The organism is Pseudomonas sp. 478 (assembly GCF_003254125.1).
Taxonomy (GTDB): domain Bacteria; phylum Pseudomonadota; class Gammaproteobacteria; order Pseudomonadales; family Pseudomonadaceae; genus Aquipseudomonas.
Genome location: NZ_QKZG01000002.1, coordinates 1 through 57,671 on the forward strand (window position 1 = coordinate 1; position 57,671 = coordinate 57,671).

Annotated in this window: 48 protein-coding genes and 3 pseudogenes (1 of these 51 running past the window's edge); 23 read left to right on the top strand and 28 right to left on the bottom strand. The window is 56.8% G+C overall.

Annotated elements, in window-relative coordinates; translation table 11 throughout:
• Together DFS28_RS03565 and DFS28_RS03570 are read right to left on the bottom strand one after the other, a co-directional pair.
• Window positions 1-194 (bottom strand): annotated as a pseudogene (locus tag DFS28_RS03565) (GTP pyrophosphokinase); the annotation flags it as partial.
• Window positions 195-215: 21 nt separating this feature from the next.
• Window positions 216-587: a PH domain-containing protein gene (locus DFS28_RS03570; protein WP_046049313.1), complete on the bottom strand. Its 372-nt coding sequence runs from the start codon at window positions 585-587 to the stop codon at window positions 216-218.
• A gap of 199 nt (window positions 588-786) precedes the next feature.
• Between DFS28_RS03570 and DFS28_RS03575 the strand changes: the two genes are divergently transcribed.
• Window positions 787-1,212: a hypothetical protein gene (locus DFS28_RS03575; RefSeq protein WP_111448592.1), complete on the top strand. Its 426-nt coding sequence runs from the start codon at window positions 787-789 to the stop codon at window positions 1,210-1,212.
• A gap of 16 nt (window positions 1,213-1,228) precedes the next feature.
• Here DFS28_RS03575 and DFS28_RS03580 read toward each other — a convergent pair whose 3' ends face one another.
• From DFS28_RS03580 to DFS28_RS03595, 4 genes are all read right to left on the bottom strand, one after another.
• Complete coding sequence (locus DFS28_RS03580; protein WP_111448593.1) at window positions 1,229-1,708, bottom strand: VOC family protein; 480 nt, start codon at window positions 1,706-1,708, stop codon at window positions 1,229-1,231.
• 105 nt (window positions 1,709-1,813) lie between these two features.
• Entirely contained in the window at window positions 1,814-3,583 is a 1,770-nt protein-coding gene (locus DFS28_RS03585) for a SulP family inorganic anion transporter (RefSeq protein WP_111448594.1), read from the bottom strand.
• A 49-nt stretch (window positions 3,584-3,632) separates the two neighbouring features.
• The gene (gene ppk2, locus DFS28_RS03590) at window positions 3,633-4,454 is read right to left on the bottom strand and encodes a polyphosphate kinase 2 (RefSeq protein ID WP_111448595.1); all 822 of its coding nucleotides are present in this window, start codon (window positions 4,452-4,454) and stop codon (window positions 3,633-3,635) included.
• A gap of 58 nt (window positions 4,455-4,512) precedes the next feature.
• A complete protein-coding gene (locus tag DFS28_RS03595) occupies window positions 4,513-5,175 on the bottom strand; it encodes a hypothetical protein (RefSeq protein WP_111448596.1) in 663 nt (220 codons plus the stop codon).
• A gap of 392 nt (window positions 5,176-5,567) precedes the next feature.
• On the opposite strand from DFS28_RS03595, the gene DFS28_RS03600 reads away from it, so the two are divergent.
• The 8 genes from DFS28_RS03600 (at window position 5,568) to DFS28_RS03645 (ending at window position 14,237) form a co-directional block, all read left to right on the top strand.
• Entirely contained in the window at window positions 5,568-6,878 is a 1,311-nt protein-coding gene (locus tag DFS28_RS03600) for an NAD(P)/FAD-dependent oxidoreductase (RefSeq protein WP_111448597.1), read from the top strand.
• Window positions 6,879-6,902: 24 nt separating this feature from the next.
• Window positions 6,903-7,319 (top strand): RidA family protein, encoded by a 417-nt coding sequence (locus DFS28_RS03605; RefSeq protein WP_008027166.1) that lies wholly within the window; start codon window positions 6,903-6,905, stop codon window positions 7,317-7,319.
• A gap of 165 nt (window positions 7,320-7,484) precedes the next feature.
• Window positions 7,485-8,162, top strand: a complete 678-nt coding sequence (locus DFS28_RS03610; protein ID WP_111448598.1) for a DUF1028 domain-containing protein — start codon at window positions 7,485-7,487, stop codon at window positions 8,160-8,162.
• The gene (gene argE, locus DFS28_RS03615; RefSeq protein WP_111448599.1) at window positions 8,159-9,310 is read left to right on the top strand and encodes an acetylornithine deacetylase; all 1,152 of its coding nucleotides are present in this window, start codon (window positions 8,159-8,161) and stop codon (window positions 9,308-9,310) included. Before DFS28_RS03610 ends, argE begins: the two co-directional genes overlap by 4 nt.
• A gap of 287 nt (window positions 9,311-9,597) precedes the next feature.
• Window positions 9,598-11,013 carry a cytosine permease gene (locus DFS28_RS03620; RefSeq protein WP_111448600.1) on the top strand — a complete coding sequence of 472 codons (1,416 nt, stop codon included), beginning with the start codon at window positions 9,598-9,600 and terminating at the stop codon, window positions 11,011-11,013.
• Between the two features lie 543 nt (window positions 11,014-11,556).
• The gene (locus DFS28_RS03630) at window positions 11,557-12,339 is read left to right on the top strand and encodes a hypothetical protein (protein ID WP_132834029.1); all 783 of its coding nucleotides are present in this window, start codon (window positions 11,557-11,559) and stop codon (window positions 12,337-12,339) included.
• Between the two features lie 94 nt (window positions 12,340-12,433).
• The gene (locus DFS28_RS03635; protein ID WP_111448603.1) at window positions 12,434-13,267 is read left to right on the top strand and encodes a suppressor of fused domain protein; all 834 of its coding nucleotides are present in this window, start codon (window positions 12,434-12,436) and stop codon (window positions 13,265-13,267) included.
• A 676-nt stretch (window positions 13,268-13,943) separates the two neighbouring features.
• On the top strand, window positions 13,944-14,237 hold the full coding sequence (locus DFS28_RS03645) for a fructose-bisphosphate aldolase (RefSeq protein ID WP_111448605.1): 294 nt from the start codon (window positions 13,944-13,946) through the stop codon (window positions 14,235-14,237).
• Window positions 14,238-14,283: 46 nt separating this feature from the next.
• On the opposite strand, the pseudogene DFS28_RS03650 reads toward DFS28_RS03645, so the two are convergent.
• A pseudogene (locus DFS28_RS03650) lies at window positions 14,284-14,634 on the bottom strand (transposase domain-containing protein); the annotation flags it as partial.
• A gap of 1,324 nt (window positions 14,635-15,958) precedes the next feature.
• Between DFS28_RS03650 and DFS28_RS03660 the strand changes: the two are divergent.
• On the top strand, window positions 15,959-21,304 hold the full coding sequence (locus DFS28_RS03660) for an ATP-binding protein (protein WP_158539661.1): 5,346 nt from the start codon (window positions 15,959-15,961) through the stop codon (window positions 21,302-21,304).
• 65 nt (window positions 21,305-21,369) lie between these two features.
• Entirely contained in the window at window positions 21,370-23,166 is a 1,797-nt protein-coding gene (locus DFS28_RS03665) for a hypothetical protein (protein WP_132834030.1), read from the top strand.
• A 222-nt stretch (window positions 23,167-23,388) separates the two neighbouring features.
• Here DFS28_RS03665 and DFS28_RS03670 read toward each other — a convergent pair.
• The 5 genes and pseudogenes from DFS28_RS03670 to DFS28_RS03690 all read right to left on the bottom strand — a co-directional run.
• Window positions 23,389-23,636 (bottom strand): annotated as a pseudogene (locus tag DFS28_RS03670) (transposase domain-containing protein); the annotation flags it as partial.
• A 331-nt stretch (window positions 23,637-23,967) separates the two neighbouring features.
• On the bottom strand, window positions 23,968-24,516 hold the full coding sequence (locus tag DFS28_RS03675) for a cupin domain-containing protein (protein ID WP_007895886.1): 549 nt from the start codon (window positions 24,514-24,516) through the stop codon (window positions 23,968-23,970).
• Window positions 24,517-25,102: 586 nt separating this feature from the next.
• The gene (locus tag DFS28_RS03680; RefSeq protein WP_111448610.1) at window positions 25,103-26,389 is read right to left on the bottom strand and encodes an FAD-binding oxidoreductase; all 1,287 of its coding nucleotides are present in this window, start codon (window positions 26,387-26,389) and stop codon (window positions 25,103-25,105) included.
• A 56-nt stretch (window positions 26,390-26,445) separates the two neighbouring features.
• Entirely contained in the window at window positions 26,446-27,936 is a 1,491-nt protein-coding gene (locus tag DFS28_RS03685) for an aldehyde dehydrogenase (RefSeq protein ID WP_111448611.1), read from the bottom strand.
• A 209-nt stretch (window positions 27,937-28,145) separates the two neighbouring features.
• Entirely contained in the window at window positions 28,146-29,522 is a 1,377-nt protein-coding gene (locus DFS28_RS03690) for a glutamine synthetase family protein (protein ID WP_111448612.1), read from the bottom strand.
• A gap of 280 nt (window positions 29,523-29,802) precedes the next feature.
• Here DFS28_RS03690 and DFS28_RS03695 point away from each other — a divergent pair, with 280 nt between their 5' ends.
• The 5 genes from DFS28_RS03695 to DFS28_RS03715 all read left to right on the top strand — a co-directional run bounded on the left by DFS28_RS03695 (window position 29,803) and on the right by DFS28_RS03715 (window position 35,415).
• Complete coding sequence (locus DFS28_RS03695) at window positions 29,803-30,564, top strand: gamma-glutamyl-gamma-aminobutyrate hydrolase family protein (RefSeq protein WP_111448613.1); 762 nt, start codon at window positions 29,803-29,805, stop codon at window positions 30,562-30,564.
• 369 nt (window positions 30,565-30,933) lie between these two features.
• Window positions 30,934-32,076 carry a polyamine ABC transporter ATP-binding protein gene (gene potA / locus DFS28_RS03700; protein ID WP_111448614.1) on the top strand — a complete coding sequence of 381 codons (1,143 nt, stop codon included), beginning with the start codon at window positions 30,934-30,936 and terminating at the stop codon, window positions 32,074-32,076.
• Window positions 32,077-32,105: 29 nt separating this feature from the next.
• Window positions 32,106-32,987 (top strand): ABC transporter permease subunit, encoded by an 882-nt coding sequence (locus DFS28_RS03705; protein WP_165933968.1) that lies wholly within the window; start codon window positions 32,106-32,108, stop codon window positions 32,985-32,987.
• On the top strand, window positions 32,984-33,868 hold the full coding sequence (locus DFS28_RS03710; RefSeq protein WP_111448616.1) for an ABC transporter permease subunit: 885 nt from the start codon (window positions 32,984-32,986) through the stop codon (window positions 33,866-33,868). The genes DFS28_RS03705 and DFS28_RS03710 overlap by 4 nt, the downstream gene beginning before the upstream one ends.
• A 449-nt stretch (window positions 33,869-34,317) precedes the next feature.
• Window positions 34,318-35,415 (top strand): polyamine ABC transporter substrate-binding protein, encoded by a 1,098-nt coding sequence (locus DFS28_RS03715; RefSeq protein ID WP_111448617.1) that lies wholly within the window; start codon window positions 34,318-34,320, stop codon window positions 35,413-35,415.
• Between the two features lie 272 nt (window positions 35,416-35,687).
• Here the strand turns inward: DFS28_RS03715 and thpR are convergent, their stop codons facing one another.
• On the bottom strand, window positions 35,688-36,227 hold the full coding sequence (gene thpR / locus DFS28_RS03720) for an RNA 2',3'-cyclic phosphodiesterase (protein WP_111448618.1): 540 nt from the start codon (window positions 36,225-36,227) through the stop codon (window positions 35,688-35,690).
• Window positions 36,228-36,286: 59 nt separating this feature from the next.
• On the opposite strand from thpR, the gene DFS28_RS03725 reads away from it, so the two are divergent.
• Window positions 36,287-36,481, top strand: a complete 195-nt coding sequence (locus DFS28_RS03725) for a hypothetical protein (RefSeq protein WP_008151815.1) — start codon at window positions 36,287-36,289, stop codon at window positions 36,479-36,481.
• 14 nt (window positions 36,482-36,495) lie between these two features.
• Here DFS28_RS03725 and DFS28_RS03730 read toward each other — a convergent pair whose 3' ends face one another.
• Both DFS28_RS03730 and DFS28_RS03735 read right to left on the bottom strand, forming a co-directional pair.
• On the bottom strand, window positions 36,496-36,849 hold the full coding sequence (locus tag DFS28_RS03730; RefSeq protein WP_111448619.1) for a DUF1428 domain-containing protein: 354 nt from the start codon (window positions 36,847-36,849) through the stop codon (window positions 36,496-36,498).
• 16 nt (window positions 36,850-36,865) lie between these two features.
• Window positions 36,866-37,933 (bottom strand): hypothetical protein, encoded by a 1,068-nt coding sequence (locus DFS28_RS03735; RefSeq protein ID WP_111448620.1) that lies wholly within the window; start codon window positions 37,931-37,933, stop codon window positions 36,866-36,868.
• Window positions 37,934-38,093: 160 nt separating this feature from the next.
• On the opposite strand from DFS28_RS03735, the gene DFS28_RS03740 reads away from it, so the two are divergent.
• The gene (locus tag DFS28_RS03740) at window positions 38,094-38,363 is read left to right on the top strand and encodes a hypothetical protein (RefSeq protein ID WP_165933964.1); all 270 of its coding nucleotides are present in this window, start codon (window positions 38,094-38,096) and stop codon (window positions 38,361-38,363) included.
• Entirely contained in the window at window positions 38,360-38,620 is a 261-nt protein-coding gene (locus tag DFS28_RS03745; protein ID WP_111448622.1) for a hypothetical protein, read from the top strand. The genes DFS28_RS03740 and DFS28_RS03745 overlap by 4 nt, the downstream gene beginning before the upstream one ends.
• Here the strand turns inward: DFS28_RS03745 and DFS28_RS03750 are convergent.
• The 6 genes from DFS28_RS03750 to DFS28_RS03775 all read right to left on the bottom strand — a co-directional run bounded on the left by DFS28_RS03750 (window position 38,592) and on the right by DFS28_RS03775 (window position 45,610).
• On the bottom strand, window positions 38,592-39,539 hold the full coding sequence (locus DFS28_RS03750) for an NAD-dependent epimerase/dehydratase family protein (RefSeq protein ID WP_111448623.1): 948 nt from the start codon (window positions 39,537-39,539) through the stop codon (window positions 38,592-38,594). The genes DFS28_RS03745 and DFS28_RS03750 overlap by 29 nt on opposite strands.
• A gap of 3 nt (window positions 39,540-39,542) precedes the next feature.
• Window positions 39,543-40,658, bottom strand: a complete 1,116-nt coding sequence (locus tag DFS28_RS03755) for an HlyD family secretion protein (RefSeq protein ID WP_111448624.1) — start codon at window positions 40,656-40,658, stop codon at window positions 39,543-39,545.
• 6 nt (window positions 40,659-40,664) lie between these two features.
• Entirely contained in the window at window positions 40,665-41,516 is an 852-nt protein-coding gene (locus DFS28_RS03760) for a hypothetical protein (protein ID WP_178082195.1), read from the bottom strand.
• Entirely contained in the window at window positions 41,516-42,844 is a 1,329-nt protein-coding gene (locus tag DFS28_RS03765; RefSeq protein ID WP_111449106.1) for a glycosyltransferase, read from the bottom strand. Before DFS28_RS03765 ends, DFS28_RS03760 begins: the two co-directional genes overlap by 1 nt.
• Window positions 42,845-42,849: 5 nt before the next feature.
• Window positions 42,850-44,238 (bottom strand): diguanylate cyclase domain-containing protein, encoded by a 1,389-nt coding sequence (locus DFS28_RS03770; RefSeq protein ID WP_111448625.1) that lies wholly within the window; start codon window positions 44,236-44,238, stop codon window positions 42,850-42,852.
• A 481-nt stretch (window positions 44,239-44,719) separates the two neighbouring features.
• Window positions 44,720-45,610: a LysR family transcriptional regulator gene (locus DFS28_RS03775; protein ID WP_111448626.1), complete on the bottom strand. Its 891-nt coding sequence runs from the start codon at window positions 45,608-45,610 to the stop codon at window positions 44,720-44,722.
• A 134-nt stretch (window positions 45,611-45,744) separates the two neighbouring features.
• Here DFS28_RS03775 and DFS28_RS03780 point away from each other — a divergent pair, with 134 nt between their 5' ends.
• Entirely contained in the window at window positions 45,745-47,175 is a 1,431-nt protein-coding gene (locus tag DFS28_RS03780; RefSeq protein WP_111448627.1) for an MFS transporter, read from the top strand.
• Between the two features lie 9 nt (window positions 47,176-47,184).
• On the opposite strand, the gene DFS28_RS03785 is transcribed toward DFS28_RS03780, so the two are convergent.
• The 6 genes from DFS28_RS03785 to DFS28_RS03810 all read right to left on the bottom strand — a co-directional run bounded on the left by DFS28_RS03785 (window position 47,185) and on the right by DFS28_RS03810 (window position 52,849).
• Complete coding sequence (locus DFS28_RS03785; RefSeq protein ID WP_111448628.1) at window positions 47,185-47,625, bottom strand: cupin domain-containing protein; 441 nt, start codon at window positions 47,623-47,625, stop codon at window positions 47,185-47,187.
• Window positions 47,626-48,209: 584 nt separating this feature from the next.
• A complete protein-coding gene (locus DFS28_RS03790) occupies window positions 48,210-49,145 on the bottom strand; it encodes a Ppx/GppA family phosphatase (RefSeq protein WP_111448629.1) in 936 nt (311 codons plus the stop codon).
• A 123-nt stretch (window positions 49,146-49,268) separates the two neighbouring features.
• On the bottom strand, window positions 49,269-50,117 hold the full coding sequence (locus tag DFS28_RS03795; RefSeq protein ID WP_111448630.1) for a sugar phosphate isomerase/epimerase: 849 nt from the start codon (window positions 50,115-50,117) through the stop codon (window positions 49,269-49,271).
• A gap of 1 nt (window position 50,118) precedes the next feature.
• Complete coding sequence (locus tag DFS28_RS03800) at window positions 50,119-51,360, bottom strand: NAD(P)/FAD-dependent oxidoreductase (RefSeq protein WP_111448631.1); 1,242 nt, start codon at window positions 51,358-51,360, stop codon at window positions 50,119-50,121.
• Window positions 51,361-51,378: 18 nt separating this feature from the next.
• Window positions 51,379-51,699 (bottom strand): MocE family 2Fe-2S type ferredoxin, encoded by a 321-nt coding sequence (locus DFS28_RS03805; RefSeq protein WP_008151778.1) that lies wholly within the window; start codon window positions 51,697-51,699, stop codon window positions 51,379-51,381.
• A 37-nt stretch (window positions 51,700-51,736) separates the two neighbouring features.
• A complete protein-coding gene (locus DFS28_RS03810; protein WP_111449107.1) occupies window positions 51,737-52,849 on the bottom strand; it encodes a fatty acid desaturase family protein in 1,113 nt (370 codons plus the stop codon).
• Window positions 52,850-53,031: 182 nt separating this feature from the next.
• Between DFS28_RS03810 and DFS28_RS03815 the strand changes: the two genes are divergently transcribed.
• The gene (locus tag DFS28_RS03815) at window positions 53,032-54,081 is read left to right on the top strand and encodes a substrate-binding domain-containing protein (RefSeq protein ID WP_111448632.1); all 1,050 of its coding nucleotides are present in this window, start codon (window positions 53,032-53,034) and stop codon (window positions 54,079-54,081) included.
• A gap of 187 nt (window positions 54,082-54,268) precedes the next feature.
• Here DFS28_RS03815 and DFS28_RS03820 read toward each other — a convergent pair whose 3' ends face one another.
• Entirely contained in the window at window positions 54,269-56,272 is a 2,004-nt protein-coding gene (locus tag DFS28_RS03820) for a sigma-54-dependent Fis family transcriptional regulator (protein ID WP_165933969.1), read from the bottom strand.
• A gap of 211 nt (window positions 56,273-56,483) precedes the next feature.
• Between DFS28_RS03820 and DFS28_RS03825 the strand changes: the two genes are divergently transcribed.
• Together DFS28_RS03825 and DFS28_RS03830 are read left to right on the top strand one after the other, a co-directional pair.
• Window positions 56,484-57,506 (top strand): Gfo/Idh/MocA family oxidoreductase, encoded by a 1,023-nt coding sequence (locus DFS28_RS03825; RefSeq protein ID WP_111448634.1) that lies wholly within the window; start codon window positions 56,484-56,486, stop codon window positions 57,504-57,506.
• Window positions 57,503-57,671: the beginning of a TIM barrel protein gene (locus DFS28_RS03830; protein ID WP_111448635.1), read on the top strand. It continues 620 nt past the right edge of the window; only the first 169 of its 789 coding nucleotides appear in the window; its start codon is at window positions 57,503-57,505; its stop codon lies off the right edge, out of view. The genes DFS28_RS03825 and DFS28_RS03830 overlap by 4 nt, the downstream gene beginning before the upstream one ends.

Genomic DNA, 57,671 nt, shown 5'->3' on the forward strand with positions numbered 1-57,671 from the left:
TTGCGCAGGTCATCAAGGCTGATGCCGCAGTCCTCGACCACGTCATGCAGCACCGCGACGATGCGTTCTTCCAGCGTGTTGACCCGCAACATGACTTTCAGCGGATGCAGGATGTAAGGGCTACCGCCCTTGTCGACTTGGCCTTCGTGCGCGGTGGCGGCGATGGCAATGGCGCGTTCCAGTGTCTGGCTCATGGCGTTCTCGAAAATCCGGGTTCAGCCCAACAGATGCTGTGAAATAAGTTTGGAAATCTCGACCATCGACGTCCTTCCGGTGAATTCAAACTTCACTCTGCCCAGCGCCGAGAAGTAGATTTCCAGCTCAGAATCCAGGTCGAAGGTGCCCGAGGTTTCCACGGAGTAAGCGACGATGTTTTTGTAGGGCAACGAAGTGAAGTCTTTTTTGCTGCCGGTGATGCCTTGCACGTTCACCGCGATGATGCGTTTGTTGGTAAACACCACGCCGTCGCGCATGGATTTATAGGCATCAATGACCTGCTCGCCGTCCAGTAGCAGCGCGGTGACTCGCTCTGCGTACTCGTTGTTTTGCTTGAGTTTGAAAAAGCCTTTGTTGTTGAAATCGATCATCCGCCATTCCCTTCCTTAAAGAGTGTTCCCTGGATTGCCAGCGCGTGGCGCGGCGAGCATACCATCGGCCCTGCGCTTTTTTCGCCCTCGCCCATGGCGGATCTAAAAAACCAATGGAACCCCACGCGCCATCGCGTTTTCGAAACCCTATCAGCGCTGATCTTTGATCAAGCAAGGCGCCATTGGAGAGGAAATCCCGATGAACAGTAGACTGCTGTTTTTGCTGGCCAGCCTGAGTCCCAGCCTGGTCATGGCTGAAGGTTGTGACGTGCTGACCCGCTCTCAAAGCCCTTCCGTGCCGGTGGTCGAAACGCATAGCTGCTATGAGTACGAAGGCATGCCGGTGAACGCCATCGATTGGTCATGCAGCAACGAGAGCAAAGACATGCTGATCAGCACCAAGAAAAAAGTCGAACAGTGCGCCGATCATGCTCAGGCCACTTGCATCGCCACGTTGACCCAAGAATCGCTGGCCAATCCTCACTCCACCAGCAAGGACAAGAGCAGCACATCACTGAGTATTCCGAACAATGCTCAGGTCACTACGTATTACTACGACGCTGAGCATTTGAGTCAGGCGAAAATTGATTGCGAGTCGGGTGGAGGTCACTGGAAATCGCAGTAACCCCCAGCAGCGTGGGTTAACCCTTAACCGCCGCTTCAATCCCAGCGATGTCGATTTTTCCCATCTCCATCATGGCGTCGAACGCGCGCTTGGCTGCTGCTTGATCAGGATTGGCTATCGCGGCGCTCAGAACACGGGGTGTGATCTGCCATGACAATCCCCACTTGTCCTGGCACCAGCCGCATACATTTTCCTGACCGCCATTTCCGACAATCGCGTTCCACAAGCGGTCCGTTTCGGCTTGGTCGTCGGTTGCCACCTGGAACGAAAAAGCCTGGTTGTGCTTGATCCCCGAGCCCCCGTTCAGTCCGAGACAAGGGATGCCCATCACCGTGAACTCGACCGTCAGGACATCGCCCTGTTTGCCTGCCGGATAGTCGCCAGGCGCGCGAAGGACTGCGCCCACAGCGCTGTCGGGAAACGTCTTGGCGTAGAACGTCGCAGCGTCCAGCGCGGTGCCGTCGTACCACAGACAAATCGTGTTTTTGCTGATCATCTTGGTTCTCCAGAATCAAAACGGGTTCGTGCATTCTGGTACGGGTTCTCTCTTCGTGCACCTTGAAGGTAGAAAACCCCAAGCGCTGAGTGACGCCCATGCCAATCAGCGCGCCGCGTCCACCGGATGGATCACCAGGTAGCTGTCGACGGCATCGTCGATGGTTGGAAAGAACGCCGTTTCGCCAAGCCGCGCGAACAGCCCGAATCGCTTCAGCTTGTCCTTGACCGGGTCCTTCATCTCGGCCACGCACAACTTGATACCCGCCGCGTGCAAGGTGTCGTCCAGTTCAGCCAGCATGTCGGCAGAGGTCACGTCCACACTGGTGACGGGTTCTGCCGCAACGACCAACCAGCGCACGGGCGTAGGCGACGCTGCTACGGCGGCAAGCACTCGGTTATTGAACAGTTCGGCATTGGCGAAAAACAACGGCGCATCCCAGCGAAACAACACCATACCGGGGATAAGGCTCGCGTCGGGATAACGCTGGATGTCGTGGTAGCCCCTGACCCCCTTGGCTTGCCCCAGCACCGCGGAATACGGCCGCCAGCCATCCCACAGAAATTCGATGACGGCGATCACGATGGCCAGCCCGATGCCCTCGATCGCACCGAACACGGCCACACCGACGGTGCAGACGATCGACAACCAGAACTCCCAGCGCTGGATACGATAAATGCGTCGCAGGTCGGCGACTTCAATCAGGCCGATGGCCGAGGCGATCACGACCGCTGCCAGTGCGCTGCTGGGCAAACTCTGCAACAGGTTCGGCGCCACCATCAGCAGCAGGGCAACGGCCAGCGCGCCGACAACCCCGGTCAACTGGGTTTTGGCGCCTGCGGCTTCGGCCACGGGGGTGCGTGACGAACTGCTGCTGATTGGAAAGCCCTGGAAAAACCCCGCCGCCAGATTGGCAAAACCGAGCCCTGCCATCTCCTGGTTCGGATCGACATAGGAATGGGTCCGTGCCGCATACACGCGCGAGAGCACGCTGGTATCGGCGAACGACACCAAGGCGACGGCGAAACCGCCGATGAGCACGGGGACAATATCGGCGCGGGTGATCCAGGGGATGGCGAACGCCGGTAAACCTTGCGGCAGAGCGCCCAGGACCGACACACCCGCACGCGCGGCAAGGTCCAGCACACCGACGGCAATGGTCGCGCCTGCCACAGCGATCAAGATGCCCGGCACGCGTTTGAAGCCCTTGAGCAGCAGGATCACGACCAAGGTGGCTGCGCCAATCATGAACGCGGTCCAGTTGGTCTTTCCTTCCATCACCGCGGTGATGATCGCCCATATGTTTCTTAGCGGGCCGTCGGACTCAATCGAAAAACCGAAAAACTTGGGCAATTGACTGATCAAAACCGTCAGCGCGATGCCGTTCATGTAGCCGTAGCGGATCGGTTTGGAAAGCAACTCCGTGATGAAGCCCAAACGCATGATGCCCGCCAGGATGCACACAACCCCTGAAACGATCGCCATCATGCCCGCCAGGGCGACGGCGCGATGCGGGTCGCCGCCCGACAGCGGCAGCACGACTGCAAGGATAACGGCGGCCAGTGAGGAATCCGGGCCCAGCACCAGAATCCGGCTAGGCCCGAACAATGCGTAAGCGAGTAGTGGAACGATGGTCGCGTAGAGGCCATAGATGCCGGGTACGCCCGATGCCACGGCGTAGGCGATGCCGACGGGTACCAACATCGTGGTGAGCACCAGCCCGGCCATGATGTCGTGACGCAACCAGGCAACCTGATACCCACGCAGCGTGCGAAGCCCGGGAAGCCAACGGCTCCAGCCCGATTGCACGCCGGTATTGCGGTGTGCAATCCGGCCCGGTTCCGGGACGGGAGGTGAAGAATCCGAATCGCTCATAGAGCTGTGGCCTATAGGTGTACAGCGCAGATTCGTTTAAACGTGTCCGTCAGAATTTTTCGGGCACTCGCCGGTGCGGATAATCCGGGTCGCGATAGCCGCCTGCCTTCTGCCGTTTGGGCAATATCACCTCCTTGCGTTCGACTTCCTTGTACGGGATCCGGCTGAGCAAATCGTTGATGATGTTAAGGCGCGCCCGCCGCTTGTCGTTCGAGTTGGCCACCAGCCATGGGGCATGATCGGTGTCGGTTGCCTTGAACATGTCGTCGCGCGCGCGTGAATAGTCATACCAGCGGCTGTATGACTTGAGGTCCATGGGGGTCAGTTTCCAGATTTTGCGCCCATCCTTGATGCGCTCCTGAAGCCGACGGGTCTGCTCCTCTTCGCTGACTTCCAGCCAGTATTTGAGCAGGATCACGCCCGAGTCGACGATTGCCCGCTCCACCAGAGGCGTTGTCCGCAGGAAATTGGCCACCTGCTCTTTGGTGCAGAACCCCATCACCCGCTCGACGCCCGCCCGGTTGTACCAACTGCGATCGAAGATCACCACTTCGCCGGCCGCGGGCAGGTGCGGCAGGTAACGCTGGACATACATCTGGCTTTTCTCTCGATCACTCGGCGCCGTTAGCGCCACCACCCGAAAGACACGCGGGCTGACACGTTCGGTAATCGCCTTGATCGTTCCGCCCTTGCCAGCGCCATCGCGCCCTTCAAAGACGATGCAGATCTTGATGCCTTTGGCTTTTACCCACTCCTGCAACTTGACCAACTCGACATGCAGGTCGCGCAGTTGCTCCAGGTAATCCTTGTTTTTCAGCTTCAGGGTTTCAGCAGCATTACGCTTAGGGGCTTTCTTCTTGTCCTTTGCCATGACCAAGACCTCATAGATGCCAGTCGCCAATAGGTATTGAGCGTAGGTTGCTTTCTGCTCATCCGCCGAGCGCGATGATCGCGGTGATCAATACAGCGCCGATGACGGCCGTGGCAAGACCGCCTTGCCACGGTTTTGCGCCGGCGTACTTCGAGAGCATCCAACCGGCGATGAACAGCACCCCGAGTCCTATCAGGTTAGACAGGCGCACAGCGAGTGCCGTCTGGTCGAGCAACAGAAACGGCACCACCAGCGGGAAAGTCGAGAACACCACCAACAGAAATACGCCGAAAGCGCCCCTGAAATCGTCCCAACCGAGGCGCGGCTGTACCGGCATGGATGAATATTCGACCAGGCGGCGACGCAACGATTCCAGCTCTTCAGGGCCGGCAGCAGCGGCGAGACGCGGGGGTAACGCCTCGGCAATGAGCGCTTGCCCGGCGGCGGCGTCCGTCGCACCGACCAGGTTGGTGCAAAGCGTACGGTTGCGCGTGCGCTCGATCAGGGTTCGCAGCAAATACATCACCGCGTCGGCGAGTCCCCAGGCGAGGTTGCAACCCAGCGCGGCGATCATCATCGTGCGCTCCGCCTCCTGGCCTGACGTGGCCACGCTGATCGTCCCAGTGAAGGTCATTGCCATCAGCAGGCCGAAGATGACCTCCGTGACACGGTCGACCGGATCAAGAACACGGGCCCGCTTTTGCTCTCCAGTGCTTCGCATGCGCTCATCCTCGCCACGGCGGCTGTGTCAGCGTGGTTCTGGTTTTCAGCCGTGCCAAGCCCTGCATCCGCCAGCACACCGGACAGCTTAGTTCAGACTTGACCTGTCACAACGCGCCATATCGACAACGACTAGACTTTTGCGATTGAACCTTGTTTCCAAGGAGATTTCTTTGAGCGCCACTTCCCTGTCCGGACTCAATGCCGCCCTGCAGGCCGATGCCAGCGCCTAGCGTTTAAAGGGCGAGCCGCCAAACCAAACGCTCTGCATCAGTTATTTATACTCAAATGCCAGCTTAATAATATTTTACCGATACCAGGGTGATCCCTAGTCTTGACCCCAAGAAATGGCAGGCCGTTACCGACCTAAATCCAACTTCGAAGGGTATAGAGATGACCACTGAAAAAATAAAAACAGATACGCTGATTGTTGGCGCCGGTCAGGCTGGCGTGGCCATGAGTGAACACTTGAGCAAACTCGGCGTGCCGCACCTGGTACTGGAGCGCAACCGTATCGCCGAACGCTGGCGCACCGGGCGCTGGGATTCGCTGGTGGCGAATGGTCCGGCCTGGCACGACCGTTTTCCCGGTCTCGATTTCGACGACCTCAGCCCCGACGACTTCGCCCCGAAAGAGCGGGTCGCCGACTATTTCGAAGCCTACGCCAAAAAATTCAACGCCCCGATCCGCACCGGCGTGGACGTACTGAAAGTTGAGCGCAATGTCGGTCGCCCAGGCTTCACCATTGAAACCTCTGAAGGCGTGATCGAAGCCAACCGCGTGGTGGCTGCCACCGGGCCTTTCCAGCGTCCGGTTATCCCGCCAATCGCGCCGAAAGATCAGCCATTCACCCAGATCCACTCGGCCGAATACCGCAACCCGGCGCAACTGCCCGAAGGCGCTGTTCTGGTGGTCGGTGCCGGGTCGTCGGGCGTGCAAATCGCTGATGAACTGCAGCGGGCCGGCAAGAAGGTTTACCTCTCGGTCGGCGCCCACGACCGCCCTCCTCGCGCCTATCGCAACCGTGATTTCTGCTGGTGGTTGGGTGTGCTGGGCGAGTGGGATCAGGCGGCCATGAAACCCGGCCGGGAACACGTGACCATCGCGGTCAGCGGCGCACATGGCGGCCGCACGGTGGACTTCCGTGGGCTGGCCCATCGCGGCATGACGCTGGTGGGTTTGACCCAATCGTTCAACGGCGGCGTAGCGACGTTTCAACCGAACCTTGCCGAGAACCTGGCCCGCGGCGATGAGAACTATCTGGCGCTGCTCAATGCCGCCGATGCCTACATCGAGCGCAACGGCCTGGACCTGCCAGAAGAACCTGAAGCGCGCATGACCTTTTCCGATCCGGAATGCGTGACTCACCCGATTCTTGAGCTCGATCTGGCTAAGGCCGGCGTGACCTCGATCATCTGGGCCACCGGTTTTGCCACGGATTACAGCTGGCTCAAGGTTGACGCCTTCGACGACAACGGCAAACCGGCGCATCAACGCGGAGTGTCGAGTGAGCCGGGCGTGTATTTCCTCGGCCTGCCGTGGCAGTCCCGCCGCGGATCTTCGTTCATCTGGGGCGTTTGGCACGACGCCAAGTACGTGGCTGATCACATCGCCATCCAGCGTTCCTACCTCGACTACCACGACGCCGCGCAACGCGAGGCTGAAACCGTCCCGGCCGTCCATAAAGCAACTGTCAGCGCTTGAGCCATTTTTCTTTAGGAGCTTCAAATGTCCACGCCAACCCATACCCGTATTCGCATGTTCAACACCAAGGAAACCTACCCGAACCAGAGCCTGGACAATGACCTGTGCCAAGCCGTCCGGGCTGGCAACACCGTTTATGTTCGCGGCCAGGTCGGGACTGATTTCGAAGGCAACCTGGTGGGCCTCGGCGACCCGCGAGCGCAAACCGAGCAAGCCATGCGCAACGTCAAACAATTGCTGGAAGAGGCTGGTAGCGACCTTAGCCACATCGTGAAAACCACCACCTACCTGATCGATCCGCGTTACCGCGAGCCGGTGTATCAGGAAGTGGGCAAGTGGCTTAAGGGCGTGTTTCCGATTTCGACCGGGTTGGTGGTGTCCGCGTTGGGGCAGCCGCAGTGGTTGATGGAGATTGATGTGATTGCGGTGATTCCTGAGTAAGGAAGTAGACCGAGGCGCGGCCTTCGCGAGCAAGCCCGCTCCCACAGGGGATCTTCAGCGAACACATAGTGTGTGTGCGACGCAGATCAAATGTGGGAGCGGGCTTGCTCGCGAAGGGGCCCGCCCAGACACCCACTTTGCCAAGGCTAAACCAGGAGCAAAACCATGACATTCTCCATCGCAGCACGTTGCCCCGAAACCGGTCAGTTCGGCATTGCGATCAGTTCCTCAAGCATCGCCGTCGGCGCCCGCTGCCCCTGGCTGCTGCCGGGCGTCGGCGCCGTCTCCACACAAAACATCACCTTGCCGTCTCTCGGCCCGGAAGTCCTCGCCCTCATGGAACAGGGCCTTGCACCGGCTGAGGCACTAGACAAAGTCCTGACCCGCAACGGCTTCAGCCAATATCGCCAGATCACCGCGATTGACCACCTCGGCCGCACCGCACACTTCAGCGGCGCACAAACCCTGGGCAACCACAACGCCGTGTCCGGCGACCAATGCGTCGCTGCCGGCAACATGCTGGCGGACCGTTCGGTGATCGAAGCCATGGTCGAGGCGTTCGAGCATGGCGAGGGCCAACTGACCGACCGCCTGCTCGCGGCCATGAAAGCGGCCATCGCGGCAGGCGGCGAAGCCGGGCCGGTGCATTCGGCGGCGGTGGTGGTGGTCGGCGAATTGACCTGGCCGATCATCAACCTGCGGGTGGATTGGGCAGATCACGATCCAATCGGCCAGCTTGAGAAACTCTGGGACGCCTATCGCCCACAGGTTCAGGACTACATCGACCGCGCCCTGGCCCCTGACAAATCTCCTGGCTACGGTGTTGCCGGAGACGACCGATGAGCAACAGCCGCGATTTGCTGAAAACGTTGGTGGCGTTTGACACCACCAGCCGCGAATCAAACCTGCACCTCATCGAGTTTGTCCGCGACTACCTTGAACGCTTCGACGTGCCTTGCGAGCTGGTCTACAACGAGCAGCGCAACAAGGCCAACCTGTTCGCGACCATTGGTCCGGCGGACCGGCCGGGCATCGTGCTGTCGGGGCACACCGACGTGGTGCCCGTCGACGGCCAGCCGTGGACCGTTGCGCCGTTCGAACTCACCGAGCGCGACGGCAAGTTATACGGTCGCGGCACCGCAGACATGAAAGGCTACATCGCCTGCGTACTCGCGCTGGTCCCGTCGCTGGTGAACGCCACGCTGCGGCTGCCGGTGCACATCGCGCTTTCGTACGATGAGGAAGTCGGCTGCCTGGGTGTGCGTTCGTTGCTGTCGGAATTGGAAAAGCGTCCGGTCAAACCGATGCTCTGCATCATTGGTGAACCGACCGAGCTCAAACCGGTGCTCGGCCATAAAGGCAAACTGGCGATGCGCTGCGACATTCACGGTGAAGCGTGCCATTCGGCGTACGCACCGCTCGGGGTCAATGCGATTGAATACGCCGCCGAACTGATCGGTGAACTGGGGCGGATCGGCAACCGGCTCAAAGCGCCGGAGCATCACGACGCCCGTTTCGATCCGCCGTTCAGCACCGTGCAAACCGGCGTGATTTCTGGCGGCAAGGCCTTGAACATCGTCCCCGCCGATTGCCGCTTCGACTTCGAAATCCGCACCCTGCCCTCGCATGATCCGAGTGACGTTGCGCAGGAGCTTAAGACTTATGCCGAGCAACAGGTTTTGCCGCGCATGCGGGCGGTGAGTGAACAGAGCGAGATTCGCTTCAGCGAGTTGTCGGCGTATCCCGGTTTGGCGACCGATGCGCACAGCGAAGCGGCTGAATTGATTGCTGCGTTCTCCGGCTCCCGAGAGTTCGGCACCGTAGCCTTCGGCACCGAAGGCGGCCTATTCGACGCCGCAGGCATTGCCACCGTCGTCTGCGGCCCCGGCAGCATGGACCAAGGCCACAAACCCGACGAATTCGTCAGCCTCGAACAACTCACCGCCTGCGACACCATGCTCCATCGAATGCTGCAATCAATCAGCAAATAGCAAGGATTTTGAACCCCAAAAAATCCCCTGTGGGAGCGGGCTTGCTCGCGAAGGCGGAGTGTCAGCCAACATCATTGTCGACTGACACTCCGCCTTCGCGAGCAAGCCCGCTCCCACAGGGTTTTGCGGCGACCACACGACATACATTTTTTAGCGTCTATACCCACAAACTTACTAATTTATCTCTCACTCCCCACCGCACATCATCAACTCCAACAAGAAAAGCGTCGCCCCGTGCAGCGCTCACCGAAGTACGTCCACGTACTCAAATTGCCTTGGAGTCCGTCATGGTTACCGCAGCAACAACCTCCGCCCCGCTCATCGAAAAACACACCATCGGCTACGTGCCGCCCGAAGATCGCCACGGAAAAACCCGCGACCTGTTCACCCTCTGGTTCGGCGGCAACATCGCCCCACTGCCCATCGTCACCGGCGCCCTCGGCGTGCAAATGTTCCACCTGAACCTGGTGTGGGGCATCGTCGCCATCCTCGTCGGCCACCTGGTCGGCGGCGTGCTGATGGCGCTGCACTCGGCGCAAGGCCCGCAGATGGGCATTCCGCAAATGATCCAGAGCCGCGCCCAGTTCGGCTCCCTCGGCGCACTGCTGGTGGTGCTGATCGCCGGCATCATGTACATCGGCTTCTTCGCCTCCAACATCGTCCTCGCCGGCAAATCCCTGCACGGCGTAGTCGACAGCGTGCCGGTGCCGGTAGGCATCGTCATCGGCGCCCTCGGCTCTGGCATCATCGGCATCATCGGCTACCGCTTCATCCACGTACTCAACCGCATCGGCACCTGGGTGCTCGGCGCCGGCATCGTGCTGGGCTTCGGCTACATCTTCACCCACGTGCATACCGCCGACTTCCTCACCCGCGGCAGCTTCAACATCTCCGGCTGGCTCGCCACCGTCTCCCTCGCCGCACTCTGGCAAATCGCCTTCGCGCCCTACGTCTCCGATTACTCGCGCTACCTGCCCGCCAACGTACCCGTCGCCGCAACGTTCTGGACCACCTACCTGGGCACTGTGCTCGGCTCCAGCCTCTCGTTCATATTCGGCGCCGTCGCCGTCCTCGCCACCCCCGTCGGCATGGACACCATGGACGCAGTCAAACTCGCCACCGGCTCCATCGGCCCCCTGATGCTCGTGCTGTTCCTGCTCAGCGTCATCAGCCACAACGCCCTCAACCTCTACGGCGCCGTACTGTCGCTGATCACCCTGGTCCAAACCTTCGCCTACCGCTGGATCCCCACCGCAAAAAGCCGCGCCGTCCTCTCCATCATCGTCCTCGCCGCCTGCTGCTTCGCCGCCGTCGGCGCCTCCGCCAACTTCATCGGCCACTTCGTCGACATGGTGCTGGTGCTGCTCGTCGTGCTGGTGCCGTGGACCGCGATCAACCTGATCGACTTCTATGCGATTCACAAAGGTCAGTACGACATCGGCTCAATCTTCAAGGTTGATGGCGGGATTTATGGGCGGTACAACCCGCAGGCGTTGTTGGCGTATGCGATTGGGATTGTGGTGCAGATTCCGTTTATGAATACGCCGCTGTATGTCGGGCCGATTTCCGAGCACATCAATGGGGCGGATTTGTCGTGGTTGGTGGGGTTGTTGGTGACTTCGCCGTTGTACTGGTGGTTGGCCAGTCGGGACAGTGCTTATAAACGTCGATTGTCTGGGGGGAAACTGGCGAGCGCCGCATAAGGGATAACGCGCAATTTTCAAACGAAAAAACCCGCACGGTGATGCGGGTTTTTTTATTTTGTTCTGTCCGGGGGCACTGCACGAACACAATATCGTCGCTATAAGCGCCGTCCTATTTGGCAGCCAGCACTCATGTTAATATGCCATCACTCTTTCAATGAAGTACGCCCGCATGGATGCCACGTCCCACCCATTCAGCCTTTTTTCACTGCTCGCCGCTGCCTTGATCCTCTCCGGGTGCCAAGCGACAAATCCCCCGCCCACTCAAATCACAACACCTGAGGTCCTGCCAGGCCTTGAGGTTTTCAACAGTGTGATGTTCGAGACACCCGAGCCAAACTCGATCGTGCATGCGCAAATGGCTTACAGCAGCAAAGCGGGGATGTCTCTATTCGCCGTTAAACCGCGGGGGCGTTCAGAGGAGTCCTGGCAATTGCCTGCGGAACAAAAGAGCCAGTACCTGCAAAGTGCGCAGTTGAAGCAGGTTTGTGCCCAGACAACACCGCCTCAATGGCGTGTGTTCTTGGCACCCGAGCATCAGGATTGGCAAATGATCGACCGCAGCAGCTCGATGAGCGTCAGCTGGTTCAAGTGGCCTGTGGCAAACCGCAGTCGCTGGAGCAACACAAACAATTTGAAGGGCGTGAGCAGTCGCCCTTCGAAGCACCGCCCCCCGTCGTTGCCACCCCGGTGTTGAAAGCCATCGAGGCATTGAATATGCCCAAACCGGAGAAAAGCATTCAGCACCTGCGCCGGGTGTTCAAGGATAACTCCGAGCCAAGACAGTATTCAGATGAAGCCGTGCGGCTCAACGGGCGTGACTCGAAATACCTTTCTGACGAGACGAGCAAACAACTGACGGAGCGCTTTAAAGACAGAGGAAGTCAGTGGGCCAAAGTCACTTTCCGGGGTCTGATTGACCTGGCTGAAAGTGAATTCAACAATCATGCAGGTGAGATAACGATCGAGAATAAGGCGCTGACGAAACTCAGCTTCGAGGGCGATTGGGCGAACATGCCGGTCGGCGCCCTCCTGCGATACACGGCGCAGGATATGCAGCTTCTTTATACCAACGACGGGAAAGGTCCCAGAGCTTTGGTGCCGGTCGACGACAGATACAGCTGTGAGGTGCAGTCGCAGAAACCCGCCAGCACGTATCACCCGAGTTTGACCGGGACTGCCAAGGTACTCAGTTGCACAAGAGATGCCTACCAATACAGCACCGACATTTACGTCTACCTCGAAATGTATGGAATGTTTGTGCCGATCCAATACGTCACGCGGAACGTGCAGGGCGAATGGACGATTGAGGTGGTGGAATCTTGAGTTGCCTGGCCACTAGCAAAAACAACCGTTGAAGTGGAAGCACAATCTGCTTCCGCGTTTTCACATCAATGCCAACACCCGACAAGGAACGCACATGAATTTCTTTAAGAAGCTTCTCGACTCACTGAGAAGCCCTGCCACCCCAGCCCTCCGGGTCGAACCGCAAATCCAGGCATTCCACAAGCTGGTTGATATCGGTGAGTTGAACGAGGCTGAAGCGTCCAATCTGGCGGCGCGACTCGCCGGCGAAGCGTGCCTGGATCGTCATTGGCACTCTGTCGGCACCGTCGAGCGGGATGTCATTGCCTATATGATCAGTCCGAGTTTCAGGGGTGGCCCTGACTGGCCCTCGACTCGTCAGGCCTACCGGGTGGTCCGCCGTGGTGACTCGATACTCCTTGCCACCGACGGCTTGTCGGATCCATTCGATGGAGTTGAAGGGATGGGCAATGGTTTCGAGATGGAGTTGTTCATGGAAACAGCTGACATACCCAAGCACGCCCGTGGCGCCCTCGGTGAGGTCGACCCATTGAAAAACAGCTGGGCATTCGAACTGTTGGAGCACGTTGCCAAAACGGTGGCCGACGCTGGAGGAGTCACCGAACGGCTCGATCAGTACGGTACGCTCTCTCTCGAAATTCCCGGGTTCAGCTTGTCCCACCACATGAGCGATCAACTTCCCAGAAACTTTGTGACCGAAGACGACTGTACCGGCGTTCTGCTGGGCGCGCCTGAGCCGGATTTCCCGACCCGAGTGGATGACATGCCGTTATCTCCGGTCAGGTTGGTTCCGATGGTATTGATCACCGCATCGGAGCTTCAATACGTCCGAACGGGTGGGCGAGCAGCACGCGAAGATCTGGTCAGCCGTTTGAACGCCGCCGGCATCGGACATATGAGCAATCTGAATCGTGCTAGCGTTGTGTGAAAACCGAGCGGCCGCTTTCATGCGAGCAATCAGGAAAGGCACCGTACAGTGCGTTGCCCTACCAGGAGCGTTCACAAATGAAAACCTACTGCCCGATGTTCTGGTCTCTGGATCAGGGCATCGACTACAGCGCGCCGATACTCCACCTCAAAGACATCGTGCCGAGCGTTGGCAAAAGAACCTTCGCGTTCTTTGATAGCCATAACCGTTTGATTTGGACTTCCGAAAATCGTGTAGGAATTCACCCTTTGTGGCGAGAGGGCTTGCCCCCGTTGGGCAGCGAAGCGGCCCCAAAACCTGCCCCCGATTTCCTAAGGCACTCCGCACCTCCCGGAATGCCGCGAAACGCCCGCAAACAGTGGCAATCAGCCTTGCCACAACGACCGCGAAAGCGTCCTACAGCCCGGTTGTGAGCATCAAAATGGCCGCCTATATTCGACCCGTCGCTGACCGCAGTTAGCGATTGGGGTTTCGCAGCCCCGGAGAAGTGGTCACACCGCTAAATAACAACTGTGGCAAACTTTGCCGCCGTTACGTTTTATGGCGGCTGTGTGTGGGAGACCTTCGGGTCTGCCGGCTTTGATCTCTTCTCCGGTCTGCGAACCCGCACATAGCTGCCACCCATTTGTTTCGCAGCAGAAAGGTGGCTTCATAATCCTTTGAAGAGCTCATCCTTATGACAACGAACAACCCGCCTCGCCGCTTCACCCCCATGTCCCAATTCGCCACCGACTACCCCGTCCTCCTCATCGACAGCGACGCACCAATCCGCGAACTCCACAACTGCGTCAGCGAACGTCTCAGCGCCGTCCTCAAATACCTAAACCTCATGGCCTGCACCAGCCTCCCCGACTACGCCGAAAACGACATCAACACCGTCACCAACATCGCCCGGATCATGGTCCAGGATGTGAGCGATGTGTTTCGGGTGATTGAGCAGCGTGGGTTCGATGCACCAAAGAGTTCGTGATGCACATCTAGTCGAAATAAACGTAAGCGCTCTCTATGACCCTCACCTACTTCAAAATTGGAGGCTTGCTTTGCCAGCCTGATGCCATCGAGCAGCGCCACGGCAACAGCGCCTCGCAATCTTCAACCGAGGTCGCCTGCGGTAGGCGCTCCTATGCGTGGCGCAGCCACGCGTAGGACTCTTTGCCGTTGGGTTTGGCAGTCAAGATCAATCTGTAATGTTGAGCTGGCCGTCACACCTTTAAGCATGTCGCAGAACAACCGGTTCTTTCTGCTAATGACAAAGAGTCGGATCGTACGTTCGGCGGCTTTGCTACTGGCAATTAGTTCTCCAAATTTGGCCAGTTGCTCGACAGGTAGCCAACGGCTCTGCCCAAGGCATTCTCCGCGGCGACTTTTTGAAGTGCGCAGATTCAAAGCGCTTGAGCCAAAGGCAGAAGTCTTGTGCTCTCAATACAGAATCTTCACGGGTGTAGACTTTTTGAGGATGACAAAGACACTGAGGTCGAACACTGCGACTTTGCCGTCCAGTTCGTCCAGTTCGTCCAGTTCGTCCAGTTCGTCCAGTTCGTCCAGCGCGGACAGGCCATCAATGTATTTTCGAAAGTCGACAAGCTTGGGGACAGATAGTTTTTTTGACTTTTCATCGAATCACATCATGACGAGCTAGCTTCGGAAGGGAATCGGGAAGCACAGCATCTAGGATCCCTCAGTTGCTTTGAATGTGGCCTTCATGGAACGTTTCCAAAAATCTCGCTACAGCGCCCGAACGCATCGCCGGCAACAGCTAATAGTCGTAGCGCTAGAGCAGGAACTCGTCACAGTAAATAAGGACATAAACGAAGCACAAGATGAGAATAAAAAATAAATTAACAGCACTGCTGACTTGACCATACCGCCCTAGGAAAACTAGGGAATAAAATACAAATGCCCATTAGACGCTGGAAGCAAATTCAATGCGGCAGCCCGCTCCCGCTCGACCGGAATACAGATGCTCTGCTCAAACTCGATATCTCCAAGCAAGGCGAAACTAGCTGACGTTTCATGACTTTACGGGAGATCGAGACAGCCAATACGCGGGAAACGCTTGCCACCTAGCACAGATCACACCTTCAGAAAAAGCCCATTCACGTCAGTTTTTTATTAGCAATCTATGCAAAAAAACTAGTCGCTACCTTACCCACGGAACCTTCTGACGTTATAGTCGTCGCAAATGGCCACTATCGTAATTAAACGGAAATTTTCAGGTCGACAATCAGCGATAGGCCTACGGAAGGGTTCAGAATGAGTACGTCCAACTCGTCAATTTTTTCATTGACAAAAATAAAATCGTACAGCCATTCACATTGGCCCACGTCTCTCGATGGCCCAATTCCCAAAGACATTTTCAGCGATGAACATCTCCGCTGCGTTTTATTCGATCTTCTTCCCATTCGCTTTAACTTGCCGACTACAGTCATAAGGCAAGGCTTCAAAAACTACGTAAAGCGTACATCAACTATCGTCCCAAAGACTAACTCTAAAGACCAGTCGGAACGCGACCGGTCGATGGCAGTAGCACTAACTAATTGTCCGCTAGCAAGATCTAGAATAACAGAAATAGTTTTTATACCGGATTCAGCCCTCAAGGGTTTTTCAAGAAGGGGAATAAAAAACTCTACTTTCGAACCGAAAATGTCATTCTCTCTACTAATTTGGACTGCATACACACGCGACAATGAAATGGAAGATTTTACAGCGTGGTGTCTGGAAGTTGGCATACCTCGATTAGATATTAGTAGCGAAGGAACATACCTTACACGCTCAATACTAGAAAAAGCCTACGCAACTGGCGGATGTCCCGTACAAAGCGACAGCTTAGAATTCGCTAGAGCAGTACTACTGTTCGCCTCATTGCTTCCAGACTATGAACGACGCGAACTAATTAGTGGCGCGGTAGATCTTGGATGCCAAGTATTACGACAATTTACAGATCAGGACAGCCCTGTCGAAAGCTATGAAACTGAGGAAGCTGAAGATATAGCCTTAACAATAATACCAAGCATCGAACGACCTCAACTTAAAACACACAACAAAGATCATAATCAAAAAAAATGGAGCCCCTCTAGAGAGATTGAAAAGCTGCTCGCACACCAAAAAGACGCCTTGGAAAATTTAAACATATCCAAATATACAGCTATAGAGCTATTTAAGGAAGGAGCCGCCCCCTTTATAATATCAACACAAGAACGCTGGGAACTTGCAATAGAAGCAATTGAAGAAGCTCGGGCGACTCAAGAAAAAATAACGACCATCAATTCAGAAATAGAAACTGCTAGACATAATAGCTGGGAAACTATTTTAACCACAATTGGCATGGACCGCCCAATCGATCCAATTGAGATAAAATATTCAGAAAACTCTGTTTGTGACATACTAGAACTGAGTCAGATCAAAGAAGCCATTATAGACCTAAAACCGTCAGGCTCATCGTTAGATAAATGGCGAGCAGAGGCCCAACAACCGCCAACCATTAGTCAACTTAAAAAATTAATTGAATTATCCCTTCTCGAAGAGGCCGATGACAACGAAAGAAAAACGTTCAGAGACCAAGTCTTCATATACGCAAAATGCGTTTCGCCAGCTGAATTTACAGACTTCATTAGTTCCCTAAATACAGAAAGCATTGGCGCTCTAGTTCAAATCCTCAGCACAACGCCCTGGGTTATTGGCGGTGCAATTTTGCTATGCGGTTCTATTGACGCCTCGAAGGGTACCATACCAAATAGCGTACTTGACTGTTTGTTGTCTATCCACGACCGTGAAACCCGAAGATCATTACTACGCTTCGTACCCCCAACATCTAACGCTTTTGATAAGAACATATCTGCTCGAAGGGTTATTGCAGCAGAAAGATTAAGAGATATTCTCTACTTCGGACCGATAGCGCAATTATTTGATCCCGGATCAGGCCTTACCGATGTAAAAATAATTGGCCGCACTGTTTTCGATATCACCGAACTTATTTCAAGTAATCTCGGCATAATTTCAACCGGCTCAGAAATTGTTCGTATTTTACACCCCGGACAGGGCGAAAATAGAGCATCACTGGAACTAGTTAAATTCATATTAACTCCAGCCACCATGCGCGGAAACTTTAGAAGACTTAGAGAAAAAGCACGCGAAAGATATTTTCTACCGCTAATAAAAGACGGTGTTATTTCGATCAAAGCGTCAACGGATCTTGTTTGCTCTCTAGGAACCGAAAAGCCGGGAGATTTGATTTTTTACACCCTTAAAGAAGAGAGACCTGAAGATCACCTAGAACAACGTCACAGAGAACAATTAGATCGATACTTAGGTCAGGCGTTACGCCTCCTCACTGAATTCCTGGCTGAATCACAACATCGACCTGATACAAGACTAAGAGCATTTACCTCCAGTATTCGCAAGTTACAGCGGCAACTTAGGCAAGATGGTCCCATCGGATCAATTGCTTGGCTTGAGGGAGAAGTATCAGGAATACTAAGTAATGAATCCGCGCCACCACACACTAAAACTTTACTAGGTACAACTCACAATATATTCGATCACCACTGGACAAATGATGATACTAGCTGGGCGTCCGAACTAATCGAACTTCCAGAGTTCTACTTCGAGACACCACCGAAAGCCATCGATATAGCTGCAAATTGTTTGATATGCAAAATCATAGACAAGATACCAACCGAAGAAAGCATCGTTGAAACGTTACTTTTACGAAGTGAATACTCGGCGGCATGGAAAATCGCTGAAGACCACGCAAACCCTGAGTTAATTACGAGGGTCACAAGGGCAGTTGAGCCCGCCCTCACAGAGTTAAGGGCGCGCATAGAGTCACTATCTTCAAAGTACGGATCAGAAATAGTTCAATCCTTTGAGGAGTTCAACTTATTTGAGAGAGCGGTGCGGCAGTTCGAGATAGCCGAAGCCTCGGACAATATCGATTTACTGGAAATGGTTGTCGCCGATGCGAATGATGTCAGTGAAACAGGCAACAAACCTCGACAGAAGAAATTATTACAACTATTACAATCAGCAGACGCCGTACCCTCAGACAACAAGCTGTCTCTTGCTGAGTTAGAAACACTATGGGCTACGATTATAGACTCTCGTTCTGCCGAGCGCGCGCATTTAATAGTCATTGAAAAAGCATTCAATGGCATTGAAAATAGTTTGCCCGAGTTAGCACCCAAAATAGCTGCTTTTTTTCAAGGCAACCTTAACGCCGACAGATGGCTCTCCTGTGAATCAGCAAAAGATTTTGCCGATCTGGTGCAAGAAGCATCTTCTAAACTAGCTTCCTGGGGAGCAAATGCTCATTTATTTATTCGAGACGAGAACAAAGCACTTACCATACTTTGCAGTTGGTTTCTCGATTTTGTGGAGGAGCGCGCAAAATCAATACATCAACTTGACGAAATTGAAGCTGTAGCCACAGCGCTAGATAGACTATTGGAAGTAGCTTCTTGCATACTTGATGCGGAATCTCCTGCAATCTGTCTTGTGAAGTTACACGAAACTGGAGAGTGCCCAGAGGAACAACTAAATTCCGGAACTAGAACTACGCTACCCCTAGACCAACAATCACAATTAGAAAGCCGCTCTCAATTGGACGCAGAATTGCATTCGGCCGTGAAGGAAGAGCGTTGGGCTTTCATATTAAAATTTTACAAAAAAAACGCTAAAAACAACGACGATTGGGCGCAAAACACTCAGCTACTTGCAGACGTAGCGCTCGCCTTAGCTGATGATTCTCCAAAACCAGCTCCCGCTGCCGCAGATGTGATTATATCGGCAGCAGCATGGTTATCAACTGGGCTCGAAGCGATTTCACTTTTAACCGAATCCAGAAGAGTCGAATTAGCATTTAGGATTCTTTCTGGAGCTATCTCTATAGATGGCGATCAAAATATGCCTCGTAGTACAGCCTCTGGAGGATCATGGACTGAACTATTCAATAAATTGTCACCGTTTCGACGAATGCTCACTAGCGGATTACCTACACGAACGGGAAAAGTTCTCGAACTTTTAGTAACTGGACCGTTAGGTGTGTTTGTAGCAGAACGCATTTGGGATGCAGCCACCAATACGGGTGAACCTCAAACTACTAGGGCCCCCTTGTTGGCTTTGCTGTATGAGCACGAGGCATTCGAAGCTTTAGGGCGGCTAGCTGCAAAACACGAACCAAATATAGCATCAAAACTTTCCCAGCTGTTCGAACTAAGATCAGTAGCATCTAACAGACCGGACCTCGTTCCTGTAGCACAGTCTGCCGCGGACCAAATAGCGATCTCCGCCAAAAGTGCACCGTTTAGATTGTTCATTAAGTCCCTTCCCACAGCAGCCCAAATTACTAAACCGGCGTTGATTGTCGATATAGAAGGAGGCCTACAGCTTCGAACCACGACTAAAACCGATAGCATCGTAGAATTACCTATCGTAATTAGTCCAAAAGGATTGGTACCAATAAAATTAGACGTCATGCTTTTTCCAGAGGACGACGTTACATTCAACAATAACACTAGAAAATTCGAACTTTCTAACAAGGCTACATATTTTGCTAGCGACTTTACCTTACAGTTAAAATTTGGTGCATCTTGGTTCCAAAATCGTACAGCGGGATCACGTGACGCTGTACGTCTACGTGTAAGGGCCAGAACAGTTACCGATGATTTATTCCAAGAAGATGTCATCTGCACGATCAGAAATATGGATCTATCATCTGGCAATGGCCCGAGGTTAGACACTGATACTCTGTTAGATCTGTACCCTGGCGTTAGTAACACACCCGCCCTCGGAGACGCATTCATTGGACGCGTGGATGAGCTGGAACGTTTGAACCAAGTCCTTGTCTCCGCTCGTCGTCCAAGTCCTGTGCTTTTGACTGGTATGCGTCGCATCGGAAAGACATCACTACTTTTCGCATTTCACCGACGCTTCCGCCAACCAGGTAATTTGACAGCAATCACCTTCTACATTTCTCTAGCCGAGCGGAGAGTAGAGCTCGTAAACCCCGACAGTTCCGTTGCTGAGACAATTTTCAGAGCAATTTCCCATGGGCTTGTTAGACCGAATCTCACATCCACGGACCACAACTACCCACTATGTTCAAAAATTCGATCACGTTTCGACAACGACTGGCGTTCAGCACGCAAAGCAATTCAAGAGTGCTTTGACGAAGAAAGTCTAGCTGATTCACTCATCGCTCTCAGCAACAAAATTTTAGAGTGGGTTGGAGATACAGCTGAAAGGTTTTTATTGTTAATTGATGAAGCAGAAGCTCTGGTCGCGCCATATCAAGCGGGTGGTCGGAAGAAGCTCGAGTTAGAGCAGCTACTACAAAGTTTACGGGAGATCTCACAAACGACAGGTACCGTCGGAATCCTATTGTGTGGAAGCAATCATATTAATATATTCGCCAGGGAATATAAAAATGCATTCTTCGGTAGCAGTCAGCTCATAGAATTAGAAGGCCTAAAAAACGCTAAAGAAGCTTCAGCGTTAATCGCCCCCAAAAGAGTGGCAACGTTCATACAGTTTGACGCAGCAGCTATAGAGTATGCATTTACTCTTTGTGCAGGCATGCCACAATTTCTTTGGCAAGTTGGAGCAACCACCTCCCACATTGTTAGAAGTGGAATAGCTACACGAACTGACGTACGCATAGCGATAGCTACATTGATTGGAGAGGGCAAAGTAAATCTACCATTCAAATCATATGAAATATTGGAACCCATCGACAGTATGCTTTCTTTGGAAGATGCCAGAGAACGGGATCTTCTTTGGATGCTATTGTATAGGGTGGCTGATGCTAGTTCTCTCGTTGCCGAGGATGCGACAGTTTTATTTGTAATTGATCAGGTATTAACCGGAATCGACGATCGCCCCTCATGGAATCGTCGATTGCGATCTTTGGTAGATTTAAAAATCCTGAGAATGGATTCTTCCTCATCCATTCGATTTGAAGTTCCCCTTTTCGCGGAAGGCTTCAGAGCACCTAAAAACTGGCAGGAATTTAATATTCGATTACAAGAGGTGGCAGGATGAGACGCGGGTGCGAATGGTTCACGAATAGGGCGGAAAGCATATGGAAATCTCAACCTGGCAGATCCATGTTGCTTTTAGTCCCACAAGGGTGTGACGAGACGTCAGCAGCTGAGGAGGTTATCTCTTGGACTTCTCGAAACTTTAAACCTCCAAAAAAATACAATGCATATTTACCCATCTGTTTACGGGTCACATCGGACAGCATTGAGTCAAGTGAGCACTTTGCAATTACGATTGCAAGAAAAATATCTCGCAAGCTCAATATCCCACTTGAACTTGAAGATGGTGACTTCCCAAGTGATATTTTGCAAAATGCTGTAGAGGCTGCACTTAATAAGAGTTACTTCCCCATATTAATAATTGAGCGTTTTCACGCATTCGCGATGATACCGGATTGGGGCATGGGTTCGGTACTTTCGAGAATGCGATCCCTTGAGCACGCAGGGCAACTCACTACACTGACATTCTCTCCCTTTGGTTATGAGATGATCCGACGCTCAATGGACGCTGCTCAGCCATTTCTAAACTCAGTATATGGCGACAATCATGACCAGGCAGTAATGACTCCTCTTTCAAAATCAGATTTTCTACATACTGCTACAATATTAGGCGTAGCGGCGCCTCGGGCACATTGGCTATATGCTAAGGGCGGAGGCCCTGACATGGTGTATCGAGAACTTATCAATGCGGCATCAATGGATGACGATAAAATCATAGACCATTGTATTGCTCGAACGGGAGCAACAATCGATAAATTCTTAGAGCGCTCTTTTGCAGAGGCTGGCGTGGATCGACAACTTCTCCTTGCCGCATTAGCACTAGGTCGCTTAGCTAAGCCTCAGGAAGCCTTTCTTTTAAACAATCCACTTTCAGATTTCGTCGCAAAGAAGAAAGAATCCGGAGAACTCACCTGTAGCAGCCAAATTATTGCACGAAGGATATTGCAAGGTAATCAGCCAAAATGGGCGTTATACGGTCAATGTCTAGAGGCGTTCTCAGAAGGTGATCTAGCACGAGCTGGCGAACTTGCAAAAATGCTCGACGACGAAGCTATTAGGCTTGTTGCTTTTAGGGGACTTATAACGCTACTATCGGCCGTTACATTTCAATCAGGCAGAGGCCTGCTAGGAATCGAATGGGATACTGCATCAAAGATATCCAAACAATTAATCGAAATCTCTGACGTCTGCTTAGAACCATTTACTGATTGGATCCAGAGGATGTTTGAGTGGTCCAAGGTCATTCTAAATACCAAGGGTGCAAATAGCTCTCGCCTCCAAGCAGACGCTTTCACTAAAATGGCTGCAGATCGTGAAACACGTTTAATCTTGCTGTTCATGATGTCATCTCTCGTCAAAGCAGCCGAGCGTTTAAATACACCTTTAGAAAGAGTCATGACACTGGTAAATATACCAGAAGCAATACTTCAATCATTGGCAGCTGGTTTTTGCGGCATTGATTATTCAAACGCTCCCAATGAAACGCCAGCAGCGGACTATAGCGAATACTTCGGAAGTTCAGGACAATTTAATTTTCCGACACCTGGAAAGAAAATCGCACTATCATCTTTGCTCGTAATAGTACCCGCAATTTTAAAACAAAAGAAAACAAGATTTACGGGGCGCTTAATCGATACTTCTTACATAAAACCGCTTCATCAGAAACTTATCGATTATGTACGAAACCCTGCATCTCATACGTTTGTGGCTTTTTCCGAAAAAGATGCCAACTTCCTATTACCACTATGTAATGAATGGATAGAGACATGGTTGAAAATGGAGGGTTTCAATCGAATCGAGGATTTGCCTGGTGTATATGACGCCCCCAATTTACAAAAAATGTCAGAAATATTATTTGGGTAAGAACTAATCAATATCCTCGATATATGTGAGCATCTCTCAAAACATCTTTCACGTATTGCTGCTGCAGTAGTGTGATTTAGGATGAAATTTGGTGTAGCGCTGGGAGTTTTCTATTTCCATGGATAAGCTCTCAGCACTACACCAGTAACACTTTTTCCTTCCTTGGCTAGAATGACCGTAAGTGCTCCATAAACCCCACTGACTTCAAGATGGTTAGCGCGCCTAGCTAGGCGATGTAGGCGAGTAGCTCCACGGCAACAGCGCTTCGCAATCTTCAACCGAGGTCGCCAGTGGTAGCCGTTCTAATGCGTGGCGCAGACACGCATAGGGCTCTTGGTCGTTGGCTTTGGCAGATTCGACCAGGCTGTAAATTCGAGCACTTGCCGTAGCGCCTTTGGGAGTATCGCTGAACAACCAGTTCTTTCTTCCGAGGACGAAGGCCTAATCGAGCGTTCGGCAGCGTTGTTGTCGTTGCCATAAAGCTTTTGATCAGGTTAAGTGCGCTCTTAGCGCGTCCCGTCTTGCTTTTCGGCTTCACTTTTTGCGCCTCAACAAGCTAGCGCCTTACGTGCGCCTGAGTTTGTTTCAGTTACTCGCCAAGTAGCTGATGGCTTTGCCCGGGGCGCAACCGTTCTCATCAAGTGTTGACGCCGCTGGTTTCGTCCAACGAATCTCGACACCGACCGGACGGAAGAAGGTCTGTTTTTGATGGGGTCGTAAGCTTCGTTAATCAGTATCACTCCGTCATGAGGGAAGATGCAGAGTGCGAGAGGCCGCTACAGGTAGCGTCCGTTTTAGCTATCAAAAATTCGCCGGCGTATTAGCACTAATAATCTCCGCCTCATCCGCCCCAATATTCCGAAACCGATGCGGCAACGTCGTCGGAAAGTAGTACCCATCCCCAGCATTCAGCACACTAATCTGCCCATCAACCGTCAACTCAACCGTCCCCCGCGTAACCAGCCCGCACTCCTCCCCTTCCGAATGCACAATCGGCTCTTCCCCCGAGCTCGCCCCAGGCGCGTATTGCTCGCGCAAAAGGCGCATCTGCCGACTCGGCACCGAAGCGCCAATCAGCAACAACCGCAGCCCATGACGTCCAAGATCCGGCTGTTCATTGGCGCGGAACACGTATTGGTGCTCACGCGGCGGCTGATCAAAGGTGAAGAAGTCCGCCAAAGACATAGGAATGCCTTCGAGCAGTTTTTTGAGGGAGCTGACGGAGGGACTGACGCGATTTTGTTCGATCAGGGAGATGGTGGCATTGGTGACGCCGCTACGCCGGGCCAGCTCGCGCTGGGAGAGTTTGTAGCTTTCGCGTACTAGTTTGAGTCGTGAGCCCGTGTCCATGACAGCCTTATGCGAAGAATACTTAAGGGTTATGGGGGTGGATGGCGGGCGACTTTTGGCCGCGAAAAACACCGCTTCCCTGTCCCGGAAATTTGAAAGGCGGGTATTAAATCACGTTTGGTGGTGTTGCTCAGCAGGTTCGATAAATGGTTGGGTAAAAAGGTTGTTTTGGCCTGGGGTTGGGTGGTTTGGCTGTGCAGACTGTGGATGTGATTGCTGTGTGTCAGTTGGGATTGATGGTGGCTGGTAGGGCCTCTTCGCGAGCAAGCCCGCTCCCACAGTTTGGTTTTGGTTGGTCTCAGATTTTGTGTATGCCATGGCGGTGCGACGATTCGACTTGCTCGCGATGGCGGTGTGTCAGTCGACATCAATGTTGACTGTGCCGCCGTCATCGCGAGCAGGCTCACTCCCACAGTTTTGGCGTGGGCGATCATAGGTTTGTGCCCATCATCGATCTGCTGTGGGAGTGAGTTTGCTGGCGAAAACGGTGTGTCAGCCACTTTAAATGGCGGCTGACAGTGCCCTTTCGCGAGCAAGCCCGCTCCCACAGTTGATCAGTGGTGTTTCCACAGTATCTGCATAGAGGTTAGATGCCGAAACGGTCACGCAGTGCGTAGTACGCGGCGCCCATGGCCGTGAGTGGGGCCTGGAAGGTGCGGCCGCCGATCATGGGCATGTGCGGGAGCGAGGCGAAGGCATCGAAGCGTTCGGCGTCGCCGCGGATCATTTCCGAGATCAGTTTGCCGGCCAGGTGCGAGCAGGTGACGCCGTGGCCGCTGTAGCCTTGCATGTAGTAGGCGTTTTTTTCGATGCGGCCGAATTGCGGCATGCGTGACATGGTCAGCAGGAAGTTGCCGGTCCAGCGGTAGTCGATTTTCACGTCCTTCAGTTGCGGGAAGGTCTTGAGGATTTTCGGCTTGATCAGTTGTTCGATGTCGTCCGGTTCGCGGGCGCCGTAGACCACGCCGCCGCCGTACAGCAAGCGGTTGTCGGCGGTGAGGCGGTAGTAGTCGAGCAGGTAGTTGCAGTCTTCGACGCAGTAGTTGTTTTTGATCAGGCTGCGGGCAACCTTTTCGGACAACGGTTCGGTGACGACGATTTGCGAGCCGCACGGCATGCTTTTGCGCGTGACGCGGTTGTCGAGGTCTTGCGGCAGGTAGGCGTTGCCGGCGATCAGCAGGTATTTGGCGCGGACCACGCCTTTGGCGGTGCGTACGGTGATCGGTTCGCCGTAGGTGATTTCCACTGCGGCCGATTGTTCGTAGATTTTGCCGCCCAGGCCGATGATGGCCGAGGCTTCGCCGAGGGCCAGGTTCAGCGGGTGGATGTGGCCGCCCTGCATGTCGAGCAGGCCGCCGACGTAGTTGTCGCAACCCACTTCGCGCTTGATGTCTGCCGCGTCGAGCATTTTCAGGTTTTTGTTGCCGTAGCGTTCCCAGCTGCTTTTCTGCTCGGCCAGGCCTTTGAGTTGCTTTTTGTTCAGCGCGGCGAAGATGCCGCCCGGCTTGTAGTCGCACTGGATATCGTAGTGCTGGATGCGCTGACGGATGATGTCGGCGCCTTCGAAAATCATGCTGCCGAGGACTTCGGCGGTTTTGTCGCCGTAGCGTTCTTCGATGACATCGACGTCGCGGCTGTAGGAGTTGACCAGTTGGCCGCCGTTGCGACCGCTGGCGCCGAAACCGACTTTGGCGGCTTCGAGCACGGTCACGCTGTAGCCGGCTTCAGCGAGGAACAGGGCCGAAGACAAACCGGTGTAGCCGGCGCCGATCACGCAGACGTCGCATTCCACCAGTTCTTCAAGCACCGGGAAGTCGCCGGTGAAGTTGCGGGTGGCGGCGTAGTAGCTGTTTACATGTGTTGTTTGCTTCATAGGTTTCTCCGATGGCCGCTGGCACCTGCCGGCGACCGTCGCTTTTTTTATAGGTGTTAGAGCTTGATCCAGGTCGCTTTGAGTTCGGTGTATTTGTCGAACGCGTGCAGCGATTTGTCCCGACCGTTACCCGACTGCTTGTACCCGCCGAACGGCGCGGTCATGTCGCCGCCGTCGTACTGGTTGACCCAGACGCTGCCGGCGCGCAAGCCGCGGGCGAAGGTGTGAGCCTTGCTCAGGTTGCTGGTCCAGACGCCTGCGGCCAGGCCGAAGATGCTGTCGTTGGCGATGGCCAGCGCTTCTTCCTCGGTGTCGAAGGTGATCAGCGACAGCACCGGGCCGAAGATTTCTTCTCGGGCGATGGTCATGGCGTTGGTCACGCCGTCGAAGATCGCCGGTTCCACGTACAGGCCACCGGTGGCTTCGAGGGTGCGGCTGCCGCCGGCGATCAGTTGCGCGCCCTGGTCTTTGCCGACCTGGATGTAGCGCAGCACGTTGTCCAGTTGGCGCTGATCGACGACCGCGCCGACGGTGGTTTCCGGATCGAGAGCGTGCCCCGGTTTCCAGGCTTGCAGCGCTTCCACCAGCAGCGGAATGAACTGCTCGCGAATCGAACGCTCCACCAGCAAGCGCGAACCGGCGGTGCAGACTTCGCCCTGGTTGAAGGCAATCGCACCGGCTGCCGCTTGTGCTGCCGCGCGCAAATCCGGCGCGTCGGCGAACACCACGTTCGGGCTCTTCCCCCCTGCCTCGAGCCAGACGCGTTTCATGTTGCTTTGGCCGGAATAGATCAGCAGTTGCTTGGCAATCGCGGTCGAGCCGGTGAAGGCCAGCACGTCGACGTCCATGTGCAACGCCAGCGCCTTACCGACGGTGTGACCGTAGCCCGGCAGGACGTTGAACACGCCTTTCGGGATGCCCGCTTCCAGCGCCAGTTGGGCGATGCGGATGGCGGTCAGTGGCGACTTTTCCGAAGGCTTGAGGATGAACGAGTTGCCCGCCGCGAGGGCTGGGGCGAACTTCCAGCTGGCCATGATCAGCGGGAAGTTCCACGGCACGATGGCGGCGACCACGCCCGCAGGTTCGCGGGTGATGAGGCCGAGTTGATCGTGGGGTGTGGCGGCGACTTCGTCGTAGATCTTGTCGATGGCTTCGGCGCTCCAGCGGATCGCGTTGGCGGTCGCTGGAATGTCGATGTTCATCGAGTCGTTGATCGGTTTGCCCATGTCGAGAGTTTCGAGCAGGGCGAGTTCTTCCTGGTTGGCCAGGATCAGGTCGGCGAAGCGGATCAGGGTGCGCTTGCGTTCTGCGGGTGCCAATCGCGCCCAGATGCCGGATTCGAAGGTGCGGCGTGCGACGGCGACTGCCGCATTGGCGTCGGCTTCGTCGGTGCTGGCGACGTTCGCCAGGAAGCGACCGTCGACCGGGCTCATGCATTCAAAGGTGTCGCCGCTGAGTGCCGGGCAGTATTGGCCGTCGATGAATGCGCGGCCTTCGAGTGTTAGGGACTGGAAGCGTTGCTCCCAGTCGCTGCGAGTGTTTGTCATGGTTGTGACTCGACGCAGAGGAATAAGTAGTGGGACTGAATGCCGCCCAACCAGGGAGTTGAAATGCAGCCCCCTGTGGGAGCGGGCTTGCTCGCGAAAGCGGTGGATCAGTCAACACCGATGCCGCCTGACACACCGCCTTCGCGAGCAAGCCCGCTCCCACATTTGATTGGTGGTGTATGCAGAGAATGCGTACACCACTTGGCTCATCAAACCGTATGCAGATACCAGTTGTACTCAAGGTCCGAGATGGAATTCTCAAACTCGGCCAGCTCGCTTTCCTTGCACGCCACGAACACGTCGATGTACATCGGGTCGATGTAGCGCGACATGACTTCGCTGTCGTCCAGCTCGCGCAGTGCATCGCGCAGGTTGTTCGGCAGGCTCTGCTCGTTCTGCTCGTAGCTGTTGCCTTCAACCGGTGCGCCCGGCTCGATTTCGTTGGTCAGGCCGTGGTGAATACCGGCCAGGACCGACGCCATCAGCAAGTACGGGTTGGCATCGGCGCCCGCTACGCGGTGTTCGATGCGCACGGAGTCCGGCGAACCGGTCGGCACACGCACTGCAACGGTACGGTTGTCGATGCCCCAGCTCGGCGAGTTCGGCACGTAGAACTGCGCGCCGAAACGACGGTACGAGTTGACGTTCGGGCAGAGGAACGCCATCTGCGCCGGCAGGGTCTCGAGCACACCGCCGATCGCGTGACGCAGTGCGGCGTTCTGCTCGGGATCCTCGCTGGCAAAGATGTTGTTGCCTTCTTTGTCGAGAATCGAAATGTGCACGTGCAAACCATTGCCCGCCTGGCCCGGATACGGCTTGGCCATGAAGGTGGTGTCCATCTCGTGGTCGTAGGCGATGTTCTTCACCAGACGCTTGAGCAACACCGCGTAGTCGCAAGCCTTTATAGGGTCGTTGACGTGGTGCAGGTTCACTTCGAACTGCGCCGGGGCGCTTTCCTTGACGATGGCGTCAGCAGGGATGCCCTGCTCTTTCGCGCCTTCGAGGATGTCTTGCAGGCAATCGACGTATTCGTCCAGGTCGTCGATCAAGTACACCTGAGTCGACATCGGACGTTTGCCGGAGACCGGCGAGCGTGGCGATTGCGGACGACCGTTCACGTTGTCCTGGTCGATCAGATAGAACTCGAGTTCGAACGCGGCGCAAATGGTCAGGCCCATTGCATCGAACTTGCTCACGACCTGACGCAGCACTTCGCGAGGGTCAGCGAAGAACGGCTGGCCTTCGAGTTCGTGCATGGTCATTAACAGTTGCGCGGTCGGGCGCTTCTGCCAGGGCTCGATGCTGAGGGTATCGGGGATGGGGAAGCAGATTCGGTCTGAGTCACCGATGTCCAGACCCAGGCCGGTGCTTTCCACCGTAGAACCGTTGATGTCCAGAGCAAACAGTGACGCCGGGAGATTGATGCCTTTTTCGTAAACCTTATGAAGACTGGTGCGTTCGATGCGCTTGCCGCGCACCACACCGTTCATATCCGCAATCAGAAGGTCGACGTACAAAACCTCAGGATATTTCTTAAGGAATGCGTTTGCTTCGTTGAGTTGAACGGTACGCAGAGGGACCGACATGATGCACCTATTAGCTGTTAATTATTATGTTCACTACCTTGTTGCGAGCCCAGTCAACCCGAACGGCAAAGTGAAGTCAATAGCGAACACCTGGCCTCTCAACCTTTATTTTTGGGCCTTTCTTGGGCGCGAGAGTGCCAAATCAGTCTTGCGCCCCGTGTAAACCCTGAAGATCGGACGTGCGGCGTTTAGAATTTTTTACATGAGAGTTGTTAATTAAAATCAACAAGGCTAAGCTCCGGAAAAGCTCGTTCAAGTGTGAAACTTCGAGGTGATAAAAATGGCACTCAAGCCATTGATCGGCGTTACAGCGTGCGTCAAACAGATTGGCCTGCACCCCTACCATGTCAGCGGCGACAAGTACTTGCGTGCTGTCAGCATCGCGGCTTTGGGGCTGCCGGTCATCATTCCTTCCTTAGGCGACCTGACCGAAATCGATGACCTGCTCGCGCAGCTCGACGGTCTGCTGCTGACCGGCTCGCCCTCGAATGTGGAACCCTTCCACTATCAAGGCCCCGACAGCACCCCCGGCACGGATCACGATCCGCAACGGGACGCCACCACCCTTCCTTTATTGCGTGCGGCCATTGCGGCGGGCGTTCCGGTGTTCGGCATCTGCCGGGGCTTTCAGGAAATGAACGTGGCGTTCGGCGGCAGCCTGCATCAGAAGGTCCACGAACTCCCGGGCATGCTGGATCACCGGGAAGCGAATCATCCGGACCTGGCGGTGCAATACGCACCGGCGCATGCGGTCAGCGTGCAACCGGGCGGTGTGTTCGAGGCGCTGGATTTGCCACAGGTGTTCCAGGTCAATTCGATTCACAGCCAGGGCATCGACCGACTGGCGCCCGGCCTGCGTGCCGAAGCCGTCGCGCCGGATGGTCTGATCGAAGCGATCTCGGTGGAACACAGCCCGACCTTCGCCGTTGGCGTGCAATGGCACCCGGAATGGCAGGTTCTGTCGAATCCGCCCTACTTGAGTATTTTCCAGGCGTTCGGTGATGCATGCCGGCGACGGGCGGCGCTACGTAACAAGCGCTGACTTAACACTCGATTAATCAATTTACTGCCCCCGAGAGTCAGGCGGGCGTGCCTTTGCGCGCCGGTCCCTCACGACACCAACAAACGCGATAACAACAAGTACCACCAGGCAGCCAGGACGGCGGCGCCGAATAAGCCCAGGCCGGGCGATGCCAGTGAGTCAAACGCCCCCCCCCTGTGGGAGCGGGCTTGCTCGCGAAGAGGGAGTGTCAGTCGACATTGATGCTGCCTGATACACCGCTTTCGCGAGCAAGCCCGCTCCCACAGGGGATCACCGTTGAATTGACTGGCGTCGTACGGATTGGGCTTGCAATCAACTATTAAGTCAGGCCGCGTTGGCCCGACGACTGAAACCTGTTGGGAGTTTCACATGGCAAACGCCTCCAGCATCTACAGGAAGGCTCTTGAAGGTCACCAGTCACCGAAAAAGGTGCTGGTGAAAATCGACCGCGTCACCAAGAAATTCGACGAAACCACCGCAGTGGACGATGTCTCGCTTGAGATCCATCAAGGGGAAATCTTCGCCCTGCTCGGCGGTTCCGGTTCGGGCAAATCGACCCTGCTGCGCATGCTCGCAGGTTTCGAGCGCCCGACCGAAGGGCGGATTCTGCTCGACGGTGTCGACATCACCGACATGCCGCCGTACGAACGGCCGATCAACATGATGTTCCAGTCCTACGCGCTGTTCCCGCACATGACGGTGGCGCAGAACATTGCGTTCGGGCTGAAGCAGGATCGTTTGTCCACCAGCGAAATCGACGCCCGCGTTGAAGAGATGCTGCGACTGGTGCACATGACCCAATATGCCAAGCGCAAACCCCATCAGTTGTCCGGCGGTCAGCGTCAGCGTGTGGCCTTGGCTCGCTCCCTGGCCAAACGTCCAAAGCTGTTACTGCTCGACGAACCGATGGGCGCGCTGGATAAAAAGTTGCGTTCGCAGATGCAACTGGAGTTGGTCGAGATCATCGAACGGGTCGGCGTGACCTGCGTGATGGTGACTCACGATCAGGAAGAGGCCATGACCATGGCCCAACGCATCGCGATCATGCACCTCGGCTGGATCGCACAGATCGGCAGCCCGGTGGACATTTATGAGGCGCCGGTCAGCCGCATGGTTTGCGAATTCATCGGCAACGTGAACGCCTTCGACGGCACCGTGGTCGAGGACCTGGAAGGTCACGCGATCATTCACAGCCCGGATCTGGAGCAGAAGATCTACGTCGGTCACGGCGTCAGCACCTCGGTGCAGGACAAGTCGATCACTTACGCCATCCGCCCGGAAAAACTGCTGGTCAGCACCACCCAACCGGATACCCGTTACAACTGGTCCAGCGGCAAGGTGCATGACATCGCCTACCTCGGCGGCCACTCGGTGTTTTACGTGGAATTGCCTGGCGGCAAGATCGTGCAGTCGTTCATGGCCAACGCCGAACGCCGTGGCGCCCGTCCGACCTGGGACGACAAGGTCTACGTGTGGTGGGAAGACGACAGCGGCGTGGTACTGCGCTCATGAAAACACTCAATCAGCAGTTTATGCGGCTGATGCCGAGTGGTCGAAAGCTCGTCATCGGGGTTCCTTTCCTGTGGCTGTTCCTGTTCTTCATGTTGCCGTTCTTCCTGGTAATGAAGATCAGCTTCTCGGAAGCGGCCCTGGCCATTCCTCCTTACTCGGAGATCTACACCTTCGCCGAGCAGAAATTTCAGCTGTTGCTGAACCTCGGCAACTACTCGCTGCTGACCCAGGATGAGTTGTACATCTCGGCGTACTTCGGCTCGTTGAAGGTGGCGTTTTTAAGCACGCTGATGTGCCTGGTGATCGGTTTCCCGATGGCCTATGCGATCACCAAAGCGAGCAAGCAAACGCAAAACGTTCTGCTGCTGTTGATCATGATGCCGACCTGGACCGCGATCCTGATCCGCGTTTACGCGTGGATGGGCATCCTCAGCAATAACGGTTTGCTCAACGCGTTTTTGATGTGGACCGGGCTGACGGATCACCCGATCGAGATCCTCAACACCAATACCGCCGTGTACATCGGCGTGGTGTATGCGTATCTGCCGTTCATGGTGTTGCCGCTTTACGCCAACCTGGTCAAGCACGATCAAAGCCTGCTGGAAGCCGCTTCGGACCTGGGTTCGAGCAACTTCAACAACTTCTGGAAAATCACCGTGCCGCTGGCCAAAAACGGGATCATTGCCGGCTGCATGCTGGTGTTCATTCCGGTGGTCGGTGAGTTCGTGATTCCGGAACTGTTGGGTGGTCCGGAGACGCTGATGATCGGTCGCGTGCTGTGGCAAGAGTTCTTCAATAACCGCGACTGGCCGGTGGCGTCTGCCCTGGCGGTGGTGATGCTGTTGATCCTGATTGTGCCGATTCTGCTGTTCAACCGCAGCCAGGCCAAAGAGATGGAGGCACGGGGATGAAACGCTTCGGATTTTCAAAGTTCATGCTGATTTTCGGCCTGTCGTTTATCTACCTGCCGATGTTGATTCTGGTGATCTACTCGTTCAACGCCTCGAAGCTGGTGACCGTATGGGGCGGCTGGTCGTTCAAGTGGTACGCCGGCCTGCTCGATAACTCGCAATTGATGGGCTCGGTAGTGCGCTCGCTGGAAATCGCTTGCTACACCGCGATTGCCGCGGTGGCGCTGGGGACGTTGGCAGCGTTTGTGCTGACTCGCGTCACGCGCTTCAAGGGCCGCACGTTGTTCGGTGGTTTGGTGACGGCGCCGCTGGTGATGCCGGAAGTGATCACCGGTCTGTCACTGTTGCTGCTGTTCGTGGCGATGGCGCAGTTGATTGGCTGGCCGCAGGAACGTGGCATCGTCACCATCTGGATCGCCCACACCACGTTCTGTGCAGCGTATGTGGCGGTGGTGGTTTCGGCGCGCTTGCGTGAGCTGGACCTGTCCATCGAAGAAGCGGCCATGGACCTCGGGGCGAAGCCGTTCAAGGTGTTTTTCCTGATCACCATTCCGATGATCGCGCCGTCACTGGCGGCCGGCGGCATGATGTCGTTTGCCCTGTCGCTGGATGACCTGGTGCTGGCGAGTTTCGTGTCCGGCCCGGGTTCGACGACCCTGCCGATGGAAGTGTTCTCGGCGGTGCGTCTGGGCGTGAAGCCTGAGATCAATGCCGTGGCCAGCCTGATTCTGCTCGCCGTATCGATCGTGACCTTCATGGTCTGGTTCTTCAGCCGCCGCGCCGAAGCGACCCGCAAACGTGCGATCCAGGAAGCGATGGACCAGACCGCCAGCGAATCCTGGCAGCAACCTGAAAAGCAAATGGTAGAAGCGACGGCCTAGTGCCATTGCCGATGGGTTAAGTGAGCATAATCCCGTGGAGTAACCCAAAACCTGTGGAGTGAACACAAAACCTGTGGTGAGGGGATTTATCCCCGTTCGGCTGCGCAGCAGTCGTAAAACCAGTGAATGCGGTGTACCTGATACTCCGCGGTTGCAGGTTTTGGGGCTGCTTCGCAGCCCAACGGGGATAAATCCCCTCGCCACAGAGTTTGGGTTTACTCCACAGGTTTTGGGTTTACTCCACAGGTTTTGGGTTTACTCCACAGGTTCTGGGTTCACTCCACAGGTTCTGGGTTTACTCCACAGGTTCGGGGTTCACTCCACAGGTTCTGGGTTTACTCCACAGGTTTTGTGTTCACTTAACAGGTTTTGGGTTTACTACACAGATTGTGTGTTCACTGCATTTTTGCTGTGTGATTTTGAATAAAAAGAGAAATGGAGTTGTACCGATGAAAATGTTTGGCAGGACTCTGCTGACACTGTCCTTATTGGGCGCGATGGCCACCGGCGCCCAGGCCAATGACAAGGTACTGCGCGTCTACAACTGGTCGGATTACATCGCCCCGGACACCGTCAAGAAGTTCGAAGACGAGACCGGAATCCGCGTGACCTACGATGTGTTCGACAGCAATGAAACCCTTGAGGCACGGCTGCTCGCCGGCAAATCCGGCTACGACATCGTCGTGCCGTCCAACAGTTTCCTGGCCAAGCAGATCAAGGCCGGCGTCTATCAGGAACTGGACAAGTCGAAGCTGCCGAACTGGAAGAACCTCAATCCGGTCCTGCTGAAAAACGCTTCCGCCAGCGATCCCGATAACGGCCACGCCTTCCCGTATATGTGGGGCTCGATCGGCATTGGCTTCAACCCGGAGAAGGTCAAGGAAGTGCTCGGCAGCAACGCGCCGACCAATTCCTGGGACTTGCTGTTCAAACCGGAAAACGCCGCGAAGCTGAAAGCCTGCGGCATCAGTTTCCTGGATTCGCCGACCGAGATGCTCCCGGCCGCCCTGCACTATCTGGGTTACCCGGTGAACTCGCAGAACAAGGATCAGATCGCCGAAGCGGAAGCGCTGTTCATGAAGATTCGGCCGTCGGTGGCGTACTTCCATTCGTCGAAATACATCTCCGACCTGGCCAACGGCAACATCTGCGTGGCGGTCGGTTACTCCGGTGATGTGCTGCAAGCCAAGGCGCGCGCTCAGGAAGCGGGCGATAAGGTGAAGGTCGATTACAGCATTCCCAAGGAAGGCGCGGGCAGTTTCTACGACATGGTCGCGATCCCCCGGGACGCGGCGAACGTGGAAAACGCTTACCTGTTCATGAACTTCCTGATGCGCCCGGACATCATCGCCGAGATCACCAACAACATCGGCTACAGCAACGCCAACGCGGCGGCCACGCCGTTGGTGGATGAAGCAATTCGCGACGATCCAGGTTCGTATCCGTCGCAGGCGGTGATGGCGACGTTGTATGCCATTCCGGACATGCCGATTGGTACTCAGCGGGTGATGACTCGCGGGTGGACGCGGGTGAAGCTCGGTAAGTAATTCACTCGGATTTTCCGTTGAACCTGAAATTGCCTTCGCGAGCAGGCTCGCTCCCACAGTGGTCCGTGGTGGAACACAGATTTGTTAACGACGCTGATCCCTTGTGGGAGCGAGCCTGCTCGCGAAGAGGCCATGACATTCAACATAGATATCAGTTCTAACCTTTTCCGTTCACGTAGCGCCTTACCACCGCTGCACTCCTGTCTGTAGAACGGCCTCACCTGGCTTCCTCGGTTAAGGTGAATTTGGGCGCCCTCCTCGGGCGCCTTTTTTTATGAGAGGACGAGCGGCCACTCGGCCAGCGCTCGGTAGCGGCCCTTATGGGATTCGAACAGGGTGAAGTGATCGGCCCGCAGATAGAACTCGGGCGGCGTCGCTGACTCTGGCACCGGCACTCGGTAATCACGCATCAGCGTCAAGTGCGGGCGAAACTCCTTCGGCGAATCCTCAAACCCGAATGGCAGCATTGCCTGCTCAAGCGCATACACCAGCCGCAGCAACTCCGGTGATGCCTGCTCCGGCGCGAGCACCAGCACCCCTGCCCGGCGCCAGACATCCAGCCGATCAAGCGCCACCCTCAAAGGCACACCCGGCGTTCGAATGTTGGCAGCGGCCGCGCAGATATCGGCGATTTTCGCCACTTCGACAGCCCCCAAAAACTTCAACGTCAGGTGAAAGTTTTCCACCGGCACCGGGCGTCCGCTCCTGAGTTCAAGTGCGCTGCGCCATTGGGCGATGGCCCGACGTTGCTCGGGTGTGCAGTTCAGGGCAAAAAACAGTCGTTTTAACGGCTCATGGGATTCGTCGCTCATCGCTGGCACCTCCTGACATCCAAGTTATAGTTCATGCAAACGATTCAACTGGAGGGGCCATGCGCGAGATCATCAGCAAGGAACCGTGGTGGGCCGTGCCACCGAAACCCGGTCAGGATGAGTCCGAGCTGGAATGGGGCTGGCTGGTTCATTACAACGAAGGTGAGCCGCGCTTCGAGTTCATCAAAGAGCGGCCGACGGACAGCGAGATTCGTAATCGCAAGAGTTGCAGGACCACTCCGACGCCGGAGTGATCCTGCTGTTGATTTCAGGCTTTGACGATCATTTCGAACCCGCCAAAAATCAGCCTCTGACCATCGAATGGCATCGGGTTGACGTCCGGTTGCATGCGCGGATCGTTCATGAGTTTTGCCATGCCTGCATCGCGGGTGGTCTTGTCCGGCCAGATGATCCAGGAAAACACTACGGTTTCGTCTTCCTTGAGTTTTACTGCCATCGGAAACGAGGTCACTTTGCCATCAGGGACGTCGTCGCCCCAGCATTCAGCGACGCTGAGGGCGCCGCTTTCCTTGAAAATGACCGCGGCGGTTTCGGCGTGCTTCTTGAATTTTTCGCGGTTGGCGGTGGGTACGGCTGCGATGAAGCCATCAACGTAGGACATGGTCGTTCTCCTTGGGTTATGGGGCGATCTGCTGGTTAGTCGATTCCGTCGGTGCCCAATCGACAGATCCACCGCCCGAACTGACCGACGGTACTTCGGCGCTCCCCGCCAGATTGCCCTCGATCTGCGCCGCCATGTAATACGTGCCGGCCATCACGCCGGTGGTCGGGTTTTGCACCAGTTTCAGCCAGGCCTTGTCAAACGTATTACCCAGGCTGTTGCGAATCAGTGCCTCGCTGTCAGGCCTATCATTGGCCTGGATAATTGCGCGGACCCCCGCCACACCCACGGAAATCAAGCCCCCGACCAATTTACCCGCTGCAGCGGCCACGGCACTGGCGGCACCTCGCGGGACCATTTCGGCTTCCATCCGCTTGCTGGCGCGCTTGGCCACCGGGGCCATGGCGGTGTCTGTCGAAGCCACCCCCTTGTCACCGCCGGCCTTGTGGATTTTCTCGATCAGCGCTGCATAGGCCGGCAGCGTATTCAGTGGTTGGGTGTGCACCACTTGATACAGCGAAGCGTCGCGGGCAGGCGGTGGCCCGAGGGCGATGGCGGGGATTTTCTGGATTCGGCCATTGAGCTGAGCCATCGGCACGCCGTGGCGCTGGGAGATTTTTTGCAGTTCTTCCTGAAGGATGTCGACGTAGAACGCCGTTGCCTGGCCGAGAATCGCATCGGGATCGATTTCCACCGCGACCGGTGCCAGCACGCGCTGTTGGTATTGCTCCAGCAGATAGGCTGCCAGGCGCTTGGCCGAGGCATCCTGCTCGCCCTTGGCGCTGATGGTGTACCAGCTGACCTTCATCGACAGCCATTCCTGGGTCCAGTAACTGCTGAACCAGGGAATGAAGTTCTCTTCGGTCAGTTGATAGACCCGCGTTCTCCAGTAATCCATGGCACCGCGCGCGTAGATTTTGGTCTGCTCGGTGGCCGATTGCGACGCTGCGACAATCTCTTGGTCGACCATCTGCCAGGTGCTTTGGGGAACAACCACCGGCACCACTTCCACCGGGGCACGCGCAGTCGTGACGCATCCCGCCAACACCACCAACACGGCGACGATCAGCGAACGCACGTTCAAGATCGCGGTTCCTACAGACTTGCCCGAACGGGATGTCCGGTGGTTCAAAGGTCTATTAATTTGAGTATAGGTGTCGGTGTTTGTTCGCTTGGGGTTGAGGGTGTTCTTAAGGGCCTCTTCGCGAGCAAGCCCGCTCCCACATTTAACCGAGTTCTCCCGGATGAATGCGGTCGAATGTGGGAGCGGGCTTGCTCGCGAAGAGGCCGGATCAGACGGCGAAGATCCCACCATCACTTATGTCGATATTCACCATCGCCGCGAATGCCTTCCGCTCAAAAACCGTCAGCGTAGGATCCGCCTTAACCCAACGCAAAACCCCGCATCGGAGGGGCAAATCATGATTATCCATCTCCTGACCTGCCTGGCCCTGACGGCCATGACACTGAGCATTTTTTCCTGGTACGTCCTGTCCGAGGAGCGCACGTCATGATTCACTCCGTGACCCTGGCCGTAAGCTTTGCGGTGTTTGGCAACAACTACTATTCCCAGTCATTCGTTTCGCGCAAAACGTTCGAACTGGTGTTCGACAAAAACTTCGAGACGCTGCTGATGCCGTCCGCCGCCAATCACTTCAACAATGAAGTGATCGGGCTCAATGATCAGTTCCGGTTCCTGAGCGATGTGCTGGAAGAGCACCTGCTGGCGACTGAGCTCGCCGCTACCGCCCCCCGGAATCAATACTTCTGAGCAACTGCCCCAGGCCCTCGCTAAAACAGGTCGGTGAGTTCAAGGAAAAACGCTCAAGCAGGCGACTGTTGTCGGCTCGCGAATGTTTGATATCCCCGGAACGCGGCGCGTCGTAATTCAATGTCAGCGGCCGCCCCAAAAGCTCGCTTAACGTCGCCGCCAGTTCGTTAACGCTGGTGGATCGGTTAAACCCGACATTGACCGGCTCGTTAATCGGCTCTGGCTCGCCGACTGCCTGTACCAGGATCTTGACGAGGTCATTGACGTATACAAAATCCCTTGTTTGCTCCCCATCACCGTAAACCGTGATGGGGAGTTTTTTTTGCGCCCTCTCGCTGAAAATGCTGATGACACCGGAGTAAGGCGATGAAGGGTCCTGACGGGGTCCGTAAATATTGAAAAACCGCAGAATGACCGGTTCAAGACCATGCTGACGGCGATAGAAATCGAGGAAATGTTCACTGGCCAGCTTGTCGGCGGCATACGGCGTCAGTGGCTTCTTGGGCGTGTCCTCGGTAATCGCCATGCCCTCGCCATTGTTGCCATAGATCGCCGCACTGGACGCGTAAACCACACGTCTTACGCCTGCCTGGCGCATGGCTTCGCAGATATTCAGCGTGCCGACGAAATTGCTTTGGTGAGTGGCGACCGGGTCATCGACCGACGCCTGCACCGAGGCCACCGCCGCCAGATGCACCACCGCGCTACAGTCTTTCATCGCCCGCTCCACCGTCGGCGCGTCGGCGACATCCCCCACCACCAGGGTCAAATGGCAGCGATCAATCGGTAAGTTCGACAATTTTCCACTGGAAAGATCGTCCAGAACCCGAACGCTATAACCGCTTTCCAGCAGTGCTTCGACCAAGTGCGAACCGATGAAACCGGCACCGCCCGTCACAAGAATTCGTTCAGCAGTCATGATTTATTTACTCCCCGGTGCAGTGGTGGGTGTTTTATCCATTGCAATGAAGTCGCCTAATTGCGAAATCAGTTCACGGCTGTCACTGAGCATTCGTTGCCAGTCGGTGGGAAAGCGAACATTCAACGGCAGTTGATCGATTCTCCAGCGCGGCGACAGGGGGCGATCAAACCGGGCGGCGACCTGCAAGCCCATCTCGCTGGCAGCGAACGGCCCACGCAACACCGTCGGCGTACGACCGGCGCTGTCGACGGCCTGGACAACATGGGCCGGCAACCACTCGCCATCGGGCATGCGAACGCGCAGCGGCTGGCCAATCGCGGCGTAGCTGATATTCAGCGGTTCCAGATAAATCCACAGCAGAGGCTCTTCCAGCCGCTCAAGGCGCATCAACAACGTACCCGCACCGACGTTCTCGCCGGGCGTGACCAACACCTCCGCAATGCGACCGCTCTGCGCAGCCTTGATCGACAACGCGGCGAGGCGCGTTTTCAACCATTGTTGCTCGGCGGTCTGTTGAATGATTTCGCGCTCCACGCTCAATGGCGACTGATGAGCCAGTTGATCGCGGCGCTCGAACGCCAACAGGTCCGCTTTAAATGCGTCAAGTTCGGACTGGGCGGCCAGCACTTCTCCACGAGACACGGCGCCTGATTCAACGAGGCCTTCAAGCACCTGCACGCGCTCCTCCGTCCTGCTCACTCGGGTCCTGAGCAACTGACGCTCCCTCGTGTCCAGTTTGGCGTTGGTGACGGGCACTGATTTCTTCGGCATTGCGGCAAGCTGCGAGAGCCGCGCACGCCATTCGGGATTGTCGAGACTGACCAACGGCTGATCGATCTGGACCTGCTCCCCGGCCATGACGAACAGCTGATCGACCCGACCGGCATCCCGTGCGCGGACCTCAAGAATCGGCAGGCGCAATTGCGCCGGCGCGTCGATCATCACCAAGCCATACGTCAGCTTCGCCCCCAGCCAGATCAAGGGGCTCGCGACCAGGAACAGGATCAGATACCAACGCGCGCGAAACGCCATGCGTTTGCCCGGCGCGTAGAGCACAGTCAAACCCTGCTCCTGGGTGGGGTTCAGTTCTTTGCGACTATCGAATCGAATCTTCATGACGGCTCACCGTTTTGGAAAGTCTCGCCAGGCTTGCCAGTCAATACCGGCAATCCCCCGTGGTTGCAGCTGTTCGCGCCAGACACGGGTCTGGTGCTGCAACTGCTCAGTCGACGCGCCGGCCCAGGATTCAGTGGCATCCAGTTGCGGCTCTGTGCTTTGCGCCAGGCGAAATTGCAGATCAGGCCAGCGTTGGGCGATCTGCTCTGCCATGCGTGCGCTGTTTTTCGGATTACGGGTGTAGATCATGAGGCTGACCTGACGCACGCCCGCCTCGGGAAGCGCGCACGGCAGGCAGGTTTTCCCGGGTTTTGCCTCTGCAAACCAGCGATGGTGGCTGGAGATTTCTACCGGCCAAGGGCTGGCGGCTGAGGCTGCGTGCAAGGTATCGAGCAAATCCTTCAAGCGCTGATCCGGGACTGGCACGCCCAGTTGTTCGAGTTCCAGGTCCAGGTGCAGGCTGGTGAATGAAAGCCCCTTCAGCTTCGCCAGTAAGTCAGTGAGCTGATGGCGGTCCTGCGGCTCCATCCAGGCCGGATCACCGAGCAACAGGCTGACTTGCACCCCCTTGCCGGCCGCGTCCTGTAGCAATTGCGCCAGCCGTTGGCGCGTGGTGGCAAGGTCTTTCAACTGGGAGGACTTGAGGCCAAGGTAGATCTTGTCCATCCCGGCCTTACGCAATTGCTCGAGTTCCGCCTTGCGTTGATTGGGATCGAGCAACGCTTCGCTGTCCCAGACATAACTGGCCTGGGACCAATGGCTCGACGGCGCCACCGCTGCCTGAGCCGGCAAGGGTTGTGCGGCCAGTATCATCGGGGGCAACGACAGCGTCAGCAGCAGAAGTATCGATCGCATCATCAAAACCTCGTGGCTCGTTTAAGCACCCACCACGGCGCCATAGAGCTTTCTTCGTGGCCCCGGCGAAAGATCTCGTTGAGCATGGCCACTGCGCTCCAGCACCGCAGGAGAAGCATGAACAGCGGGAAGAAAGGCACCAACAATCCCAGGACAATGTCCTTTGCAGGTCGGTCGGACACCATCAACAACATGGCGGCGAACAACATCGCGGTGATCATCAGGTACAACGAATAAATCAGTACGAACAGAAACAACAGCGTCTTGCCCGGCAAAACAAATAGTGCCAGCAAGGTGTAGCTGAAGATGAGAAACGGCAGCACCAGCTGAAAAAAGAAGCCGCTGAGCAGGATCATCAGAAAGCTCGGCCAGCCCAACAACCTGGGGTTGATGTTGTGGTGGTGCTTGCGGATGTACAGAAAAAACAGGTCGCCATCCCAGCGCAAGCGCTGCATCAGAAACTGACTGAGGGTCGACGGTGCGTCGGTGTGTCCAATCGCTTCCGGCTCGAAGGGAATCCTCAAGTCGTGTCGCTTGAAGTAACTCTTGATGCGCAACGTCAGGTCCAGATCCTCCGCGGTATGCGTGTTCCAGCCACCGATTTTCACCAGGAAGCTGCGGCGGAATGCCCCGAAAGCCCCCGAGACGTTATTGACCAGGTTCCATTCGGCCAGACCGATTTTCGACATATGGATGGACAACAGGTATTCCAGCGCCTGCATCGCGGTCACCCACGAAGCCCAGACATTGCGCACTCGCAGGCTACCGGCGACCGCAGGCACCGTCGGGTCCTCGAAATGGCGCACGATGGAGCTGACCATGTTGTTGTCGAAGGACGTATCTCCATCGAGCGCCATCACGATTTCACCGCTGGCAAGCGACAGGCCGGCGTTCAATGACGACACCCGCCCGCCCCTCTGCCATTTGGCGATCGGACGCAAATGGCGTCTGGGGTACAACTTCGGGTCCACGTTGAACTTGCGAACGGCGCTGAGCGTCGGCTGGTTCACCGTGGCCCCGTCCACCACCGGAATCATCTCGATGTGGCCGGGGTACGTCTGCTCGCACAGGCTTAACAGCGTGGTCTGAACGTCCATTCCTTCGCTGTAGCAGGTAATGATGCAAGAGACCTTGGGCCGATAGACACTGATCTTCGGGACACGGGAACGCCGACGTGCGAACCAGCGCAATACCCCCAGCATCACCATGATCATCAGGGGCAATTCAAAGATCAGAAACAAAGGAAAAAGCATGAAAAACACCCGGCTCAAACCATCCGGCCCCATGAGCCCGCCGAGTACGCTGAGGAGTTGCTCCAGAAAAAGGCTCATGGCGGTCACGCCAACTCACTGGCCAGACGGGCCAGTAGTAGTTCGCCATCTTCCTGCTCGAGCAGGTCCTGGGGCGCAGTGATGCTGACGACACGCAAGGAAATGTCGCTGACCTCCGGCGCTGAAAACAATTCGGCGACCCGGCTCAAGCGTTGTTTGACGGTTTCCAGGCCCTTGTCATCGGTATGCGGAAGCATGATCCAGAAATACTCTTCGGTACTTCGAGAGCAGCGGTCCGTTTCCCTGACGGCTTCTTTCAAACGCTCGGCCACGCTATCGATGAAGGCATGACCGTGATGTTCACCCAGGCGGGACAACGTACCGGCCAGGTTGACGAAGCGCAGACCGAGCAGTGAGAAGGCAGGCGTCTGGTAGCGGCGTACGACCTGCATCTGCCAGGTCAGCAGATCATAGAAATCCTTGCCGCCTAACAGATTGAGTCGACCGAAGTGATGGACCGTCTGATCGCTGAACTCCTGACGGCAGCGGAAACGGCCGGCCTCGGCCAGGCGGAAATCTCTGACCTCGCGTACTCGCAACTTGTCAGGCGTGTGTGACAGGCCGCAATCCAGGCAGCGCGCCTGCACGTCGGCATCGACAAAAAACGCCTGACATGACCGACAGCGATAGTTCTCCATAGGTCGGTCGTAATCACTGCCGATATGGCGCAACCGGTTCAAGCAGTTGGGGCACAACAACACCCCGTCTTTGAGAAAGTTTTCCTGTGGCCCCACATGCCCACAGGTAAAGCAGTGCAATGAAGGCTGCCGTGAAATGTCCAGGGCCTGGCATTCGGCACACACATCAATGTAATTGAGCCGGCCCGAGCCACACTCCGAACACAGGCGAACGCGATCGACCAGGACCCCCTCTTGCAGCCAGTCCTGCTGCACCATCAAGCTGAGCCAGACAAACGAGTTGACCTGCTCGTTATCCGCCAGGGCGTCCAGCAACGGATAGCGATAATGCTGAGGCACCTCCGGGTCTCGAAGGGCATAGATGTGCGCGTTGTCGCGCAACCACAACCACGAAAGCACCCGACTTTCAAAACGCTCGGGGGCAGAACCCTGTTTGAACAACCTGTAGCGTTCTTGCCACACGCTCCAGAGGGTTCTGATTTCGTTGGAATCGACAGGGCACCCACCATCACCCAAGGCTTCACACCAGCCGTTCTGATCACGGCAACAGTAAATGAGGCTGTAGCGATAAGGGGGAATGACGCGCAACTTTCGAAGCACCCGCCCTGCGTAAGCGGCCGGCAGGTCCAGCAGCACGACATCGAAGGTGGGGGCAGCCAACAGGCTGGCTATATCGGCAAAGTGTTCAATATCTGGACTGTTCAAGCTGGGAGCTCTAATGCCCAGTATTGCAATCCTTGGAGTTGGAGTCGGCATGACGCATGGCCTCTGCAGACAGACAAGTACGTTTAAGAGGAGTTAGAAACACTAGCACCGCATCGGAAAAACGTCAGTATTATTATGAAGTTATTTTTTGATATATAGACCGCCAATATTTCGCCATCAACGTCAATTGGATCCCGCCTTGCCCGCCGAGTTTCGGCGCAACAAACCGCCTAATCACAAGCAATAATTATTTCTTATATTTCATCGTGTTACACACACTAAATAATTTAATAGTTACAACTAAACTCACTACTAGTTAATGGCCACTATTGATAGCGCTACGCCATTTAACGGCATCAGCAGTTAATTCCCATTTGCGACAAAACCTTTAGCTACCGCCTCAACATTAATAAGTTCAAAGTGTTTTTATACCAAAATGACTTACAAATAGAACCAGGATAGTCATGCAAAGTTACATGAGTGAAACACCCCTGTTTCAACAATGAACATTAGATCAAATCTGACAACTTTCTTACTCGGCACAAACATCCCGAAGGCAACCCCGCAACCAGCGATGCACAGGATCGGCATCCAGCCGCGGATGCCAGAGCATGGCGACGGTGAATGCCGGCAGAGACAACGGCAGCGCAAAGCTGTGCAGGCCGGTGCGCAGGCTGGCGGTGTGGCGTTCGGGAACGCTGGCGATCAGGTCAGTGACCCGAGCGAGCGCCAGCGCAGTGGAGAAGCCTGCAACGATGGTTGCGATGTGCCGCTCCAGTTCCAGGAGCTCAAGGGCTTCATCAATGGGTCCCTTGTCGAGCCCCCGCCGAGAGACGCTGATATGGTTGCCCGCCGCATAACGCGCGGGGGTTATCTCGCCTTCGCTCAGCGGATGCCCCCTTCGCACGACGCCAATAAAACGATCCCGAAACAAGCCTTGGGTACGCAACTCCGGCCCAGTGGCCTTCCCCACCACACCGGTTTCCAGATCGACCGTCCCATCGCGCAGTGACGCGCTGTCTTTGTCGGGTTTGTGCATGAAACGCAGCCGCACGCCTGGGGCTTGCTCGGCGACGCGGGCAATCAGGTCCGCGCCAAAATTCTCGACAAAGCCTTCACTGGTGCGCAGCGTGAACGTGCGGCTGAGCTGTTTGAGGTCGGGTTGCTCGGCAGGCCGAAGGACCGCTTCTGCATCCTGCACCAGCTGACTGACCCGCTCGCGCAGTTCGAGCGCGCGCGGGGTGGCAACCAGACCCCGTCCGGCCCTGACCAACAGCGGATCGCCGGTGGTTTCACGCAATCGCGCCAGCGCCCGGCTCATGGCCGACGGGCTCAGGCGCAAGCGTTTGGCGGCGCGCGCCACGCTGCCTTCGGCGAGCAGCACATCAAGGGTGATCAGCAAGTTGAAATCGGGAGTGGACATGCGGCGCCCCGTGACAGAGTGATATGGCGTTGAACGCACGTATCAAGTGCAAACCGTGCGCCTTCCGCCATGTTAGGCCGGGACGTACCTTTCTGATAGCTCCGCTTCGGGAGTGGCCAGAAAAGAGGAACAGCATGAAATCAATCAGCGCAGTCGCAGAGCGTGCACAACAAACACCGTCGGTTCGGTGGGCGCTGGCCAGTCTTTCACTGTCGATGCTGCTGTCCTCGCTCGGCACCAGCATCGCCAATGTGGGGTTGCCGACCTTGGCCCAGGCGTTCAATGCCTCCTTCCAGCACGTGCAATGGATCGTCCTCGCCTACCTTCTGGCGATTACCACCCTGATTGTCAGTGTCGGGCGGCTCGGTGACATCACTGGCCGTCGGCGGCTGCTCTTGGCCGGCATCGGCGTTTTCACCCTGGCGTCGGCCCTGTGCGGTTTGGCGCCCTCGCTCTGGATGCTGATTGGCGCCCGGGCCCTGCAGGGAATCGGTGCGGCAATCATGATGGCGCTGACCATGGCCTTTGTCGGCGAGACGGTGCCGAAGGCAAAAACCGGCAGCGCCATGGGCTTGCTCGGGACGATGTCGGCGATTGGCACCGCGATGGGGCCGTCGCTCGGTGGCCTGCTGATTGAAAGGCTTGGCTGGCAGGCGATCTTCCTCATCACTGTACCGCTGGGCTTGCTGACGCTGGTGCTCGCGCATCGTTACTTGCCCGCCGATCGCCAGAAGCCCAAGACCGATAGCGCCGGCTTCGACCCGCTGGGCACGTTGCTGCTGGCATTGACGCTCGCCGCTTATGCGCTGGCGATGACCCTTGGGCGAGGCAGTTTCGGTCCGTTCAACATCGCCTTGCTGTTGGCGGCGGGCGGCGGCGCCTGCCTCTTTGTGTTTACCGAGGCTCGAGTCGCCTCACCGTTGATTCGATTGGCGATGTTCCGCGATCCCGTGCTCAGTGGCTGCCTCGCCATGAGCCTGCTCGTCGCGACCGTGATGATGGCGACGCTCGTGGTCGGCCCCTTCTATCTCGCGCATGGGCTGGGGCTCGATGCCGTTCTGGTTGGACTGGTCTTGTCGGTCGGGCCGTTTGTCGCGGCACTGACGGGTGTGCCCGCCGGCCGTATTGCCGACCGCGTTGGCGCCCAACGCATGACCGTCGTCGGCCTCGCGGCAATGGCGACTGGATGCCTCACGCTGTCAGTACTGCCGGAGTCGTTCGGCATCGGTGGCTACCTCTTGCCGATGGTCGTGATAACCCTTGGCTATGCCCTGTTCCAGACAGCCAACAATACGACGGTCATGGCGGATGTTCAGCCGGACCAGCGAGGCGTCATCTCCGGCATGCTCAACCTGTCGCGCAATCTGGGGCTCATCACGGGGGCCTCCGTCCTGGGCGCGGTGTTCGCGCTCGCATCGGCCTCGGTCGACATGGCAACGGCGCGCCCCGAAGCGGTTGCCAGCGGTCTGCGGATCACCTTTGCCGTGGCGCTGGTGCTGATCGCTTTCGCACTGGCCATCGCGCTGGGAAGCCGCGCGCTGGCAGTGCGTCGTGATCGCCGGTAAGCCGGTCGTTTACTTTTCCAGCACGACCAGTGGCGTGTCTTTCTTCACAATGTACGTCGCCAGCTCAGACGCTTTGCCTGCGCCGACGTTCTTCGCCACGTGCGCGGTGCCTGCGGGGATGTACAAGGAATCGCCAGCCTTGAGCGTTACAGGAGGCTGACCTTCGAGTTGATATTCAAACGTGCCTTCAATGACGTGAGCCACTTCCACCCCGGGATGAGAATGCTTGGGAGACACCACACCCGGATCGAAATCAACGAGGACCTGGATCACTTCACGCCCGGCGACGTCGAGGTCCTGGCGCAGCAGATCGGTGCGGTGAAGACCCGCCTGCCAGCTTTTTACAGCAGGCGCCTCTTGTGCTTGAGAGAGGCCCGCGAAAGCGGTGAGTGCCGCGGCAACGGCGACGCCGAGCATGCCAGCGCAGATACGGTGGTTGAAACGGGACATGGCATTTCTCCAATCAATCAATGCGCGGGAATGCGCGCGGAGCTTGCCGCGGATGCGGTGGCGCTATTGGGAGGCCGCCGTGTATCGCGCAAGTGTCGCCAATGCCTGGGTTTTGTATGCGAAGGTAGCTGCAGGTGCGCGGGATACGTTGCGATACAAACGGATCTCGCGGACACGAAAAAGCCCGCACAAGGCGGGCTTTGTAAATCGAGTAGGTGGCCGGCGCTGGTCTCCGGCTTACAAGGTTTATCAGGCCTCCCACAGAACAGTTTTGTGCTGTCCTGCTTCACACGGCATAAGGGCTGGATCTCAGCGCGGAGATCTTTCTAACCGTGTACCCTTCGGAACGCGCCCCACGTTTCCTCGCCATCCGCTTGCGCATCAGTCTGCGTCTTCACCTACAACTTCAAGACTAGTACAAACTCCAAAGCGCAAGGGAGACTTTTTAGAACGATTTTGCCCTGTAGGAAGCGCGGCAGGATGGAAAAACACTAACACCCTGATGCGATCGCGAATTTCCTGAAGGGCATCACGAAAAGGCTCATGTCGCTGGCCGTCGTCGAAGCAAGGTTGCTACGGGCTGCTCAGTGTTTACTCATCAGACCATGCAGAACGCCGAACCTCAGACCCGGTTCGGAAGGCGTCATCTGCGAGACACCAAACACCTTGAATGCCGCCAGCATGAGCACCAGACCGCCAGGCAAGATGCTCTGGCGATGGGTTTGCAAGCCCGCCAGGCCGAGCTGTTTGACATGCCCCACTTCAAGCAGGCGCAACGACAAACGCAACAGGCCGCTGTAGGTGATACCGCTTTCGCCATGGTCGTTCAGCCCGTTGGCCTTGAGGACTTTGGCCAGCATCCGTGCAGTGCCCGAAGAGCCAATCACCTGCTGCCAACCCAACGTGCGATAACGACGTGCCACTTTTTCAAATTGCACAGTGGCGACACGCTCAGCTTCCAGGAGCGCCTGAGCCGTGATACAGCCACCCTGAAAGTAACGCGCGCCGAAGGTGCCGCTGCCTATGGCAAGACTCTCGGTCATCAAGGGCCGAGCGCCCTGCCCCAGAATCAATTCAGTGGAACCGCCACCGATATCCACGACCAGTCGCCTGTTTTCGGTACCGGGTATCGTATGGGCAACACCGGCGTACACCAGTCGCGCCTCTTCATGCCCAGAGATGACGTCAATCCGAAACCCCAAGTGCCGCTCCGCGCTGGCTAAAAACAGTTGCGCATTGTCGGCTTCGCGCACGGCACTGGTCGCCACCGCCCGCACACGACCGGCCTCGAAGCCGCGCAGCTTTTTGCCAAATCGCGCGAGCGCTTGCCAGCCCCGATCCAGCGCCAACTCGTCCAGCGCACCGCCTTGAAACCCCTCCGTCAAACGGACAGGTTCACGCAGGGTTTTCACTTCCTGGATCACGAACCCCTGACGCCGTCTGACTGACTGGCCGATCATCATGCGAAACGCATTGGAACCAAGGTCAATGGCTGCAAATAGAGAGGCGTCTCCTTTCATGGGGATTCCTTGCAAGCTGGGCGCGCTAGGCGGTTTGCGAGGATCTTGCCATGGGGACGATGACGCTAAGATGACACCCTCTTTCCTTTACGGGTCAGTGCATCCGACCGGTCGTACATTGAATCAACGCCCCTCGAGAGATCGTACCTGGCACTCCTTCCAGACCTTGCGCATCAACTCCTTCAGCATCAACGCCTCGGCCCAGCGATCGGTAATATCGCGTCCGTCGGCCCCCGTAATGGCATACGGCGGCGGGCCGAGTTCACAGGTGAAGGACAGGCTGGCGGGTGTGTTCGGTCGGGCCAGCCAATCCTCAATCCCATAGCGCCACCAGCCCAGGAAACGCTCCAGCCAAGGTCGATGTTGGGCGAAGCTCAAAGGCACCTGGACCTGTTCGCCATTGGCGACGCGACCATGGAACCCCCAACTGTGACGCAGGATGGTGTGGATCTGCTCGTCGTCCTCAGCAGTGGCTGGCTCTGGCAGTTCGCGGCCCACGACATAGTGGGACAAATCGGCCAACAACTTGAGATCGGGCATTTCAGCGAGGATGTCGAGGGTAAACAACAGGTCGCTGGTGAGGCGATAACGGTGGGTTTCCAGCAGGATGGGAAAGTCCACCTGTTCGGCCAGACGCTGCCAGCCTTCGATCAGCTTGATTGCTTGCGCCAGCGTGCGCGGCTTGACGTCGGCTTGCAGCGTGAGGTGGTGGCAGCCGTAGCGGGAGGCGACATCAATCGCCGCCGCCAGATCATCCACCGTGCGAGGGAACAGCTGACCTTCGATTTGCAGGCCCTGCGCCTTGGCGGCGGTACTCAGGCGTTTGGCCTGTTGCGCGACCCAGAAATGGTCGGTGATCCCGTCGTAGCCAGCGGCGGCGATTTTCTCCAGCTGCGCTTCCAACGGAAGGTCGCATTCGCCGTGCTGATCTTGCAGGGCCCACAGGGACTGGAATACCAGAAATTCACGCATGTCAGCTCCTGAGCAGTTGTTTGAGCGGCACACCGGCATCGGCCAGCGTGTCCACCGAAAGGTGGTTATGGTGGGCGATCAGCCGTTCGCACAACTTGATGTCCTTGGCGACGCTATTGCCCTGGCCCCAACCGCAAGCACCTTGCAGACGTTGTTCGGCATCAAGGTAGAACAACAGGGAACCGCCCCCCGGGGTTGTCCGGATCGCCGTGGGTTCGGCGTTCGAAATCACGCCCACGATCTGCAGTCCCCAGTCGTACTGATCAGACCAAAAACCGGGAATGACCTCAAAGGGCTGCTCGCCGCCTAATAGATTCAGAGCGGCGTGATGGCCTTGGGTCTCGGCGTTGCGCCAGGTTTCCTGACGCTGGAAAACGCCTTGCGGGTGCAGCTGAAACTCACAGACATCGCCCGCCGCAAAGATGTCAGGCGCGCTGGTGCGCAACTGAGCATCGACACGGATGCCCTGCCCGACCTCGATCCCAGCGGCGGCGGCCAATTCAATGTTGGGTTGCATGCCGATGCCCACTACTACCAGGTCGCAGGGCAGAAGCTGACCGTCGACCAGTTGCACCGCCTCGACGCAAGCGTTGCCTATCACCGTCTCAATAACCACGTTCAAGCGGACATCCACGCCCTGGCTGCGATGCAGTTCCAGCAAAACGCTGGACAACCGATCCGGCAACACCCGACCCGCCAGACGTGGTCCGGCCTCGAGCAACGTCACCGAGCAACCCAAGGCACGGGCGGTCGCGGCGACTTCGAGGCCGATGAAACCGCCGCCGATGATCACCAACCGGGCACCGGGCCGCAACGAAGCGCGCAGTGCCAGCGCTTCGTCGTGGGTCCGCAGATACAGCACGTTGCCCAGATGCTCGGGCACAGAGGCCAGTCGCCGCGAGCGCCCTCCCGTCGCGAGCAACAGACGCGCATAGGTCAGCCAGCTACCGTCAGCCAACTGCAAACGATGCTGCTGCGGGTCCAGGTTTTTTACCGGATTGCCGGCCAGGTGTTCGATCTCCATTTCGGCAAGTCGAGTGCTGTCGCACAAGCTGTAGCCCGCCAGATCTATCGTGCCCTGCAACAGTCCCTTGGACAGCGGCGGACGTTCATACGGAGGGTGGGACTCATCGCCGATCAGAATCAGGCGACCGCTATAACCTTCAGCACGCAAGGTCAGGGCCGCTCGGCCGCCCGCATGCCCGGCGCCAACGATGACCAGTGGAGCATTGGCAGAATTCATGGCACAGACTCCCTGCAATTAAACCGTGATGGCCAGCAGGACACGCCCCGCCTCGACCCGCACCTGATAGGTCTTGAGGTTGACGCACACCGGTGCGCCAAGGGCTTTGCCGGAGCGGTAATCGAAACGTCCGTTGTGCTTGGGGCACTCGATGACATGCTCCATCACCAGGCCATCGGCCAGGTGAATGGACTCGTGGGTGCACAGGCCAGCGGTGGCGAAGAACTCGCTGTCGGCGGAACGGTAGACGGCATAGGTGTGCTGGCCATGGTCGAAACGAATGACGTCTTCTTCATTAATCTCGCCCACGGCACATACATCGATCCATTGATCGGTCATGGCGCTTTCTCTTGTTAGTGGTACAGACAGGAAGGTGTCAGGCCGGCGTTGATTCAGCTTCTGCCCGGCCGGTTGCGGCAGGCTCTGCGCGTTGTGGCAAAGGACGACGAATGAAATAAGTCGGGTCTTTGCGCTGCTTCCAGATGGTCGGGAGGATTTCTTTGAAGGCCTCGAACAGACTGGTGTACGGCGGCGGACAGTCGTCGCGGATCTCTTCGTGAAGCTGCGCCAGCGCATGAAACGGCACCATCGGATACATGTGATGTTCAAGGTGATAGTTCATGTCGAGGTACATAAAGCGCAGGACCGGGTTCATGTAAATCGTGCGGCAGTTGCTGCGGTGATCGAGCACGTCCTCGGCCAGGCCGACATGCTGGGTCAGGCCGAACAGGTAGGACAGCCAGCCGCCGTACAGGGTTGGCAGACCGATAAACATCAGCGGCAACCAGCTTTGCAGATACAGTGCAGCGCCCACGACAAGCCCATAAATCACCAGCCAGACGCGCGCGTCTCTCGCCACCTTGGGCCACTCGGATTCCGGGATGAACGTCTGCTCCTCTTCATCCATCCGCCCGACTGCATGCCGGCAGACCGACCCCATCGTCTTCAACGCGTAGGGCATCCTGAACAGGCTCAGCACCATATTGATCAGGCTCGGCGGACGCGGCTCGACGATCTCCGGATCGCGACCGACGATGATGGTGTCGGTGTGGTGCCGTGCGTGGCTCCAGCGCCAGACCTGAGGTTCGAACATGAACATGAAGCTCGACAGCTGGTAGACCGCATCATTCATCCAGCGGGTTTTGAACGCCGTACCGTGACCCGCTTCGTGCCAGCGGGCATTGGACGCCGTGCCGTAAAACAGCCCATAGACTAAGAAGAACGGAACGCAGGCCCAGGAGCCCCAGAACCAGTAACCGCCGAAGCCGGTGACGACCATCGATAGCAACCAGATCGCGGTATCGCGCAAGGCCGGGCCGTCGCAGCGCTGCATCAGTTCCTTCATGCGTTTACGGGAAATGGGCGATTGGTACCAGGTGGCCGACACCAAGCCTTTTTGCGCCGCTTTGGCGGCTTCGGGACCGATCAATCGATAATCCCGAGGCACGGGTTTATCGCGGTTTTCATAGGCTGCGTTTTGTTCAGGCATTTTATTGTTCTCCGCAAGCTTGATGGTTTTAGGCACTTGCATCGATGCGGGATCACATCGTTGGAGAAAAGATAGAGAGCCCAATGATTACCCTCAAGCCCTTGAATACATTCCCTATCAAGCTATCATCCAGGCCCAGCAAGGCTTGATAGTTTTCTATCAAGGCGTTTTCGGGACTCGCCATGAACCACACTAAACGCCCCACCATTGCCACGGTCGCCGAGCACGCTCGCTTGAGTGTCGCCACCGTGGACCGGGTACTCAACGCCAGAGCACCGGTCAACCCGGCCACTGCCGAGCAGGTATTCCAGGCCGCCGAAGCCGTCGGTTATTTCGCCGCCCGGCTAATCGGTCAGCGGATCCGCGAACGGCGTCCCAGCTATCGTTTCGGCATCCTCTTGCTCGGCACCGCCCAGGCGTTCTATTCCAATGTTGCCGCCGCCATCACCGAGGCGGCGCAGCGTCAGACCGGCGCCAACCTGAGCTGTCAGTTCGAGTACGTATTCGATCGCACACCGAGCGCCATCGTTGCCCAGATCGAGCAACTGGCGGTGCAGTGCGATGGCCTGGCGGTGGTCAGTTTCGCCCACCCGCTGATCAATGCCGCCATCGCCCAGATCAGAGAGGCCGGCGTGCCGGTGATTGCCCTGCTGTCCGACATCGATGAGGCCGCGAATGAGCCTTACGTCGGCCAGAATAATCATGAGGTCGGGCGCACCATGGGCTGGCTGATGGCTCACACCTGTGGCGCGCGCAAAGGCAGCATCGGGGTCCTGCTCGGTGGCCACCGCTTTCTCGGCCATCAGGCTCGGGTGGAAGGGTTGCGCAGTTACCTGGCGGAGCGTGCACCCGGGTTGCGGCCGCTTGAAGCGGTGATCAATCTGGACAACTGCGACATCACCGAAGAGGCGACCCTCGAACTGTTGGCACGGCATGACGACTTGCGCGGTTTGTGCGTGGTCGGCGGTGGCGGCGACGGGATCATCAGTGCCCTGTCGCAGCTACCGAAGCAGCCGTCGCTGTGCTGCATTTTGCAGGAGTCGACCGAACTGTCGCGCCAGGCTTTGGCGCAGGGTTTGATCAGTTTGGTCATCGATTCCCAGCCGCGACTGCTGGCGGCGGCGCTGGTCGATTTGCTGGTGGAATTGCAGACCGCGCCGGACTTCGATCCGGCCCGGCATCGCATCCATATTCCCTTGCAGATCGTCACCTCGGAAAACGCCCGACATTAAACCTTAAACCTGTGGCGAGGGAGCTCGCTCCCGCTGGGGTGCGTAGCGCCCCCAATAGGGCGATCTCAGTCTTTCAGATAGAACTCAATGATCGGTTCTGGCGCTGCTGCGCAGCCCAACGGGAGCAAGCTCCCTCGCCACAAGGTTGTTTTTCAGTCAGCAACAGAGTGGTGAATTCCGATGCCCATCAGAGGTTCGGCCCTGAACGAAAAGCCTCGGCACTCAGCCCGAACCGACTCATCTTGTTGTACAACCCACCACGAGAAACATTCAGCTGTTTGGCGGCCAAACGGATGTTGCCGCGGGTATCCTTCAGGGCTGCAATGATCGCATTCATTTCATGGGCGCCAAGGTCCAGTGCGGCCCGGGGTTCGGGCACATTTCCCGGCGCCGACGGCCGCTGCCTTTGCTTGATTTCAAGCGGTAGATCACCCGGCTGGATCAGTTCGGTCACGGCGAGGTTGGTCGCCCGTTCAATGGTGTTTTCCAGCTCGCGAACGTTACCCGGCCAGTGGTAGGCCGACAGAATATCCAGCGCCTCTGGCGAGATGCCTTGCACCGATTTGCGCAGTGAGCGGGCGCAACGGCTGAGAAAATGTCGCGCCAGTAACGGCACATCTTCGTGGCGCATCCGCAGCGGCGGAACCGTCAGGTTCAGGACGTTGAGCCGGTAGTAAAGATCCTCGCGGAAAGCCCCCTCGGCCACCGCCTGGCTCAGGTTGCGGTGAGTAGCAGCGATGATGCGCACGTTCACCTGTTGCGATTTTTTCGCGCCCACGCGCGTCACCTCGCCTTCTTGCAAAACGCGCAGCAAGCTGACCTGGGCATCAAACGACATGTCACCGATTTCATCGAGAAAGATCGTTCCGCCATCGGCCAACTCGAACTTCCCGGCAGAGCCTCCGCGCGCGGATCCGGTGAAAGCGCCTTCGACATGACCAAACAGCTCGCTCTGCACCAGATCTCGCGGAATGGCCCCGCAATTGACGGCCACAAAAGGACCGCTGCAACGGTCACTGGCGTTATGGATCGCCTGGGCGAATAGCTCTTTGCCGGTGCCGCTTTCACCCAGGATCAGCGTGGTCGAATCACTGCGACTGGCGATTCGCCCCAGGTGCAACGCGTCCTGTATGGCGCGCGAACTGCCCTGAATGGTCTCGAAGGTGTAGCTGGCTTGGGTGCCGATGATCCGCCGGGTAATTTCCCGGATGCGCCGGTTCTCGCGCAACGAAACAATGCGTCCACCCTGCTCCAGTGAACACACGGAGACCAGGCACGCCAGTTGACTGCGATCATGCAACTCGAAGGTGCAATCCAGGTCTCTTATCCCCTCATACTGCTGCCCTTCCCCGCCGCGCAGCAGAATCTCATCGGTCAGTTCGCTCTGGCCCAAGCGCTGGAACGGGCTGCCCAGCAGCTCCCGGCCCACGCGGAACAATTGGCGGGCATAACGGTTGAGCGCCTTGATGCAGCCCCGCTCATCCAGCACCACCAGCCCTTCGTTGAGTACTTCAAGCACGGTTTGTTGTTCTTCCAGCAATGCTTGCAGCGCCATCTGCCGCGAGACCGCCTCGGCCGCTGCCTGCACGGTGCCCAGCGTATGGAAATGAAACCAGCCCGGCTCGGCGGTCAGGGTCAGCATGGCCAGTGTCCGGCCCTGCGCATCCCGGATCGGCGCGGCGGCACAATGCATGCGCCGCCGACGCAGGCCGATCCCGAAGTTCTCCTCGGCCAGCACATACACCAATCGGTCCTCGGCAAGCGCCAGCCCCGTGCAGTTGGTGCCCTGCACCGACTCCAACAGCCGGCTGCCTACCGGGGTGAGATCGAGGCCGCAAAAATACAGCGTCGTCCCTTTGGCATCGGTCAGATTGATATGGCCTCTGGGATTGTAAGCCAGCAACCCTCGCATCACCTCCGCTGCCGCCGTGATCAACACACGATTGGCCGCCAGCGTTGCGGCCAGCACTTCAGGGGCGACAAAACGGTATTGGCCATCATCCGGATCGAGGCCGGCACCGACGCTGCGCAGCCAGGAGTCCCAAATAATCTGCCTGACCCCGATAGGTCGATCGGTGCGACCGTTCAGGCACGCCAGCCAGGCCTGCTCCAGCTCAGCAATCGGTCCTTCGTTCAACGACGCTGGACCGAGCGCCGTAATGTAATCGAGGTCTTGCACGCTGAAGGCCATTGGCTGTGGGATCACCGCTCGCTCCTATGTTCATATTTTCGACATGTCAGTATAGACATGTCATTGAAGTGAACACTTATTTCAAAGATCTTTGAATACCTCCTTAAATATCAATGACTTAAAAATTGGCACAGCCCTTGCTCTCTGCTTTGTACCAGCGAGGACATTCCTGCTGTCGAGTCATTGAACAACAATAAAAGGGAGTCATTTCATGAGTATGTCCAAGATCATCCGCCTGGGTCTCATCGGTGCTGGCCGCATGGGCAGCTTTCACGGCCTGACGGCCGCCCGGCACATTCCCGGCGCCTGCCTGGCCGCCATCGCCGACCCGACTCCCGGTCAAGCCGCCCGCCTTGCGGCAGAGTTGGGTGTGCAGCGGGTTTATACCGATCCACAGCAATTGCTCGATGACCCGGAAATCGACGGCGTGTTGATCGCCGCCCCGGCCCGCAGCCACGCCGAACTGGTGATCAGTGCAGCCCGCGCCGGCAAAGGGGTGTTTTGTGAAAAACCCATGGCCATCACCCTCGACGAGGCCGACCGCGCCATCGCTGCGGCTGCCGACGCACGGGTGACGCTGCAGGTCGGTTTCAACCGGCGCTTTGCCAAAAGCTTCCGCGCGGCTCATCTGGACGTGATCGCCGGTCGGATCGGCACGCCGCAACTGTTGCGCTCGCTGACGCGCGATCCGGCGCTGAACAATCCGGCCGCCTCGCCGCAGTGGGTGATTTTCCTCGAAACCCTGATTCATGACTTCGACACCCTGCGCTACCTGAATCCCGGTGCCGAAGCGGTCGAGGTTTTTGTCATGGCCGATGCTCTGATCGCACCGGACTTCAAGGACAAAGGCTTCCTCGACACCGCCGTGGTCACGATCCGTTTCGACAACGGCGCCATCGCGACGGCCGAGGCCAACTTCCAGGCAGTCTATGGCTACGACGTTCGGGGGGAAGTGTTCGGCAGCGCTGGCATGCTGACCATGGGCAGCGTCAATGACTCCGACTTGGTTCGCTATCTGGCCAATGGCATCCAGACCGACACCCAGCGCCTGGACACCGACCTGCTGCGTGATGCCTATGTGGCCGAGCTCAACCACTTTGTCGACTGCCTGCGCACCGGCGAAAAACCCCTTGCCAGCGGCGAAGATGCCCGGGCTGCATTGGCCATTGCCCGTGCGTGTATCGAATCGTTCCAGCAAGGCAAAGCGGTGCGCGTGCAAGGAGCCCGTTCATGAGTTTCATACCGTTCAAACTGGCGATCAGTGCCGAGATGGTCTTCCTCGACCTGCCGTTCACCGAACGCGTCAAACGGATTCACGCGCTGGGCTTCAGCGCCGAACTCTGGGACTGGACGCAGAAAGACATTCCAGCCCTTGTCGCCACGGGTGCTGATTTCACCT

Bases quoted from the DNA above. Each gene is read 5' to 3' on its own strand.
- DFS28_RS03570 (WP_046049313.1), bottom strand. From the start codon at position 587: ATGATCGATTTCAACAACAAAGGCTTTTTCAAACTCAAGCAAAACAAC.
- DFS28_RS03575 (WP_111448592.1), top strand. From the start codon at position 787: ATGAACAGTAGACTGCTGTTTTTGCTGGCCAGCCTGAGTCCCAGCCTG.
- DFS28_RS03580 (WP_111448593.1), bottom strand. From the start codon at position 1,708: ATGATCAGCAAAAACACGATTTGTCTGTGGTACGACGGCACCGCGCTG.
- DFS28_RS03585 (WP_111448594.1), bottom strand. From the start codon at position 3,583: ATGAGCGATTCGGATTCTTCACCTCCCGTCCCGGAACCGGGCCGGATT.
- ppk2 (WP_111448595.1), bottom strand. From the start codon at position 4,454: ATGGCAAAGGACAAGAAGAAAGCCCCTAAGCGTAATGCTGCTGAAACC.
- DFS28_RS03595 (WP_111448596.1), bottom strand. From the start codon at position 5,175: ATGCGAAGCACTGGAGAGCAAAAGCGGGCCCGTGTTCTTGATCCGGTC.
- DFS28_RS03600 (WP_111448597.1), top strand. From the start codon at position 5,568: ATGACCACTGAAAAAATAAAAACAGATACGCTGATTGTTGGCGCCGGT.
- DFS28_RS03605 (WP_008027166.1), top strand. From the start codon at position 6,903: ATGTCCACGCCAACCCATACCCGTATTCGCATGTTCAACACCAAGGAA.
- DFS28_RS03610 (WP_111448598.1), top strand. From the start codon at position 7,485: ATGACATTCTCCATCGCAGCACGTTGCCCCGAAACCGGTCAGTTCGGC.
- argE (WP_111448599.1), top strand. From the start codon at position 8,159: ATGAGCAACAGCCGCGATTTGCTGAAAACGTTGGTGGCGTTTGACACC.
- DFS28_RS03620 (WP_111448600.1), top strand. From the start codon at position 9,598: ATGGTTACCGCAGCAACAACCTCCGCCCCGCTCATCGAAAAACACACC.
- DFS28_RS03635 (WP_111448603.1), top strand. From the start codon at position 12,434: ATGAATTTCTTTAAGAAGCTTCTCGACTCACTGAGAAGCCCTGCCACC.
- DFS28_RS03645 (WP_111448605.1), top strand. From the start codon at position 13,944: ATGACAACGAACAACCCGCCTCGCCGCTTCACCCCCATGTCCCAATTC.
- DFS28_RS03660 (WP_158539661.1), top strand. From the start codon at position 15,959: ATGGAAGATTTTACAGCGTGGTGTCTGGAAGTTGGCATACCTCGATTA.
- DFS28_RS03665 (WP_132834030.1), top strand. From the start codon at position 21,370: ATGTTGCTTTTAGTCCCACAAGGGTGTGACGAGACGTCAGCAGCTGAG.
- DFS28_RS03675 (WP_007895886.1), bottom strand. From the start codon at position 24,516: ATGGACACGGGCTCACGACTCAAACTAGTACGCGAAAGCTACAAACTC.
- DFS28_RS03680 (WP_111448610.1), bottom strand. From the start codon at position 26,389: ATGAAGCAAACAACACATGTAAACAGCTACTACGCCGCCACCCGCAAC.
- DFS28_RS03685 (WP_111448611.1), bottom strand. From the start codon at position 27,936: ATGACAAACACTCGCAGCGACTGGGAGCAACGCTTCCAGTCCCTAACA.
- DFS28_RS03690 (WP_111448612.1), bottom strand. From the start codon at position 29,522: ATGTCGGTCCCTCTGCGTACCGTTCAACTCAACGAAGCAAACGCATTC.
- DFS28_RS03695 (WP_111448613.1), top strand. From the start codon at position 29,803: ATGGCACTCAAGCCATTGATCGGCGTTACAGCGTGCGTCAAACAGATT.
- potA (WP_111448614.1), top strand. From the start codon at position 30,934: ATGGCAAACGCCTCCAGCATCTACAGGAAGGCTCTTGAAGGTCACCAG.
- DFS28_RS03705 (WP_165933968.1), top strand. From the start codon at position 32,106: ATGCCGAGTGGTCGAAAGCTCGTCATCGGGGTTCCTTTCCTGTGGCTG.
- DFS28_RS03710 (WP_111448616.1), top strand. From the start codon at position 32,984: ATGAAACGCTTCGGATTTTCAAAGTTCATGCTGATTTTCGGCCTGTCG.
- DFS28_RS03715 (WP_111448617.1), top strand. From the start codon at position 34,318: ATGAAAATGTTTGGCAGGACTCTGCTGACACTGTCCTTATTGGGCGCG.
- thpR (WP_111448618.1), bottom strand. From the start codon at position 36,227: ATGAGCGACGAATCCCATGAGCCGTTAAAACGACTGTTTTTTGCCCTG.
- DFS28_RS03725 (WP_008151815.1), top strand. From the start codon at position 36,287: ATGCGCGAGATCATCAGCAAGGAACCGTGGTGGGCCGTGCCACCGAAA.
- DFS28_RS03730 (WP_111448619.1), bottom strand. From the start codon at position 36,849: ATGTCCTACGTTGATGGCTTCATCGCAGCCGTACCCACCGCCAACCGC.
- DFS28_RS03740 (WP_165933964.1), top strand. From the start codon at position 38,094: ATGAATGCGGTCGAATGTGGGAGCGGGCTTGCTCGCGAAGAGGCCGGA.
- DFS28_RS03745 (WP_111448622.1), top strand. From the start codon at position 38,360: ATGATTCACTCCGTGACCCTGGCCGTAAGCTTTGCGGTGTTTGGCAAC.
- DFS28_RS03750 (WP_111448623.1), bottom strand. From the start codon at position 39,539: ATGACTGCTGAACGAATTCTTGTGACGGGCGGTGCCGGTTTCATCGGT.
- DFS28_RS03755 (WP_111448624.1), bottom strand. From the start codon at position 40,658: ATGAAGATTCGATTCGATAGTCGCAAAGAACTGAACCCCACCCAGGAG.
- DFS28_RS03760 (WP_178082195.1), bottom strand. From the start codon at position 41,516: ATGATGCGATCGATACTTCTGCTGCTGACGCTGTCGTTGCCCCCGATG.
- DFS28_RS03765 (WP_111449106.1), bottom strand. From the start codon at position 42,844: ATGAGCCTTTTTCTGGAGCAACTCCTCAGCGTACTCGGCGGGCTCATG.
- DFS28_RS03770 (WP_111448625.1), bottom strand. From the start codon at position 44,238: ATGCCGACTCCAACTCCAAGGATTGCAATACTGGGCATTAGAGCTCCC.
- DFS28_RS03775 (WP_111448626.1), bottom strand. From the start codon at position 45,610: ATGTCCACTCCCGATTTCAACTTGCTGATCACCCTTGATGTGCTGCTC.
- DFS28_RS03780 (WP_111448627.1), top strand. From the start codon at position 45,745: ATGAAATCAATCAGCGCAGTCGCAGAGCGTGCACAACAAACACCGTCG.
- DFS28_RS03785 (WP_111448628.1), bottom strand. From the start codon at position 47,625: ATGTCCCGTTTCAACCACCGTATCTGCGCTGGCATGCTCGGCGTCGCC.
- DFS28_RS03790 (WP_111448629.1), bottom strand. From the start codon at position 49,145: ATGAAAGGAGACGCCTCTCTATTTGCAGCCATTGACCTTGGTTCCAAT.
- DFS28_RS03795 (WP_111448630.1), bottom strand. From the start codon at position 50,117: ATGCGTGAATTTCTGGTATTCCAGTCCCTGTGGGCCCTGCAAGATCAG.
- DFS28_RS03800 (WP_111448631.1), bottom strand. From the start codon at position 51,360: ATGAATTCTGCCAATGCTCCACTGGTCATCGTTGGCGCCGGGCATGCG.
- DFS28_RS03805 (WP_008151778.1), bottom strand. From the start codon at position 51,699: ATGACCGATCAATGGATCGATGTATGTGCCGTGGGCGAGATTAATGAA.
- DFS28_RS03810 (WP_111449107.1), bottom strand. From the start codon at position 52,849: ATGCCTGAACAAAACGCAGCCTATGAAAACCGCGATAAACCCGTGCCT.
- DFS28_RS03815 (WP_111448632.1), top strand. From the start codon at position 53,032: ATGAACCACACTAAACGCCCCACCATTGCCACGGTCGCCGAGCACGCT.
- DFS28_RS03820 (WP_165933969.1), bottom strand. From the start codon at position 56,272: ATGGCCTTCAGCGTGCAAGACCTCGATTACATTACGGCGCTCGGTCCA.
- DFS28_RS03825 (WP_111448634.1), top strand. From the start codon at position 56,484: ATGAGTATGTCCAAGATCATCCGCCTGGGTCTCATCGGTGCTGGCCGC.